We start from the raw sequence: 50,164 nt of genomic DNA on the forward strand, positions 1-50,164 counted from the left end.
AAATTATATAATTATGTTAAAATTAAGCTTCACTTTCTAAAACTTTAAGAGATTACAAGGACATTAAAATGAAAAATCCTTTATTTAAATTTTTCTTTAGTGGAATCATCGTGACTTTTATGTTGCTTTTTAATGCTTGTTCGGCTTTAAACCCAAATCCTAGTATCAATAGCTCGCTTACTCCCCCAAAGGATATTCGCGTATTAAGCGATATTAATACCAATGCTTTTGAATGGACTTCCGTTCAAGACCCAGAAGTCGCAGGCTATTATGTCTATCGCAAAAAAGCACAAGAGCAAAATTTCAGCAAAATTGCTACATTAGATTCGCGTTTTATCACACATTACGCGGATAATAAACTAGATTCCAATACTGAATATATTTATCAATTTGCTTCGTTTGATAAGCAAAAAAATGTCTCTCCTTTTTCTGAAACTATCAGCGCAAAAACACATTCTATCAGTGCTGTAAGCTATGTAGAGGCTATTAGCAACTATCCAAGAAAGGTAAAAATTATTTGGAATCCTCATCAAGATACGCGTGTAAGTGGCTATATTGTTGAGCGCAGAGACAAAAATGGAAATTGGCAAGAAATCAGCAAGATTCAAAATCGCCTACTTGTAGAATATTTGGATACTAAACTAGACGATGGCACGACTTATGAATATCAAATCTATGCTTATAACGCAAATGGCTCACGCTCGCTACCCTCTAAAAGTGTCCAAGCTACTACCAAGCCAAAACCTGTGCAAATTACTAATTTTAAGGCAACAAATAATATTCCAAAACAAATTAATTTAAGTTGGAATTTACACAAAAACCCTGAAGTAACTTCTTATAAGATTTTGCGCTCTAGCTTTATTTCTAGTTTTTACACTACGCTTGCCACGCTTCCTAGCAACACAGATTCGTATCAAGATTTGATAGGCAAAGACGGCGAACAATATAGCTACAAAATCGTTGCTACCGATAAAGATGGGATAGACAGCTTAGAAACAGGACCTATTAGCGGCTCAACTCTTGCGGTTCCTAATGCACCAAACATTACCTATGCACGCATTGAAAATGGTTCTGTTGTACTCAAATGGAATCCCACTGATAATCGTGCCACAGAGTATATTGTTTATAAGAAAGATTCCTTATTTTTTGGAGAAACCTTGCGTTACAATAAAGTCCTCACAACGGAATTTATTGACAAAGAAGTCAAGGCGGGCGAAAAATATTATTATCGCGTCAGCGCAATAGACAAGAATGGATTAGAATCCAAAACATCGCAAGAAGTTGTGCTTTCTCTACCCAAATAAGACGACAATGCCACATTTTAAAACTACGCAACTCAAACTTCCCAATCTCCCCTTGAAAGTTACAAATTCTTTAGGGGAATTTTGCTTTATGCAAGTGTTTCATTCAACACAGAATCCCCATTTTGCTTTGTTGCAAGTTTGTTTTAACCCCAAAGATTCCAAAGAAAAAACCAAAAATTTTTTCCTAGAAATCAAAACGCGCCTGAAAACTCCGCACAAAACCAAAGAAACTATTGTTCATTTGGATAAAAATTCGCGTATTTCTCCTATTGAAATCATCAAAAGTGCATTAAAAATTTTAATGGATTTTCAAGATTCTATTCTTTCACATAATTTAAATGGCAAAAGTCAAGCATTAGAGCGCAAACTTCCATTCATTAGAGAAATTGGGGATTTTTTGGATTTTGAAAATCTTTTAAAGACTTTTACAAAAGAATCTCAAATATCCAAAAGCTCAAATTCTCTGCCAAAAGTTTGGCTAGAAATCGGCTTTGGTAGCGGGAGACATTTGCTGCATAATGCTAAAAATTATCCAGAGATTCTGCACATTGGCTTAGAGATTCATTCTCCCTCATTGGAACAAGTAGCGCGTCAAATTGGGCTTTTGGGGCTTAAAAATGTTTTGATTCTTAACTATGATGCGCGGATTTTTTTAGAAATTTTACCCTCCAATGCTTTAGATAAAATCTTTGTGCATTTTCCTGTGCCTTGGGACAAACAGCCACATCGTAGAATCCTAAGTCAAGCTTTTTTAGCCCAAAGCGCCCGCGCGCTAAAAGAAAATGGGATTTTACAACTGCGCACCGACAGCCTAGATTATTTCAATTATGCAAAAAATCTTGCACAAGATTTCAAAGCAGATTTTCAAACACAATCACAGATAAACGCACAAGAGGCGATTATTAGCAAATATGAAGCCAGATGGTTAAGGCAAAAAAAAGATATTTACACTCTTGAATTTCTCGCCCTGCACTCAAGTGCCTCGCGCAAGCTAGATTGTGACTTTGCCTTTTTGGATTCTGCCGCGCAACCTTTATTATTTTTGCCCAAAAACTTTCAAAAAACAAAAATTGTGCAAAAGGATTATTTTTTACATTTGGAAGATTTATTAATCAGTCCTTGCGATTCTCCCTCCCCTTCTTGTTTGCTTAAAATTTCCTTTGGAGATTTTAATTATCCTCAAACGCGTTATACTATGCAAACAAATCGTCTTGCATATTTCAAAGAGAATCCATTGCCTACTTATCTCAATCACAAGGCACATCAGCAACTCTTACAATTAATCCAAAATAACTTCAGTCTTTATAAGGAATCCTAAATGGACGCAATTATTCAAGCAAAAAATATGAATTTAGGTTACAAAAACGAAATCATTATCAAAAATGCGAGCTTTAGTATTTACCCTAAAGAATTTGTTTTTATTAGCGGTCCAAGCGGGAGTGGTAAAAGCACCTTAATGCGCTCTATTTATGGGGATTTAGCACTTAAAAGCGGCTCTTTGGAAGTTTGCGGAATAGAAATGTTTAAGGCAAATAAAAAAAATATTGAAATCTTGCGCAGACATTTAGGCATTATCTTTCAAGATTATAAATTAATCAAGGATTTTAATGTAGAAAAAAATGTTATGCTTCCTATGATTATCGGAGGATTTACCAAAGAATCTTGCCAAGCTCAGACAGATAGGCTTTTAGCCCACATTAAACTTTCCCACAAAGGGAGCAAATATCCTTTAGAGCTAAGTGGAGGGGAACAACAACGTGTTGCTATGGCGCGCGCACTCTCCCATAATCCCCTTTTGATTCTTGCCGATGAACCAACAGGAAACCTAGACGACTACTCCTCAGAAGTAATTTGGAGCTTACTTAAGGGCGTCAATGTGCAACTTGGAATCACGGTTGTTGTAGTAACGCACAGAATCCCAGAAACTCTAGGAGTCAATTATCGCCATTTTCATATTGAAGAAGGGGTCATCTATGAACTCTCTTAAAAATCACTTAAGCCTTATTATTCCACTGATTGCTTTACTTTTTGCACTAGAAAGCATTTTGCTTATTTCTCGCACTCTAAATGATTACGAAAGTAAGTTGGGTAAAAACTACGCAATTATTCTTGCAAGCACTAAAGAATTGAATTTAGAACTTTTGCGTAACAAAATCAGTGAGGCACAAGACTTAACTCTAATTGATTCTAAAATTGTTTTAGATAGATTGAGCAAAAACATTAGCCAAGCCAATATTGTTTTGCTCAAAAAATCCCTCCCGAGATTCTATTCTTTAACCCTCAATGTTTATCCTAGCAGCTCGCGTTTAGAAAATATCCACAAAACTTTAAGCACATTAGAGGGCGTCTCTCGGATTGAAACTTTTACTAAAAGTCATAGTCAAATCTATCAACTTCTTTTGATTATCAATGGTAGCACAATGATTTTTTCAAGCCTTATTGCATTAATTAGCTTGCTTTTAATGTTTAAACAAATTGAAATTTGGAAATTTCAACATTTAGAAAGAATGGAGATTATGACTTTGCTCGGAGCACCGCTTTGGATGCGCTCTCAAGTTTTATTCCGACTTGCTTGTTTAGACACTATCCTTGCAACTCTTATCGTTGCTAGCGGTTTGGTTTATATCTCACAGAATCCTACTTTGCTGATTTTCTTGCAAGAATTAGGTTTAAATCCAGAGATTTTTTCACCCATTTTAGATTCTATTGTATTGCTTTTAACAGGGCTTGCTGTCTCTCTGATTTCAGTATGGATTGTGAGCCTACAACACAGGGATTAAGGATTTTTATGCGTATTTATCTGCTTTTTCTTATTTTTTTCTCTCTCTGTTTTAGTGCAAATGAAAAGGAAATTACTAAAAAAATCAGCCAAAATCAAAATACTTTAGAAGACAAAAAGCGACAAGAAAAGCAAATTAATGCTAAACTCCAAGAGTTAGGCAATGCAATCAATCTCCAAAAAGAAGAAAATAAAATACTTCAAAAAACAATCAAAGAAAATGAACAAAATATCGCCAAAAATCAAAAGGAATATGATTCTAAATCTGCTTTAATCAAAAAACTTAGCAATAATCAAGATTCTTTATTTCAAACGCGCAAACAAATTGAATTTGAAATGATGGATTTAATTCTCAAAGATGTTTCCTTTGCGATTCTGCTAAACGACTTCCAGCCAGAATCTATTCAAGACTTAATAACAGAAGAGGCATTTAAATCCTTAAGTGAAGCTACAAAAAGACACTTAAGCACACTGAGCGACAAACAAAGCGAAGTAATTGCCAACCTCCATTCCCTACAAACCGAAATCACACAATTAAAAAATTTTCTTGAAGTGGAAAACAAAAAAAGAACCCATTTAAAGGCACTACAAAGCGAACAAGAAACATTGATTGCAAACTATCAAAAAGAAATTACAAAATACAATAAAGAATTACAAAAAATCGTCCAAGAACGCGATGAAGTACAAGGGATTCTTGTAAATCTCAATATTCTTAAAAGTCAAGAAGAAGAAAAACGCAAAAAACGCGAGGAACTAGCCAAGACTAAACCCACAGAATCACAAGTTATAGAATCCCAAACATCTTCTAAAACAGCAAGCAAGGATTCGCCCAAAAACACAAAAACTTCTAATACTTCAAAAGCCAAAGATGATTTTGATGTGCGCCAAGTTGCTAGCTCTTACCACAATATCGGAACAACCAAGTACAAAGGCGCTAAGACAATTGCTCCTTTAGAAAATTTTACGATTGAAAAACATTTTGGACCTTATTTTGACCCCGTGTATAAGATGAAAGTTTTTAATGAATCTGTAACTTTAGCTCCAAAAGGAGATGATAAAGTCAAAAGCGTTTTAGATGGAAAGGTTGTATTTGCTAAGGACACTCCGATTCTTAAACGTGTCGTCATCATCGAACACAAAGACAATATGCACACAATCTATGCACAATTAGATAAAATCGCACCCACAATAAAACCCGGTAGCACCGTCAAAAAAGGCTACACTATCGGACGCGTAGATAATGCTTTGAAATTTGAAGTAACTCTTAAAGACAAACACATTGACCCGCTAGAACTCATTTCCTCTAAAAACCTTTAAATTATATTATTACACTTGTGCATAAAAAACTTCATAGCGCAAAAAAGAGAATTTTTAAAAAATTTTAAAAAATTTAATTATTTACTCTTTATTTTTTTAAATAATATCCGATATACTTCCATAAATAATAACTAGGAATATTAAAAAGGAGGTTACTATGACTATTTCTGAAAATGGAATGAATATTGCTAGCACTCAAGTGAATACTTACTCTACGCAAGGAAGCGCAAGTAATCAAAATAGCCCAAAACTGCAAGAGTCAATGACCCAAGCAGAACAAGTGCAAGTAGAGATTGATAAATCAAGTGAAGAGCAAAAGATTCAAGAACAAAAGCAAAAACTCAATGAATTAGCTCAACAACTTAACAAAGAGCTTAATCCACTGAATACAAATGTTACCTTTGGGTTTAATGAAGATATTGAAGGGCTTTTTGTAACCGTGAGTGAAAAAGATACCAATCGCATCATTCGCAAGATTCCAAGCGATGAAGCAATGAGACTTATGGCAAAAATGAAAGAGGTAGTCGGGATTATTTTCGACAAACAAGCTTAAGAAAAAGCCAATCTTAGAAAGGAGATTACTATGGCAGTAGGACAAATGGGCGTATTAGGAATTGCAAGTAACCTAAGTTGGGATACCCTTAATCAACTTAAGGACAATGATATTAAAAACCAAATTGACCCTATAACTAAAAAAATTGAAACCAATATGGAAAAGCAAACTGAGCTTACTTCGCTTTTGACTATGATGACTTCTTTGAATACAAACTTCAAGAATTTATCAGACTTTAGCACCTATCTAAAACGTTCTACTTCTGTTGAAGGTAGTGGTGTAAAAGCAACAGCGGGGGAAGGTTTGGCGATTCAAGATATTAAAATCAATGTCAAACAACTTGCGCAAAATGATGTCAATCAAGTAGGGTTGAAGTTTGCCACAAGAGATAGCGTTTTTAGTTCAGAAAACACAACTCTTAGCTTTTATCATAATGGCACGAATTATGATATTGAAATCAAAGCAGGTATGACTGTCTCAGAAGTCGGACAAGCTATCACAGATAAAACCAATGGCGCTGTAATGGGTATCATTATGAAAACCGGTGGAGACGAACCCTACCAATTAATGATTCAAGGCAAAGATTCTGGCGCACAAAACAAAATCTATTTTGGAAGCACATTAGAAAGTGCAGCAATGCCCGGGGGACAGCTCACAAGTGGAACGTTTGAAATTGAAATTGGCGGTCAAACAATTAGCATTGATTTAGCGAATGATGTCGAAACAAAGATTGGAAACACTGCTGAAAACAATGCCAAAGCACTCTTAAAAGCAATTAATGAAAAAATTGAAAACGACTCTAATCTAGCAAACATCAAAGATAAACTTGAAAACGGTGAAATTACCATAGGTTTAAATAGTACGGGTAAAGGCTTATTGTTTAACGATTCTAAAGGCGGAGAGATTAAAGTCAATATCACTGATGCAAAAGTCAAAGTCATTGAGGGCGGAAGTGAAGTTGATACAGATTTAGGATTTGTCAAAACTTCTGTTGGTGCTTCAAGTACAGATTTAATCAAGGGTTCAGCTGTGAGCAGTGGAGCATTAAGTGGAGCAATCACAATCAATGGAGAAAGAATTGACCTAAGCTCTATTAATACTGGTTCAGGTACAGGAAATGCCCAAGAAATAGCTAATAAAATTAACACAAATACGAATCTAAATGGCAAAGTCTCCGCAGAAGTTAAAGACGGAAAATTGGTCATTAATAGCCTAGATGGCAATAGTGTAAGAATTGGCGCAGAAGGAGCAGATTCTGCAGAACAAACCAAAGTTCTAAATTCCGTAGGCTTACAAATGGGTAGTTATGCAACAAGTCAGAGCTTTTTAGAGAAAATGGATATCACTAATATCCAAAAGGCACAAAATGCACAATTCACTTATAATGGGATTGAAATTGAACGTGATAAAAATAGTTTTGATGATGTTGTTTCTGGGCTTTCCTTAGAGCTTACAGCCGTTACAGAAGCAAACAAAGAAGTCATTGTGCGCGTTTCTCGTGATGATTCTGGAATCGCAGAAGAAATGGAAAAATTTGTAGAAAATTACAATACCATGTATAACAAAATCCAAGAATTAATGCGATACGATGAAGATACAGAAGTTGCGGGTGTTTTTAATGGAAATAGCGATATTAGGCAGATTCTTAGACAATTTAACTCCATCATCACCTCCAATGATATTAATGGGGATAATCTTGTCAAATATGGAATTTATTTTAACGATGATGGCACACTCAAAATGGATAGAGAGAAATTTGATTCTGCATTTAAAGAAGACCCAGACAAAGCGGTTGCATTCTTTAGAAGCACAACAAGTGTCTCACGCGGTATTAGCACTGAAGTAGATGGAGTTTTCACCAAGCTTCGCAATACAATGGACAAGTTAATTACAGGGAGCAATTCCACATTGAAACTCTTAGAAACTTCTTTGGTAGATGAGCAAAAAACTCTCAATGAAGATAAAACTAAAACACAAGAATACATTGATTCTCGTTATGAAACTATGGCAAGTAAATGGTCTGCTTATGACCAACTTATTGCTAAAACACAACAACAATCACTAGCAGTTCAAAATATGATTCAGTCCTTGTATTCTTCAAACTCATAGAAAGGAATCTTAAGAAATGAAAAGTAGTTTAGCCTACAATTCTTATCAACAAAATTCTGTCGCGGTGGAATCACCAGCAAAACTTGTTGAAATGCTATATGAGGGTATTTTACGCTTTGCTTCTATGGCAAAACGTTGTATTGATTCTCAAGATATTGAGAAAAAAATTTATTATATCAATCGCACCACAGATATTTTTGTGGAGCTTTTAAATTCGCTTGATTATGAAAAAGGCGGGCAAGTTGCTCATTACCTTACAGGGCTTTACACACATCAAATTAAGCTCTTAACTCAAGCAAATATGGAAAACAACAAAGATAAAATTGACATCGTGATTAAAGTAGTCAAAGGACTACTTGAAGCATGGAAAGAGGTAAATCATGAATTGGCTTAATGAATTAAAGGTGGCATATTTAAACAAAAATGATAGCAAACTCAATGAACTCTTGGATAATACTCCTATTTTAAAAACAAGAGATGAAATGTTTGAAGCATTGGCGGTAATGGAGCAAATCACAGAATATGCTAAGGCTCAAAAGGAAAAATTAAGCTTAGAAATGCGCAAGCTCAAACAAACTAAAAATTTCTTTCCTCAACAAGAAAATGCACAAAGGCTTAATATTTCTTTTTAATTGTTTGTATTAAAATACTCCTTTTAATTAAAGGAATATCAATGCAATGGAAACCTCTTGACATTGAAGATAAAGAACTACTTACGAGTTTCTTTACTTCTTGTAATATTCTTGTTTCGGATTTAACTTTTACAAATCTCTATCTTTGGCATTATGCGCGTCATATTAGTTGGGCTATTCTTAATGATTGCTTAATCATTAAGACACAATATCCTAACCAGAATCCTTTTATTTTCTATCCCATTCATAAACAAAACGACCTAGAAAGCAAAAAACGAACGATTCTGCAATTACAAGAAATCTGTAAGGCAAAAGGTTTAGGATTCTCTATCCATTCTCTAAGTCAGGCAGATAAAGAGGAATTAGAATCCCTACTCCCAAATACTTTTGACTTTATCTATCGCGAGGATAGGAGTGATTATATCTATTCTGCACCTGAACTTATTGAGCTAAAAGGCAAAAAATACCACAAGAAAAAAACACATTTAAATCGCTTCACTGAACGCTATTCCTTTACTTATGAAGCATTAAATACTAAAAACTTAGATGAACTTATCACTACTTATCAAAGTTGGTTTGGCAAAATCAGCGATACCGCAAGTGATGGCTTAAGAAACGAGTATGTAGGCATTATAGAATCCCTAAAGCAATTTTCTAAGCTAGATTTTAAAGGTGGAATCCTACGCGTAGAGGATAAAATCATCGCTTTTAGTTTCGGCGAGCCTCTTAATAGCGACACCGTAGTGATTCATATTGAAAAAGCCAACATTGAATATCAAGGGGCTTACCAAGCCATTAATCGCGAGTTTCTAGCGCACGAATGGAGTGCATATTCTTATGTGAATCGCGAGGAAGATTTAGGCATTGAAGGCTTGCGCAAAGCCAAACAATCCTATCACCCGCTTTTTTTACAAGCTAAATTTGACGCCACTTTAAAAATGGATTTTAAAAATTAGCTTAATTTTCCTCCAATACCTCTGAAGTCTCTACATTTTGCAACTCTTGATTCACATTTAAAATCTTAAGAATCTTTTGATTGCTTTTTGTGAGTGCTTTAAACTCTACACGTCTTGAAAGTTCTGGAGTTTCTAAAGGTTTTGCGAAAGACAATCCATTAGCGCGCAAAACACTAATAAGCCATTGCTTTTGGGCGTCAATTTGCCTATTGCTAAAACAATATTTCAGCACTTCTAATGCCCTTGCTTGCGAAAGTTCAGCATTACCCAAATAACGTGATTCTAGTGTATTGGCATTTTGCCATTCTGTGGAAGTATGCCCCTCAATACGAATCTCCTCAATATCTTGTTTGTATTTTTCTTGACTTAAGATTTTGATATAACGAGGGAAAAAATCGTCCAAAATCTCTTTGAAACGAATCTTAACTTCTTTTTGCCCTTGGTCAAACAAGATTTCCGGCTCTTTAAACCGCACCGTGTTGTCTGCATCAATCTCTGCATTCCAACGTTCTAAATTCTTAGAAAATTCAGAAACTAAATCCTGATAAAGGTCTGTTTGCAAATCTTTATGGGTTTTTGCAATATCACTCATCTGCTTGTTTAACTCCAAAAGTTCGGCATTTTGTATCGCAAGCTTTTTTTCTGTCTTGCTAATCACCACCATATAAGAGACGGCAATAAGCAAAAATATCATCATCACCCCCGCCATCATATCTGAAATGCTAATCCATTCGTTGCCTTTATAAGAATTTGCCATTAGCCTCTAGCTCCCATTAACTCGCGGATTCTACGCAAAAACCATTCATAGTCTTGGCGGAATCCCAAAGTAATATTTGAAAGCGCGCCGTCCAAATCTCCAAGCGATTTACAGAGATTTTCATTCAAGCTAGAAGTTTGGTGAAGAGAAGTAGCAATATTGGATTCTATGATTTTTAAAATCGTATCAATTTCTTTCCGATTACTTTCTAACGAAAGATAAGTTTTTTCCAATGCCCCGCTTAGATTCCTTTGCAATTTATTAAACTCGTTTAATAACTCTACACTCGCATTTCTTGGAGTTTCTATGCTTTGCTTTGTAAGAATCTCAAGGCTTGCAAGATAGTTTTTCGCCATTGTATCTAAAGCATTTTTGACATTTTTATCTAGCAAATTAAAGCTTGCCATTACTTCTTTTGTGTGGGATTCTAGCTGCGTATTATTTGCCTTAAGCAGCTGATTTGCTAGATTTTCAGAACTTGCCAAAACTTTTTGAGCATTGCTTTCAAAACCTTGTGCAATCGTCCTTAGGTGCGTTTGCAATTCTCCTCCTAGTTTCTGATAAGTCTCCAGATTTGTTTTTTGGGTATTTTGCGCTAATGTCGTCAGTTGTGTTTGATAGGCATTGGTTGTGTTTCTCAAATAGGCACTTAGAGATTCCAAAGCGTTTTTATAGGATTCGCCAAAGCTACTGCGCATTTGACTCTGAATCTCTGCATTATGGTTTTGGTTTTCCTTTTGCATAGTGATTAAACTCTGATGAAACTCTTTCACATTTTCCGCCATTAGATTTTTCAAATTTTGACTCTGTGTTTGATTTTGTTCTATCAGATTGCTTACGCTTGTCCCTATTTCCTCCGTAGTTTTTGCTAGATTATCTCTTAAATTTTCATTGAAACTTTGGAATCCTTCTTGTATGCTTTGTGTGCTTTCTTTAAACGATTCCATAAGGGTTTGGTTTGTATGCACCAAAGATTCCTCAATGTTTTGCGTGCTTTGGCTTAGGGTATTTGCGGTATCATTTAGCAAAGAATCTAAAGACTTCGTAGTCGTTAGCATAGAACTTTCTATTTCCTTACTAAGAGTGGTAAGGGTTTCTTTAGAATCTTTGAAATTTTCCTCTAGGGTTTTTGTGGTATTTCCCAAAAGTTTATCAAAGTTTAACACCGCGTTTGTGATGTGCTGCTCTAATGTATCAGAACTTTTGGTAAGATTTTTTTGCGTTTGCTCGCCTAATTCTTGCAGAGTATGGCTTGCCTTTTCTAATGTGCTTTCCATTTCTTGCGAATGGCGTAACAAGACTTCATCGCTTCGCTTGCTCTGCTCCTCTACTAACAACAAAGATTCTTTTTGTGCATTTTCTAATGCTTCTAAACTCCCTTCAAAGTTTTCCTTGACGCTGTTTAGATGTTCTTTGACGCTTCCTTCAATCTGCGCTATCATCTCTAAATTTTTATGCTTCAATGCAGAATCACTCTCCACTAAGGATTCCATAAAGTCTTGAGATTTAACCTTTAAAGTCTCCAAAGCCTCCCCTAAATGCTCTTTATTTTGCTCCAAATACTCTTGATTAAAGGCATTAAAGGCATTTTGCAATGTATTTAAGTTTTTGGATTGTTCTTGTGCGTCTTCCTCTAATGCCTTGAAGCTATTTTCTAGCAGATTTTGTGTGTTTTCTTGGTGTGTTTGTGTGCTTTTGATGAGAAATCTTTGCACTTCCTCTAAAGATTCCTTTGTGTATTCTAGGGTTTGCGTATGTGTGTTTTGTAGATTCTGACTTAGATTCTCTACACTCACAAGTGCCTTGCTTGCGTCCTCGTGCATTTTTTCAAAACCTTGCAAAAGATGGGAGAGTTTTTCGTTTTCAATGCGTGAAGCCTCAATGCTATGGGCTAAGGCGGTATAAACTTCCAAAACTTCTGCATTGCGTTGCGCAATGGATTCTAAAGATTCTTTGGTGGATTCAAAAAGATTCAAAGTGCTTTTAAGACTTGAATCTAGCCCCATAATAGAATCTTTATAATTGTTTTGCCACAAAATCATTTGTGCCACTGCACTATTTAATTCTTTAAAATTATCCCCAAATTGGTCTGTAATGCGTTGATTAAAATCCTTAATCACCCCCTCTAGCGCAGTAATTAATTCTTTGGAAGCCCCTTGCGCAAGATGATGCATAGCCTCTTTTAATGCCATATTGGTTTTAACAAAATTATCCTCTAAAACCTTAAAATTATTCATCTGTTGCTTATAATAAGCATTTTGAGATTCCATTTGGGTTTGATTTTGTGCAACAATTTCTTGTAATTTGCCCAAAGATTCCAACTTGTCTAATTTTTCTAACTTATCCAACTTCCCTGCTTGCAAAGAAAAATAATCCAGCATATTCTCAAAGTCTGTTTTAACCGCCTTGCTTTTTTGTAAAATAGAAAGCAAAATCGCTAATGCCATACCCAAGATAGAAGTATAAAATGCAGTTTTCAACCCTGCAAGCAGTGAGGGAACAGAGTTTTCTACATTGCTTACATCAAAATCCTGCAAACCTACAAAAATCCCCACAAAAGTTCCTAAAACCCCCGCACTCATAATAATAGATTTAAAATCGCGGTGCTTTTGCTTGCCATAGCTTAGATAATCCCAAAGCGCAAGCCCAAACATAAATGCGGTAAAAATTGCATTAATGATTAGATTCTCCATTATTCTTCCTTATTCAATTTATTTTCGTTTATTTTTCTTTGTTTGCACATCAAAACGTTCATCTTCTAGCCAATCAGGCTTTTGAATCTGTGAATTGTTGCGATTTGCCAAATACAACACAAAACGAATCGCTAACACAATAACCATAAAGGTAACAACTGCGGAAATAATCATTGATAAATCATAATTTTCTCTAAACATTAATCCCCTTTAACGACTTTGTTCTACTTGCACATCTACATTATTATGTCCGCTAGAGTTTAAAACTCCCACCAAAGCAACGAATCGTTCAAAGTAACTCTTTTGGTCTCCACGCAACAAAATCGGCGTTTCTCTTGGAATCTTTAAAATTTCGCTTTGGATAGATTCCAAACTCATTGGCGTTTTATCCAAATAATACTGCCCTTGCGCGTCAATCGTAATTTCAACACTTTTCAAAGGCTGCGTGATTTTATCCGAACCTTGCGCTTGCGGAAGTGCAATCGGAATCTTGCCCTGCGCAATAAAAGTCGCGCTTGTCAAAACAATCACCAACAAAACAAGCATAATATCAATAAAGGGCACGATATTAATGCTATCCATTCTCCGAAACCTTTTCATTGCGCGCCTTTATTTGCCTTTTTGTCTTGCATAATCTCCCATTGTGCAACTAAAACTTCACTCTTGCGCATTAAGAGATTATAAAAGATAATACTTGGAATCGCGACAAGCAATCCGCCCGCTGTGGCTTGAAGCGCAAGAGCAAGCCCTGTCATAATATTTGCAGTATCTACCATACCCGATTGCCCAATCTGCACAAAGGTAATGATTATCCCAAACACCGTTCCTAGAAGTCCAACATAAGGAGCATTTGAACCAATTGTCGCAATCAAAGTAAGATTCTTGGAGAGGTCTATTTCTAATTCTATCTTATTAGTATAAAGAATCAATTTGATGTATTTATAAAACAACAATCGCTCCAATGTTGCCCAAAGTGCTACAATGCTCATTAGCAATAAAACACCAATTACTCCATATTCCACCATTTCTTTTAAAGATAATTCCAACTTTTTTCCTTTCTTGCTTTATTATTATCTTCTTTGCATTTCTTTTAAGCTTTGTGCAATTTCTCGTTTTTGGATTTTTTCTTTCAAGGATTCGCGCTTATCGTGCAAATTCTTTCCCTTAGCTAAGGCGATTTCTAATTTTGCCTTATTGCGCGCGTTAAAATAAAGCTTCAACGCCACGATACTCATACCAGAAACTTGACTTTTGCCAAAGAGTTTGTCAATTTCTTTGCGGTGCAAAAGCAATTTGCGCGGACGCTTCTCATCAGGCTTGTAATGTAAATTTGTCGTGGATAAAGTCGCGATATGCGCTTGGAATAAAAACGCCTCTCCTTGAATGATTTTCACAAAACTATCTTTGAGATTCACGCGTCCTGCGCGAATAGATTTTACCTCACTTCCCTTAAGTTCAATCCCTGCTTCCAAACGCTCCAAAATAAAAAAATCAAAAGTCGCCTTTTTGTTTGTTGCGATAATTTTCATTGTGCTGTCCTTGCGGGGTTAAAAGCCTCTTTGAAGTTTTGCGATTCTTTTATTTGAGGTTTTTTGCGCCAAAAACAACTTCCGCTTCCACTTAAAAATAAATCCTTTTTACAATACGATTCCAACTTCGGATAAAGAGCCAAAACAGGAGCTAACAAATCATTATTTTCAAGCGATTTTTTATTCAAAATTTCCTCATTGGACATTTGTAGCCAATTTTGCTTTTTTGTTTGCAAAATCCTTGCTTCATCATAAAAAGAATCGGAATATTTTTGAAAAACTTTTGCGGTGTTGCAATGCAATTTTGGCATAATGATTTCTACTTCAAAAGGCGCAAAATCTTGTGATTCCTTGCCATTTGGACAAGATTCTACTCTCTCTCCTCTGCCCTCAACATTTGCAATCTCCAACCCACTAAGAAAAAATGGCACATCACTCCCAACTTGCGCCCCAATCTCCATAAGAGTTTGCTTATCCAAATCAAGTTGTAATTTTTGAGAAACAACTTGCAAGAAACAAGCCGCATTAGAGCTTCCTCCACCCAATCCTCCGCCGCTTGGTATTTTTTTATCTACCCCTACTTGCAAATGCTCTAATGTCTCTCTTTGCGATTCCGTAAGATAGGGCAAAAGCGCGCAATAAGCCTTATAGATAGTATTTTGCTCCATTGCACAATCAAAAGTGCCCACAACCTTAAAAGCAGTCATACCCCAATAAAAAGTTAATGTATCATAAAGGCTTTTAACTCGCATAAAACGCGATTGCAACAAATGATATTTTGTTCCATTAATGCAAGTTTTGCCAACAATTTTTAAAAATAAATTGATTTTTGCATAGGAAAGATAAGTATTTTTTTGCGTTAAAGAATCGCAAATCATTGTTTTTAGACTTTTTTTCTCGCTGCGACAAGCTTATCAAGCACACTGCTTTGCGCCTGTTGTTGAAGCGATTTTTTGTTTTCTTCAGAAATTGCGAGTTTTAATTCCTCCCGCAAAATCAACAATTCTGGAGGTGCGTCAAAACCAATCTTCACATTGCCTTTATCAATAGAAATGACTTTGATTGTGATGTTATCTCCAATGGTAATACTTTCATTTTCTTTTCTTGATAAAATCAACATAAAGGAATCCTGTTTGCTAAATATTCTAAGTTTTGATTTTGAAATGAAATTATAGAGAAAAAATCCTCAAATTGCACTATATATTTTTCAAATTCATTAATTTTCAATGTTTTTGGGGAAAATTTCTTGCCATCTTGCACCAAAGAGCGCAAAACAAAATCCTTGCGCGCATCTATTTTTTTAAGAGGAAGAATCTCTAAAGGATTAAGCGCTTTTTCTCCCTCATAATGCAATCCTCCTTCGCTAATGCGTTCTAAATAACTAAGTGAGCCAATGCAACCTAGCTTTTTGGCAATCAATTCCCCCAAAGAACGAATATAAGCCCCCTCACTCACCCACGCTTTAAAGCTCACAAAAGGGTGCGTATAGTTTAAAAACTCTATTTTTAAAACTTGCATTGTTTGTTCTTTTAAATGTTGTTCCAAAAGCTCCTCTTGTCCATCTCGCGCTAATTTGTAAGCCTGCGTGCCTTGAATCTTTTTGGCACTATATTTTGGAGGCACAAAATTCACAATCCCCACAAAATCCTGCAAAACAGATTCTATTTTTTCTTGAGAAAATGGCGATACATAGTGCAATGTGCGTATATTTTCTAAATCTAGCGAATCACTCTGTAATCCTAGCCAAAGTGTCGCTTGATAAACTTTAGGAGATTTTTCCAAATAAGGAAAAAGTCTCGTGTATTGACCAAATGCCACGAGCAATGCACCACAAGCAAAAGGATCTAAGATTCCGCTAAAGCCTGCTTTTTTCTCGCCAAAACGATGTTTTAAAGAACTTAAATAATGATTAGAAGAAACAAAAAGAGGTTTTTTTGCAACAAAAATACGATTCAAACTTTAAAATCCTCATTTATTTTGATAAAATTTGCACTTTAAAATTCAAATAATTAGTGAGAATTCATAAATGCAAAGTAAGATTCTAACATTTTTTCTTTTAAGTGTCAGTTTGTGGATTTTTGCTGCTTGTGCAAAATCTCCTTTAGCAAATCCCAACCTACCCTATCCTAAGATTATTTATGTAGAATCGCACAACACAGATGTTGTTCCGCAAGACTTTGCAGATACTTTTATCAACCGCTTCAAGATTCTTTATGCGCAAGCTCCAAATTTAAATTTACAAGAAGTAAGATTTTATTTTACGGATTATTACAACGAATCTAGGGAAGAATTTTCTCCTATGGCTTCTTTTAGCCTTGTGCCGCGTTATTTGCTGCAACTGCACGCGCAAGTCATTACCGCTTCGCATACGCAAGACTTCACGCAAAGTTATCGGATTCCTGTAATAGGCTTTAATCCACCCTATTCACAAGATTTTGATGGCTTAATCTTAAAAATCTTACAAGAATAATTGATGATAGAGAATCCCTACATTGATACTTACCGCGATACGCAAACTATTACACGCACTTTTAATGCCCTAAAAACATTAAGTAAAAATTTAACAAAACCTTTAAAAATTATGGAAGTTTGTGGCGGACATACACATACAATTATGAAATACGCCTTACCAGAACTTTTGCCTGATAAAATAGAATTTGTGCATGGACCGGGCTGTCCTGTGTGTGTAATGCCAAAAAATCGGATTGATTGTGCTTATAAAATTGCAAGCCAAAAAGATGTGATTTTAGTTACGCTTGGAGATATGATTAAAGTGCCCGGAAGCTATGGAAGCCTACAAAACGCAAGAGCAAAAGGACTTGATGTGCGTTTTGTTTATTCTCCTTTGGAGGTTTTAAAAATTGCCAAAGAGAATCCCACAAAACGTGTCGTGTATTTTGCTATTGGTTTTGAGACGACAACCCCAATGTCTGCCGCGCTCTTAGAGCGGGTTATCGCTTTGGGATTCCACAATATTTCGCTGCATTGCAATCACGTTTTAGTGCCACCTCCCCTTGAGGCAATTTTAAGCGCACCAGATTGCCAGATTGGCGCATTGCTAGCACCTTCTCACGTGAGTGTGATTACAGGCTCTCAAATCTACCAACCTCTTTTGGAAAAATTTAAGATTCCTATTGTGGTTTGCGGATTTGAGCCCGTAGATGTAGGAGAAAGCCTTTTAAGCATTGTCCAACAAGTGCTACACAAAACACCCAAAATAGAAACGCAGTATGCACGCAGCGTAACTGCACAAGGCAATCTAAAGGCTCAAGAACTTGTCCAACATTATTTTGAACTAGACGATAGCTTTTATTGGCGCGGACTTGGAGAGATTCCTCATTCCTCTTTGCGTCTCAAAAAAGAGTTTGCAAACTACGACGCAAGCATTCTTTTCAAAGAACATTTAGGCGGAATCGCAAAGGAAGAGCATAAGGGTTGCTTATGTGGAGAGATTCTAAAGGGAAACAAAAAGCCTTTTGATTGCAAACTTTTTGGTAAATTTTGCAATCCACAAAATCCCTTAGGAAGTTGTATGGTTAGCAGCGAAGGGGCTTGTGCTGCGTATTATAAATATCAAGGAATGCGCCCTGCTTGATTTAACTCCTCAAACGCAAGATTTCTTAGTTTGCGCAGCAGAAAATTATTTGCAATATATGCAAGCTTATGATAAGGGTTTTGAGATTGTCAAGATTCAAAGTATTTCCAAAGATATTTTTGGATTGAGCTTACAGCTAGAATACAAGCTTAAAAGCACAGAAAGCCTGATTTTGCGTACTTCATCAGAGGAATTTATATTAGAGAAAGAATCCGAAGACGAGATTAGCATTCTCTCCTATGATGAAAAATCCAAAGTGCTTAGTTTAAGTGTGGAAGAAAGGCTTTGTAAAAAGTTATTCTCACAAAGAGAATCGCTGCAACTTATTTCGGATTTAAAATTCCTCGTTCAAAATGTCATCAATTTCTATCTCCAAGAACATACCTTAAAGCTTCCTACGATTCCACCTCTTTTGAAGCCTGACATTGAATCCTTAAAAGACTTGCCAACTCCACCGCATTTAGAACAGCTCCGCGCGCTTCAAGGAATCTTTGAAACTCCCTTTTGCTATGTTTGGGGGGCTGCGGGTAGTGGCAAAACAAAAGTCGTGCTTTTGCACGCTCTTGCGTTTTATCTCAAGGCAAATTGCAAAGTGGCGATTCTCGCTCCGACAAACAACGCACTAGAACAATGCTTAACAACTCTAATTTCCAATTTAGATGAAATCGGAATTGAAACTTCTAAAATCTTAAGACTTGGCACTCCTAGCCAAAGATTCGCCGAAAATTTCCCTAAAAATTGTGATTTGTTGCTAGAGAATAAAGCTATAGATTATAAAAAATCCTTGCAAGATTCCTTAGTTGTCGCAATGACTTTGGATACTTTTTTGCGCAGAAGTGATTTGCATACAATAGACTTTAAACATTTTTTCATTGATGAAGCAGGTTTTTCACCGCTGATAAAAACTCTGCCCCTATGCGCGTTTAACAAACCCATTACACTGCTAGGAGACCATAAACAACTCCAACCTGTGTGTATATTAAATTCTACTCATCTCAAAGAATCGCAATGGAAACCCTCAAGATTATGGCAGTATTCTTCGCTTTTTATGGAAAAATTTTTCAAGGCTCAAGGGGATTTTGAAGAGGAAAATTTCTTTTTGGATTCCACCTCTCCTAGCGAAAATCCTCCAATTTCGCAAGTTTTTACTTTGACACAAACCTATCGTTATGGTAATAATCTCGCGCATTTGCTCAATGCCTATATTTATAAAAACAACCTTCAAGGTTTAAACGCAAAAACTTATTTGCACTGCTTAGACATTTCACAAATGCCAAAAACACAGCCTTTAGATAAGGCAAACTATAATGAAGCCTTGCAATGTTGCAATTTAGCGCGTGAATTTCTAAACGCACATCAAGATTTTGCGATTCTCACACCTTTTGTAAATCAGAGGCAATTAATCCTAAAAACAATGCCTGCGCTTTATAAAGAAGAATGCGTTTGGACGATTCATTCCTCACAAGGACAAGAATTTGATTATGTTCTTTTTTCCCCTGTCATCTTGCATTATCATCTGAATGATTCTAGCAATCAAAAAGCACTTTTTGCGCTCAATGTTGCCTTTTCGCGGGCTAAAAAGGGAATTATTTTAATTTGCGATAAAACCTATTGGTTAAAACAAAAAAATCAATTTTTAAGTCAATTAGTGCAAATTGCCAAACCTTATAATAAAAATTTTTTGATATAATCAGAATTTTATTATAAGGCGTAGAATGAATGGTTTTTTGGTTGGATTAAATGCGCAAAAAAAGCGCGGTTTAATTGAGCAGGCACACAACAAACGCAAATTTGAATTTGACTTACGCGTATGGGACGGAGATTTCAAAGAAATTACGCCCAATATGGAAGTAGAATTTGAACTCACAGACGACAAGAAACAAGTGAGTGTTGTGCGTCCTAAAAAAGTTCCGCTAGAGGAATTTGTGATTCACCAAACTAAAAGTATAAAAGATTGTATTTATGATTATTTTGGTGGAACTGAAAATCTCATCAAACATTATGAAAAAGACATTAACTCCAATAAAGATTTGGATTTTTTACGCATTAAAAGATTCTTATTTACGGCTTATAATGACCTTTTTGAGCTAGATAGCACGATTCCAAACTTGGCTTTAAGCAACCTTAAATCCGAGCTTGGAAAATTAGACAGAGAATATGAATCTTTTATCAAAAAATCGTCTTATCCTCCACAATATTCTTATGAAAAAATATTTCTTGCACATCAAATTGAATTTGTTAAAAATGAAGAATTAATCCAAACCACTCAATCTATCATCAAAAGCACTGCAATCCAGCAAGCTTCTATGGGAGAGGCACTTAAAAATATGGAAAATCAATTTGCTGCACGGCACGACAAAGGTAGTGCAAGCTATCTCCAAGCACAAAACAACCTCAAAAACTTCCGCAAACGTTATGTGGATTTACTACATTATCTCTCCCAACAAAAGGAAAAATTAGCCAAAATTACTAAAGCGGGAGAAGAATTTTCAGAAAAGTTTTTTGAACCTTTTTTGAAAAATTATTTGCCTCTCACAAAAGAATTGAAAAAAGACTTTATTAAGCTTTTAAATGCCAAAGCGTATGATTTAGACTTTTTATTGTGGCAGAGGGCAAAACGAAGCCTAAGCGTGCGAAGATTCTTTATTGAAGCAGGAATCACAGGCACTTATAGCTCTAAAACATTCTTGAAATATTTTTTGCGCAGCTTAGACCATAATAAGATTCGCAAAGAAACCAAAGGGCTTTTTGATTTACTTAAATACCTTGAAGCTTTTTCTAAGAGAAATATTTTGTTGATTCAAGAAGACCCCAAAGATGGCAAATATTACAAAGAATACCTAAAAAATTTTGACAGCGATTTACAAGTTTCTACCTCCAGCGACCCGCGAGACAATCTGCGTTTATCTCAACCATTGGAGTTTCATGTTGTTGTAATGGAATGGGAAGTCAAGGAAATGGATATTTTGACTTTCCGACAAAAATATATTGAAATGTTTAAGGATTCTGTCGGGATTCCTGTTTTTTGCGCCATTATATCCAAAGGAATAAGTGAAGAAACCCTGCAAAATGCTAAAAAAGAAGGAATCTCTTATTTTGTTACTAAGGGCAGCACAGACCAATTTATTGATATGATGCGTATGATTTTGTAAATTTTACACCTTTTAGGCTAAATTTTGCTACAATAGCAAAATTATTTTACTTGTAGGGCATTTAGATGACTTTTAACACCACGCTTGATTCTATTAAAACCTATGAAGCAGGGAAACCTATTGAGCTCGTTGTCAGAGAATTTGGAATCCCAGAAAATGAAATCGTCAAACTTGCTTCCAATGAAAATCCTCTGGGGGCTAGCCCAAAAGCAATAGAAGCAATCATTCAAAATGCTTGCAATGCACATTTATATCCTGATGATTCTATGTTTGCTTTAAAGGAAGCATTAAGCCAGTTCTACAAAGTCCAAAGCAACGAAATCATTATCGGCTCGGGAAGCGACCAAATCATTGAATTTTGTATCCACGCTAAAGCCAATCACAAAAGTAAAATCCTAATGGCAAAAACCACTTTTGCGATGTATGAAGTTTATGCCAAAGCCGTAGGGGCAGAAGTCATTCGCACAGCAAGTCATCAACACAATTTAAAGGAATTTTTAGAATCTTATCGGCAACACAAACCAGAAATAATTTTTTTATGTATTCCCAACAATCCTTTAGGGGAATGCTTGGATTCAAAAGAAACTTTTGATTTCTTACAACAAATAGATGAAAATTGTCTCATTGTGATTGACGGAGCTTATCAAGAATACGCAAAAGCAAAAGATTCCGCTAAGGCTATCAATCCAAAAATCCTTATTGAGACATTTCCTAACGCAATTTATCTAGGAACATTTTCAAAAGCCTATGGATTGGGCGGTATGCGTATAGGTTATGGAATCGCACAACAAGAGATTATCCAAGCCCTCTTGAAACTTCGCCCGCCTTTTAATCTCACCACCTTATCTCTAGCAGCGGCACTTGAAGCATTAAGAGACCAAGAGCATATTCAAAAAAGCCTCCAAAACAACCTAATGCAAATGCCTAGTTTTGAGAATTTTGCTAAGGAAAAAGGATTTTTATATACTCCAAGTTATACCAACTTTATTACCTATTATTTTGAATCTCCACTAGATTCTACACAAATTGCAGATTATTTATTGCAAAAAGGTATGATTATTAGGAATCTTGCTTCTTATGGTCTCAATGCAATTCGTATTACATTAGGAACACACGAACAAAACAAGAAATTTTTTACATTATTTGAACAATATTTAGACAAAAGATAGGATTAAGCATTGGATTTAAAAGCATTATTTGAACAAATTAGAAACCTTTATAAAAAACTTAATCAAAAACAAAAAATCGTCATTCTCGCAACTATTGTTGCCGTAGTTGGCTTTATTGCCGCTCTTGTTGTTTGGAATTCCACCAATAAAGCAGGAGTATTATATCCGGGCTATGCGGTATTGTTTGAAGGTGTAAGTCCAGAAGATGGCGCACTAATTGTCCAACAGCTTCAGCAAGATAGAATCCCTTACAAAATCCCAAAAGACAATACAATTCTAATTCCTCAAGAGTCTGTCTATGAACAGAGAATGAAATTAGCAAGCAATGGAATCCCAAAAAGTAGCAAAATTGGATTTGAAATTTTTGATACTAAAGATTTTGGAGCGACAGATTTTGACCAACGCATTAAATATTTACGCGCATTAGAGGGAGAATTATCGCGCACGATTGAGAGCCTCGCACCCATTCAAAAAGCCACAGTGCATTTAGCGCAACCAGAAAAAACCGTGTTTGTAAGCGAGCAAACACCGCCTACGGCTTCTGTTGTCCTTGCTTTTAAACCCGCCCAAAGTTTAACACCCAAACAGATTTCAGGAATCAAAAATATCGTCTCCTCTGCGATTCCAAATTTAACTATTGAAAATGTTGAAGTCGTAAATGAAAAGGGTGAGCCGCTAAGCGAATTAGATGAACTAGGAGGAGCAAGGGAGCTTGCCGCAGCACAACTACGTTATAAAACCAATTTTGAACAAACTTTAGAAGAAAAAATTGTTAATATTCTAGCTCCTATCACAGGCGGGAGAGAGGGCGTAGTAGCAAAGGTTACAGCAGAATTTGACTTCGCGCAAAAAGAAAGCACACAGGAATATTATGACCCAAACAATGTCGTGCGTAGCATTCAAGATTTAGAAGAAAAACGTGAGGGATTCCGACCAAAAGAAATTGGGGGAGTGCCCGGAGTTGTGAGCAACATCGGACCTGTGCAGGGCTTAGAAGACGATGACACGAAAGAAAAATATGAAAAAACCCAAAACACGACCAACTTTGAAATTAGTAAAACAATTTCCAATATCAAAGGAGAGTTTGCTACGATTCGCAGGCTTTCTGCTGCAGTTGTCGTAGATGGTAAATACTCCAAACAATTAGATGAAGAAGGGGTAGAAAAACTAGAATATACTGCTCTCAATGATGAGGAAATGGAACAAATTTCAGCTCTTGTGCGTCAAGCCATTGGTTACAGCCAACAAAGAGGCGATGAAGTTTCCGTCAGCAATTTTCAATTAAATGGACAATTATCCGGATTCAAAGCGCGCACACCTTTAGAAAGATTCCTAGAAACTGCATCTGCACTTTTAGCGCCTTTTATGCCTCTGCTAAAATACGCTATTGTGGGCTTGATTCTATTTTTCTTTTACAAAAAAGTCATTGTGCCTTTCAGCGAGCGTATGCTTGAAGCAAGAGCAGACGAGGAAGAAGAGCTTGAATCTCTTATCAAAATTGATGAAGATGAAGAAGAAAATAGCGACCGACTTAATGAAGTGCGGCGCAGAATTGAAGACCAACTTGGCTTTGGTAGCGGAAATGAAGATGAGATTAAATACAATGTTTTATTAGAAAAAATCAAGGAAATTGCAATGGAAAAACCAGCCGAACTTGCAAATCTTTTTCAAACCCTAGTGCATGATGAACTTGGGCTTGATAATATGGGTGGAGGAGGAAAACACTAATGCCTTCAATTACATTAAGTCCGCGACAACAAGCACAATACGATGAATTTTCAATGGCGGAAAAAATCGCGATTCTGCTTGTGCAATTAGGTGATGAAATCACAGGTGAGATTTTTTCAAATTTAGATTTGGATTCTATTACTGAAGTTTCTAAATATATTGCGCAAAATTCAGGAATAGACAAGGCGCTTGGTGGAGCAGTCTTAGAGGAATTTTATGCTATTTTTCAATCCAATCAATACATCTCCACAGGCGGTTTTGAATACGCCAAAGAATTGCTTTATCGCACATTGGGACCAGAAGCAGCAAAAAAGGTTTTGGACAAGCTTGCCAAATCTATGCAATCCTCCCAAAACTTTGCTTATCTTTCGCGTGTGCGCCCGCAACAATTATCTGATTTTATTATTCACGAACACCCACAAACCATTGCTCTTATCCTAGCGCATATGGACCCGACCAATGCGGCAGAAACATTAAACTTTTTCTCCGATGATTTGCGCGCAGAAATTGCGATTCGTATGGCAAACTTAGGCGATATTTCCCCCAATGTCGTTAAGCGCGTTTCTACCGTGTTGGAAAACAAATTAGAATCACTCACAAGCTACAAAGTAGAAGTGGGTGGAATCCGCGCAGTTGCAGAGGTTTTCAACCGCTTAGGACAAAAGGCAGCCAAAGCAACGATTGCTTATATTGAGCAGATTGACGACCAATTAGCTGCTGCTATTAAAGAGATGATGTTTACTTTTGAAGATATTGAAAAATTAGACAACAATGCAATTCGTGAGATTCTTAAAATCATTGACAAAAAAGACCTCATTTTGGCTCTTAAAGCTTCTCCAGAGGAGTTAAAACAAAAATTTATGTCCAATATGTCCCAAAGGGCAGGAGAACAATTCTTAGAGGAAATGCAATTTTTAGGTGCAGTAAAAGTTAAAGATGTAGAGGCAGCTCAACGTAGAATTGTAGAAACCGTCCAATCACTTTCAGAGCAAGGCATAATCCAAATCGGCGAACAAGAGGATACCATTGAATAATATTAACGAACATGAAAATATCATTACAGAGGCACACAAAGAGAGGCACGATATTAAAAAATACAATTTTAGAAATATGGAAATTTCTAAAAAATCAGAAAAACAGACACAATCTAATGCAGAACCACAAGCAGTTGAGGCTCCCCAACCCACTATGCAAGTTGCAGAAACACCTAAACCAGCAGAACCAAGCATTGATGCACCTGCACTGAAGCTTTTTGAAACCGAAGTGATTGATAAAATCCTACAAAAAAGCGACCAGCTAGCACAATCTTTGCAAAAATTACAAGAACAATTTGACAAACAGGAAAAAGAAATTAACGAAAAGGTTAATGCAGCTAAAATAGAAGCTAAAGAGCAAGGCGTCAATGAGGGCTACAAACAAGCCAAACAAGAATTAGAAACACAAATCAATAGCCAAAAAGAACTTTATGCTTTGAGCATTCAGCGCATTGATAACAATATTGCAGAATCCAAAAACCATATTCTAAGCCTAGAAAAAGAGCTAAGTTCTATTGCACTAGATATTGCCAAAGAAGTGATTTCCGCAGAAATCAGCACCAATAGTGCAAAAATCGCTTCCTCTTTAGCACGCACCCTTTTGCAAGATTTATCACAAAATACACAAGTAACCCTAAAAGTCTTTCCCGGTGATTTAGAAGACCTCAAAGAATCCCTTAAGGATTTGAATTACATTACCTTGGAAGCCGACCAAGCAATCGCCAAAGGAGGCGTTGTGATTTTAAGTAGTGAGGGAAATATTGATGGGGATATTTTCACGCGTTTTGAAACCTTAAAAAAATCCATTTTGGAGAATAAACTATAATGCCTTTAGATTCTAAATACTTGGAGCTTTTACGTCAAGAGGAATTTAACGAAGAAGATTTTGTTTCTCTAAATCATCTTGCTCAAAAAATGCGCAATAGAATCTTAGAGGTTGTTTCTAAAAATGGCGGACATTTAAGTTCTACTTTAGGTGCAGTTGAACTCATCATCGGTATGCATTGTGTTTTTGAAAATCCAAGCGACCCTTTCATCTTTGATGTCAGTCATCAAGCCTATGCACACAAACTCCTAACAGGACGTTGGGATTCCTTTGAGACTTTGCGGCAAAAAGGTGGCATTAGTGGTTTTACTAAGCCAAGCGAAAGCAATCAAGATTATTTTATTGCTGGACATAGCTCCACCTCTATTTCTTTAGGTGTAGGAGTTGCTAAAGCCTTTTACCTCAAAAAAGCAAGCAATATTCCTGTTGTTTTAATTGGCGATGGTGCAATGAGTGCAGGGCTTGCCTATGAAGCACTTAACGAGCTTGGCGACCGCAAGTATCCTATGGTAATTATTCTAAACGACAACGAAATGAGTATCGCAGAACCTATTGGGGCAATCAGTAAATATCTCTCCCAAACGATTGCGGGAAAATTCACTCAAAACATCAAAAACAAAATCGGAAATGTTATCAATAATATGCCCAATGCCACTTATCTTGCTAAACGATTTGAAGAATCTATCAAGTTAATCACTCCCGGAATGCTCTTTGAGGAGCTTGGATTAGACTATATCGGACCTATTGATGGGCACAACCTCAAAGAAATTATTAAAGCCTTGCGCCTTGCTAAAAGCATTCAAAAACCTATCGTTGTGCACGCTCAAACCCTCAAAGGCAAAGGTTATCCCATTGCGGAAGGACATTTAGAGCAATGGCACGGCGTCAGCCCATTTGATAGACAAAATGGCACAGCATTAGCCAAAAATAGCACAAAATCCCCAACGCAAATCTTTTCCCAAACTTTGCTAGAAATCGCCAAGGAGGATTCTAGAGTCGTTGGAATCACTGCAGCAATGCCCAGTGGCACAGGGCTTGATTTGCTCATTAAAGCATTCCCAGAAAGATTTTGGGATGTTGCCATAGCCGAACAGCACGCAACAACACAAGCAAGTTCGCTTGCCAAAGAAGGCTTTAAACCTTTTGTTGTGATTTATTCTACCTTTTTGCAACGCGCATTTGACCAAATCATTCACGATGTAGGCATTATGCAAATGCCTGTAAAATTTGCCATTGACCGCGCAGGAATCGTGGGAGAGGACGGAGAAACACATCAAGGTGTCTTTGATATTGCTTATTTGAATATGATTCCACATTTTGTGCTTTTTGCCCCTAGAGACCAAGCGACTTTGGAATCTGCCGTGCATTTTGCACATCATTTCTCAAGCGCACCCTGCGCCTTTAGATACCCAAGAAAATCTTTTAAGCTAGGCGAAAATCTTTTTGCACCTACGCCTTTTACACTAGGCAAACTAGAGATTCTTAGGAATTCTCAAAGCGAAATTTTACTACTTGGTTACGGCAATGGTGTGGGACGAGCCTATGAGTGTTTATTGGAATTAGAAAAACAAAACATTCTTTGTAGTCTCGTAGATTTGCGATTCGTTAAGCCATTGGACAAAGAAGTGTTGCTTACTCTTAGCAAGAATCATAAAAAATGGTTTATCTTTAGTGATAGCGCAAAAATTGGTGGTGTGGGACAAATTCTAAGTGCTTTTGCGCAAGAAAATAATTTACAAATAAAAATTCATTCGTTTGAGTTTGAAGACGATTTTATCCCACACGGCAAAGCAGAGGAAATAGAAGAGCAGTTAGGATTAGATACTCCTCATCTCACACAACAAATCCTACAATACATATAAGGAAATTTTATGTACAAACTTCTTTTAATTCTTTTGTTAGGGTTTTTTGCTTACGCGCAAGATGAATCCCTGCAACCCGCACAAAAAGAGGAATTTTTCAATGACTTTGAAAGCGAATATAGCCAACAAACTCTTGTCAAAGACCCGCTTATACGTTATAATCGCTTGATGCACAATGTGAATTGGGGAATTTATTATTATGTGATTAGCCCTACATTAGACGCTTATAATTATGCTATGCCACTTGGTTTTAGACTTGGGATTTATAACTTTTTTGATAATCTCGCCTCACCTTTGCGATTCCTTGCCTCCCTGCTTGCTGGAGAACCGAAAGTAGCGATGGACGAACTTGGACGTTTCGCTCTTAATTCTACCGCTGGAATCTTAGGAATCTTTGATGTTGCCTCACAAAATGGATTGTATTCTCATCGCAATGATTTTGGTATTACTCTTGGTAAATGGGGAATGGGAAGTGAATTTCATCTTGTTTTGCCGCTTCTTGGACCTAGCAATCTACGCGACGCTTTAGCTCTGCCGCTTAACACCCTAGCCTATCCGACAAACTATATTCAACCTAGCGAACTTGCAATTAGTGCTGGTGTGTTAGAAGTAGCCAATTACACTGCAAGACATAAGGCGACTTTGGATTCTCTCTATCAAGATTCCTTAGATAGTTATCTTTTGTTTCGCGATTCTTATGAACAAAGACGTAACGAACTTATCTTAGAAAAATAAAGGAAATAAATGACAATCTCAAAAACTTTTCATAGAATCTTATTTGCTTTCAGCCTTTTGTTTGGGGTTTTTAATTCTTTGGCTTTTGGGTTAGAACTCTCTCAAATACAAAGCATAATGACGCAAAATATACAAAAAACACTAGAAATTTTGCAAAAAAGTATCGTGACAAACTCCAAAGATTCTGCAATTTCTAATGCTCAAGCAGAAAAAATTGCAGAGGAAATCTTTGTAATGTTTGATTCTATTTTTGATTACAATCTTATGGCACAACTTTCCCTCTCCAAAGATTATAAGACACTAACCAAAAATCAACAAGAGGAATATATGCAAGCTTTTGAACAGAATCTCAAAAGGAGTTTTACCGATAAATTAAGACTTTATAAAGACGAAAAACTAGAAGTGCTTGGTGGAGAACAACCTAAAAACAATCGCTACAACTTAAAAACTTCTATGGTTTTAGATGGCAAACTTAATTATATTATTTTTAAATTCTACGACAAAGAGGGAGATTGGAAAATCTATGATGTAGATATTTTAGGCATTAGCGTGATTCAGACTTATCGTTCCCAATTTGGCGATATTCTAGCGCATAGTAATTTCCAAACCTTGCTTGCCAAACTCAAAAGTGAAATTACCTTTGAATCCCCAAAACAATAATTTGTTTTTGCGATTCTATCGCGCAATTTTAAATGCTCCAAAACTTACGCTCGCCTTTTGCGTGATAATTTTCTTTGTTTTTGGCTTTTTTGCGCTCAAACTTCCCATTGACGCAAGCTCGGATAGTTTGATACTAGAAAATGACAAAGACTTTAAAACTTACGATTCTATCACCAAAAACTACACGACACAAGATTTTCTTATTTTGGCTTTAAGCCCCAAAAAAGGCGATGTTTTTCATCAAGACTTCTTGACAACTCTACAAAACTTCACCGACGATTTAAAAGAGATTCCACAAATTGACGAAATCTTGAGCATTCTCAATGCACCCTTACTTAAGAGTGCGCCAAATTTGGAATTGCAAGAATCCCTCAAGGCGAATCTCACCCTACTTTCTACGCAAACAGATTTTGAATTAGCAAAACAAGAAATCCTCCACCACCCCTTTTATACGCAAAATCTTATTTCCAAAGACGCTAAAACTGCAGGAATCTTAATCTATCTCAAAAACAATTCGCGACTAGAACAATTAAGAGAGCTTAAAAACACCGAAACAAACGAATCCCAAAAGCAAGAAATCCAAAAACTCATTGAAAAAGAAAAAGAAAAAGCCCAAGCACAAAATGACGCGACCATTGCAACACTTAAAAGTTTGCAAAACAAATATGAGGGCTTGCAGATTGGTGGAATCACACTCATTGCGAGTGATATGATTGCCTATGTGAAATCTGACCTTATAACCTATGGGACGAGCCTTAGTGTGATTTTGGCTTTAATGCTTTGGGCGTTTTTTGGGCATTTGCGATTCGTTTTTTTGACGCTTCTCATTTGCCTTTTTACCCTCGTAGTTAGCAGTGGAATCTTTGCTGCATTTGGGTTTAAAATCACGGTGGTTTCCTCTAATTATGTTTCTTTGTTACTTATCATCAATGTTTCTTTGGTGGTGCATTTAATCGTAGCCTATTTGGAATTTTATTCCAAATTCCCCAAAGCCTCGCAAAAAAATCTCCTTTATGCGACGCTTTTAACTAAACAAATGCCAAGTTTTTTTGCGGCTTTTACAACAATGATTGGCTTTCTTAGCCTTATTTATTCTAATATTTTACCCATTATCCATTTGGGCATTGTGATGAGTCTTGGTGTGAGTGTTGCACTGCTCTTTACCTTTGTGCTATTTGCAAGTATTTCAGCTCTTTTGGATAAGCCAAAACATACCACAAAACTTTCCACAAGACAGCAAAGATTCTTAGAATTTTGTGCTAATCTATCAATCCACAAATCCAAAAGGATTTATTTCTTTGCGATTCTTTGTGTTGCTTTCAGCGTTTATGGAATCCAAAACCTAAAGGTTGAAAATAGCTTCGTGAATTACTTTAAAGATTCTAGCCAAATCAAACAAGGCTTACTCAAAATTGACAAAGATTTGGGTGGCACAGTGCCTTTGGAGATTCTCCTTACCTTTCCCAGCAAAGCAACACAAGCTGCAATAGACGATGAATTTGAAGCAGAATTTAACGCACTAGAATCGCAAGATACTTATTGGTTTGATAGCCAAAAACTAAGATTAGCCAAAATCGTGCATACTTACTTAGAGGACAATCCTTATGCTGGCTCTGTTTTGAGCTTACATAGTTTGGTGCGCCTCATAGACAATCTAGGAATTGACGCCGATGATTGGACGATTGCATTTCTCTACAAAAACGCACAAGACGCCCTCAAAGCACAAATTTTCACGCCCTATGCGAATTTAGAGCAAAATCAATTACGTTTTGTTCTGCGCACTTTTGATTCCAATCCCACCCTAAAGCGCAATGATTTTATTATGCAAATCCGCAAAGATTTAGAATCCTTGCTACAAAATGAAAAAGTGCAAGTGCAAGTCAATGGTGTAATGGTTTTGTATAATAACCTATTGCAAAACCTTATTTCCTCGCAAGTGGATACTTTAAGCTTTGTGATTGGAATTATTTTCTTAGTCTTTTTGTGGATTTTTAGAAGTTTCAAGCTCGCCATTATTGCGCTTTTAACTAATCTTGTTCCTTTAGGCGCAATCTTTGGAATCTTAGGCATTAGTGGGATTCCATTAGACCTTATGGGAGTTACGATTGCCGCAATCTCCCTTGGAATTGGCGTAGATGATGTAATTCACTACATTCATCGCTTCAAGGCAGAAATCAAGAATCATTCCCTCCAAGACGCGATTTTGGAATCTCACGATTCTATCGGAAGTGCAATGTATTACACAACTTTCATCATTGTAGTAGGTTTTTGTGCGATGATGAGCAGTAATTTTATTCCTACTATTTATTTTGGATTCCTTACCACTCTTGTAATGTTGCTTATGCTGCTTAGCGCACTTCTCTTGCTTCCTACCCTACTCAATAGTTTTTACAAAACAAGCGTATTGCGATAATAAAATCCATAAAATTTTAATTTTCTAAGGTAGCTAAAAATTACAAAAACTCATAATGCTCAAGATTCAAGACCACATCTTGATTATATTTATCCCACTGCAATGAATAAATACAACCGATTTTCTGCCCTACATTTTCCCGCAAATCTTGAAAAAACGCCAAAGCATTCTGCCTTGCTCCATTCTCTTGTAATTTCACGCTACTATGCCCTGCGCCAAAATAACGCACATCAACAATCTGCGCTTCTGTATAGAATCTAGGCAAAATATTTTCTTGCCCAAAAGGTTCAAAATCCTGAATCATTCTAAACAAATCCTTACAGACTAAATCCAAAGGTAATCTGCCTAGCACTTCTTTAAAACGTGTTTCTTGCTTGGAAATGCTTTGTTCATATTGAAACTGCATTAATTGCACCCTAAAGCTTTCTAAATTTTCTACTCTTAGGCTCAATCCCGCTGCACCAATATGTCCGCCAAAGGCTACCAAATATTCCCTATTTGCCTCTAAAATCTGCATACAATCCACGCCCACAGAGCGCATACTGCCTTTTAAGATTCCGTCTTTTAGGGTTAAAACAATGCTAGGCTTCAAAAAATCCTCGCTTAATCTCGCGGCGATAATGCCAATAATTCCCTCGTGCCAAGATTCTTTAAACACCAAAACAAAAGGTAATTCTTGAAAATCTTTTTGGGCAAGAAACATCGCCTTTGCTTCTTCATAAGTTGTATTTTGTAAGGTTTTACGCTTGCTATTTAAATCTAATAATTTTTTAAGATATTGTTTGGATTCTGAAAACTTCTCTGTAACTAAAAAACGATAAGACAAAAGAGCGTGTTCCATTCTACCCGCGCAATTCAGCAAGGGCGCAATATAATAGCTGATTAACTGCACGTCCAAATTATATTTTGAAAAATGTTCCCTCAAATGAATCAATGCGATTCTTTGGCTTTGACGCAAGACTTCTAAACCTTTTTTGAGTAACACACGATTGATTCCACGCAATGGCATTACATCACTGACAATAGCAAGTGCTAATAAATCCAAAAATTCTACCATTTGCACTTTTAACTTCATTTCATCTTTTAGTGCAGCGCACAAATACCACGCCACACACGCGCCGCAGATTTCAGGCTCTGGAAAATCGCTAGAAAGTTTGGGATTACAAATCAATGCTTCTGGTAATTCCTCTTGTGGCGTATGGTGGTCTGTAATGATGAGTTCAATTCCTCTTTCTTGACAGATTTTTGCTGCTTCTATTGCATTGATTCCATTATCTACGGTGATAATCATATCGCAATCTAGTCGCGCAATAATCGTTGAAGACAACCCATAGCCGTCTAAAAAACGATTAGGAATCTCAATCTCTATTTTGTAATGCAGTTTTTTAAAAAATTCATAAAGAATTGCGCAGGACACCACGCCATCTACATCATAATCCCCTACAACAACAATTTTTTGATTTTGGTGGATTGCTTGTGCAATCTTTTTTGCAATTTCTGGTAAATTTTTAAGCTTTTTTGGTAAAGGCAAATCCTTTAAACTCACAATCGTATCGTTTTGGAAACGTTCGGATAGTTTTGAGTGGATTGCTTCTTTAGTTAGTAAATCTAAATGTGGAATCAAAGAGAATCTTTAAGAGTGTATTTTAAGGATTGTTTAATAAATTCTAAAATTACCAAATTGGGTGCTTGCAAGCGAGAAGTGAATTCTGGGTGGAATTGCACCGCGACAAACCAAGTGTGTTCTTTTAGCTCAATTGCTTCAATCAAGCCTTTACTCTCGCCGCTTACAATCATACCTTGCGATTCTAGCTTAGAGCGATAATTTGGATTCGCCTCATAACGATGTCTGTGCCGCTCTTTGACTATCTTTTGTCCTCCATAAGCGGCTTGCAATTTACTACCCTCTTTTGTGTGGCATTCGTATTCTCCTAAGCGCATTGTGCCTCCCATAGGCGAAGTATGCGTGCGGATTTGTTCCTTGCCTTGCTGGTCAATGAAATTCTCAATCAAATAAATGGCAGGTTCTTTTGTATTTGGATTAAATTCCATAGAATCTGCCTCTTTAATCCCAAGCACATTGCGGCAAAACTCCAAAATCGCTAATTGCATTCCCAAACAAATCCCAAGAAATGGAATCTGATGTATTCGCGCAAATTCTATGGCTTTCATCTTGCCGACAATCCCTCTTTCGCCAAAACCACCGGGCACAAGGATTCCATTCACATATTTAAGGCTATTAAGGGCTTCCTCGCTTTTCTCTAGCTCCTCACTATCAATCCATTGAATATTCACCTTTGTATCTAGATTTGCTCCCGCGTGAATTAACGCCTCCGTGAGTGATTTGTAAGATTCTTTCAAAGTCAAATATTTCCCTACAAATGCGATAGTTACTTCATTTTGTGGTGCTAAAATCTGCTTAACAAGCAAATCCCATTCTTTCATATCGGGCTTAAATTCAGGCAACTTTAAAAATCTAGCGATAGGCACTAGCATTCCCTCTTTGAGAAAATTCAGCGGCATTTGATAAATACTTTTGGCATCTTGTGCCATAATCACGCAATCATAATCCACATCGCAACTCATAGAAAGCTTATTTTTTAGCTCTTTTGGAATCTCCTTTTCTGTGCGCGCAATAATAAGTTGTGGCGTGATTCCGATTCTACGCAACTCTTGGACGCTATGTTGTGTTGGCTTTGTCTTTAACTCGCCTGCCGCACGAATTAATGGAATCAAAGTAACGTGCAAACTAATCACGCGTTCGATTCCATATTCGTGCTTCATTTCACGCATTGCTTCCAAAAAAGGTAAGCCCTCAATATCCCCCACGGTGCCACCTAACTCAACGACAAGAATCTCTTTTCCCTCGCCTGCAAGGCGGATTCTGTGTTTAATTTCATCTACAATATGGGGAATGACTTGGATTGTTTTCCCTAAATATCCACCCTTACGCTCTCTATCAATCACACTTAAATAAACTTGCCCTGTCGTAAAATTGTTTTTAGAGGAAAAATTCATATTCAAGAATCTTTCATAATGTCCGATGTCCAAATCTGTTTCCGCGCCGTCTTGGGTTACAAAAACCTCTCCGTGTTCTAGCGGGCTCATTGTTCCGGGGTCTACATTGATATAAGGGTCAATCTTTAAGATTCCGACTTCAAAACCAGAATTTTTAAGCAAAGTTGCAATGGACGATGATGTGATTCCTTTGCCTAACGAACTTAAGACGCCACCGGTTACAAAGATATATTTTGTTTCAAATTTGGACATTACAAACCTCTAAAAATTAAAAGTGTTATTATACTTTTAAGCAAGTTAATTTTTGCTTTTTACAAGCATTCGCAAAGAACTTTCCGTTTAAGTTGAACGAATTTCTCTATTTTTCTTGCCCCATTCACACATAGAATCCAAAATAGGAATCAAAGTTTCCCCCTTTTTGGAGAGACGATATTCTACCTTTGGCGGAATCTGTGGATATTCTTTGCGCTCTATTAAGCCATCATTTTCAAGCTCTTTTAGCGCATTAGTCAAGGTTTTAAATGAGATTCCATTCAAATAACGTTTCATCTCATTATACCTTACAACCTCAAAGCGAAAAAGACAATAAAGAATACTCATCTTATATTTCCCTGCAATCAGCGAAAGCGTATAAGCAAAGGGCGAATCTGACAGGCATAAGTCGTGCGAAAGTTGTGTGGGACAAGTATTTTGCATTTTTATCTCCTCTTTTTCTAAAATTTTCAAGAAATTATACTCTCTTTTTAGTAAGTATCATACTTTAATTTTCGTATTGCACTTATTTGAAGTTTAATTTATAATTTCTCAAGAATTTTTGCGCAAGATTCTTGAATCAAATTTAAAGGAGTGAAAATGCAAACGATTCTGCTGCTAAATGGCGGTAAGGCTTTTTGTGAATCCGGCGGCAAACTTAGCGCGACTTTGCAAGAAGTGGCAAAAGAGACTTTAGAATCTCTAGGCTTAAATGTGCTAGAAACACACATTGATAAAGGTTACAATGAAACCCAAGAAGCTCAAAAGATTCTAAGCTCTGATGTTTTAATTTGGCAATTTCCAGGCTGGTGGATGGGCGAACCTTGGATTGTTAAAGAATACATTGACAAAGTCTTTATGGCGGGAGCTGGGACGGGTCAATTTTTAACAGGAGATGGACGCCACAGAAACAATCCAAACAAAAACTACGGCACAGGTGGCTTGCTAAAAAGCAAAAAATATCTCTTTAGCACGACTTGGAATGCTCCACTTAGCGCATTTGAAGATAAAAATGAGTTTTTTGGAGGAATCGGCATAGACGGAGTGAATTTGCATTTACACAAAGCGCACGAATTTGTAGGAATGTCAGCATTGCCTAGCTTTACTTGCTATGATGTAGTAAAGAATCCTAAAGTAGAACAATATATTGCGGATTATAGGGCGCATTTGCGCAAAGTCTTGGGATAAACCCAAATGAACAAATGTAAGAATCGCAAACGTAGAGACTTTTTAAAAGCTTCTGCAAAAATTGCGGGTATATTAGCTTTTGGAAGCACAACAAATTGCTTTGCAAGCTACAATAAAATTAAAGGAGAAAAAATGACAAAAATTAGTGAATATGAAGCGATTATCCAAGTGATACAAACCTACTTGGAGGGTTCAAATCAAGGCAAAAGTGAAATTGCTAAACAAGCCTTTGCCAAAGACGCCATTATGCAAGGCACAAACAAAGATGGTAGCCTAGTGAGTGGAAGCATAGAGAATCTCTACAAAGTGCTTGATGAAAGCGGAGAGGCAAAAGACGCGGAATCCCGCATTGATGTGCTTTATGTTGATGAGAGTATCGCAAGTGTGCGCGTGATAATAGAAAATTGGCACGGCTTAAACTTCACAGATTTACATCAGCTTTTTAAGAGCAATGGTGAGTGGAAAATCGTCGCTAAAGCGTATCATACACATTAAAATCTCATCTTGTGTAAGATTCAAGCGTGAGCTACAAAGAATCGCTAGATTCTTAAAAGCTCACAAAATTTGTCAATTTACTTCAAACAAATTTCTTTGCTTTAAATATTTTTATCAGCCTTATTGCCCAATCATAATGGCTGGAAGTCGCGCTAATACAATAGTCTCCAAGACTTGTCGTGCCGCACTAAGGATAATGCTTTTTGATAAATAGCTCATTTGGGAAGATTTTGTATCATTTTCATACAATCTGTATGGCTTTGCAAAAGCAGACTTTGTTATTAAATCATTGCTTCCTATTGTTCTATGATGAGTTTTTCTTCTATATATTTTTGCATTTCCTCATCATCAAAAACTTTATCAAATTTTGCTTTGATTTCTGTGTCAAACCCTGCTTTGATTTGTTTATTTATATCTTCAATAAAAATTTTAAAATCACTATTTTTTTCCAAAAGCATATTGAGTGTTTGTATATCAATCTCTCTTTCTCTGGAGCTAAGCAAGATTTTAGAATCCAAAGTTTCGCACTCAAGTTTTATCACTCCGATACCAAAGCTTTGATTTAGTCGTCTTAACTCGCTTAAAACCTCCTCATCAATTTCTTCAAAAACTACCAAATACCCTTCATTTGCCCAACTAGAATTACTCACAGCCTGAAAATAACTTTCCTTTAAATTTGAAAAATTAAGGCTAATTTTAAGTTCAAATGAAAAAAGTTTATAACTATTTTGCCCTATATTATGCAAAAATGTCAGAGTTTCTTTATTATAATCATCATAAGGAAAATACACACCTACAATATCAGGATAATTCCATTTGTCTTTGCCCATTGCTGTTTTTTTGCTTTTCTCGTGGTAAATAGTTTTGCATCGGAGATTAAAATTAGAATTTTCATAGAGAAATTTTACAAGCAAAGGGTGTAAGTCTCTTTCGTGAAATTTCATCTTTTCATCTTTATCCAAAATTTCATTGAGTATTTTTGAATTTTCCATATTTAATAGCTCATTTTCTCTCTCTTTAAGCCAAAAAGTAGTGGGTTTCTTAGAAGCAAAAATAAAGCAATTCTCTTTTCTTTTAATGCGTTCATAAATAACAGCTCCAAGGGTCATAACAGGCGTTTTTCCAACGCTTGAAAGCTTTTTATCAAGCCCCATTTCACAAGCCTTTAACCAAATTTGCTTACTCGTCAATGGAGTATTTGCTTGTTTTAAAATTTCTACAACAAGTTCTTTATAAGTCATTTTTCCTCCTTCACTCCCACTCAATCGTACCCGGTGGTTTGCTTGTGATATCATACACCACGCGGTTAATACCCTCAACCTCATTAATAATGCGATTACTCACAGATTCTAAAAAATCGTGGGGCAAATGCGCAAAAGTCGCTGTCATTCCATCAATTGCTTCTACTGCACGCACACAAATCGTATTATCATAAGTGCGATTATCGCCCATTACACCTACGCTCCGCACATTTAAAAGCACACAAAACGCCTGCCACACTTTGTCATAATAGCCTTGTTTGCGCAGCTCGTCTATAAAGATAGAATCTGCCTCACGTAGCAAATCTAAATCTCTCTTATTCACCTCGCCCATAATGCGTATGGCAAGCCCGGGTCCTGGGAATGGGTGGCGCATTAGCATAGATTCAGGCATTCCAAGCTCTCGCCCTAACGCCCTCACTTCATCTTTAAAAAGCTCCCGCAAAGGCTCAATGAGTTCAAACTTCATCCACTCCGGCAATCCACCCACATTATGGTGGCTTTTTATCGTCTTAGAGGGACCCTTCACACTCACAGATTCTATCACATCAGGATAAAGCGTGCCTTGTGCGAGGAATTTTATCTCACCTTTGGTATTGTGCTTTTTTGCCTCTTTTTCAAACACTTCAATAAAAGTCTCTCCAATGATTTTACGTTTCTTCTCTGGGTCAATCACACCTTTAAGACGGCTTAAAAACAACGCACTAGCATCTGCAGTAATCAGCGGCACTTTGAGGTTTTCTCTAAACATCTTCTCCACCGCCTCTCTCTCACCCTTGCGCAAAAGCCCGGTATCCACAAACACAGGGATAAGATTTTCCCCAATGGCACGATAAAGCAAAGCTGCAACGACACTAGAATCTACCCCACCACTCACCGCACATAAAACCTTAGAAGGCGTTGGCTTTTTGGTGCTTTTAGCGGATTGTTCGCTCGGTGCTTGGTCATTACCCTCAAGGTAACTCCCTTCGCCCCTCGCTCCAAAACCACTAAAATCCCTCAAGAATCTTTCCGCCTTAGAATCTTTGGCAAAATCTTTAGATTCCACTTTCGTTTTGCTTTGCTTTTCATCTAGCATTCTAAGATTTGCAGTAGTGCTTTCGTAGTTTTTTTGGGATTTTGGGGGTGAGGCTAGACTAATGGTCTGCGAACTTTCAAAATCCCAAAAATCTGCGGAATGATTGCCCAAAGTTGAATGCCTTTTGAAACACGAAATCAGGTGGTCATTCACCATTCCAATAGCCTGCATAAACGCATACATAGTTGTAGTGCCGACAAACTTAAACCCACGCTTTTTCAAATCCTTAGCGATTGTATCTGAAAGTGGTGTGGAAGCGGGTAAATTTGCGATGCTTTCAAAGGCATTGATAATCGGCTTGCCTCCCACAAAGCCCCAAATATACTTATCAAAGCTTCCAAACTCCTTTTGCACTGCCAAAAATGCCTTAGCATTAGAAATTGCAGCTTCTATTTTGGCACGATTGCGGATAATCCCCTCATTGTGCATTAAAGATTCTATTTTGCTCCCATCATAAGCAGCAATTTTATGGTAATCAAAATCATCAAATGCTATTCTAAAACTCTCACGCTTTTTAAGAATCGTAATCCAAGAAAGACCCGCTTGAAAACTCTCTAACAAAAGAAACTCAAAAAGTTTCCTATCATCGTGCAGTGGTTCGCCCCATTCTGTATCGTGATAATTTTCATATAATTTACGTGCCGATTCGTCCTTATCAGTAGCCCAAGTGCAACGCACCCTCTCGCATTTTCCTTGTGCCTCAAGCCCCAAAGACTTTTGCAAACTCTCACGTGCAATGCTTAGGGGGATAAGTTTTGGTGAAAATTCCCCAGCACTCCCCGCAGGGATAGGATTTTCTCCTGTTTTTGTAAATCCTAAATGCTGATAGAAACTCAAAGCCCACTCAAGACTATTAACCTTTATGACTTCAAATGCACCTAAATACCGCATAAATGCTTCTTTGAGTAGTGCTTTACCTACACCTTTTCTAAAGGCTTTTGGAGCGATAAAAAGCATTGCGATTTCATTTTTTTCTATCTCAATAAAACCTAGCCATTCTTCATTTTTTTTGGCTATAAGTAAATTTTTGGATTTTAAAATAGCCTCCAGTATTTCTTCTCTCATACCCGCAATCTCATCTTCGCTTAAATCTTTGTGGGTGGCTCTTGCGCCCTGCTCCCAAATAGAGGCAAGATGTTGAATTGCTTGTGCTTTCCCAACTTGTTTAAAAGATTCTACAAGAGTGATAAAAGACAAAGAATCCTCTGGAGATGCCAAAGTGCGCTGTAATTGCTCCCTCGCTACCTCCATAGGCGTTAGCATAATTTTCTGATAACTTCCAACACAAAAGGGTTCGCCTGCCTTTTTAAATCCCAAAGATTGATAAAATCCCAAAGTTTGCTTACGGCTATTAAGGATAATGCTGTCAAATTTATACAAATGCCAATTTATTGCTTCTTTAAGCAGTGCCTTGCCAATCCCTTTGCTAAAATATTGAGGCGCGACAAAAAGTAGAGTAATTTCATTGCTTTTCACCGCGATAAAGCCTAGCCATTCCCCCGCTTTTTTAGCAATCAATATTTCCTCTGCCTTTGCAATATAATCTTTTTCTATCTCTTTGCACCTGTGGGTGATAAATGCTTCACTTACTTGTTGTGTGGCTCGCACAGAATCTTCCCAAATTTGTAGGAGGTTTTCTATCGTTTGCGCCTTTCCTTTTTCTTTAATAGCAACTTTTAATGTAATAAAAGCAGGATTTTGCAAATCCACATTTTCGCTTCCATAAACGATATGGCGCAGTTTTTCAATCTCATTTTGCGCGAAATTCCGCATATTCCAGCTTGTATCCGCGCCACAAATCCCTACTGCAAAGTTTTGCAACATCTGCCCTCCACACTCGCTATGCACGACTTCAGGGTGAAACTGCAAGGCATAAATCTTGCGCTTAGAATCTGCAATCACGCAATAATGTGTATTGCCAGACTTTGCAAGCTCTTTAAATCCTTTTGGGATTTTTTCTACTTTATCAGCGTGGCTCATCCATACGATAGAATCTTGCTTCACATTTTTAAAGAGTGTGTTTGCTCCAAGCCCTTGCGTGTTCGTGCTATTCTCTAATCCTTGCCATACATTTTTTTTAAGCTTAAAAACCAAATGGTTGATTTTTTTGCCCTTGTAAGACTTAAGATATTCCCCCACTTTTTGCATACTAAGCTTTTTTGCGACTTTAAGAGAGCTCAAATTATCCTCTTTGATGAGACAATACACTTCCTCCAATCCCAAAGTTTCAAAGCCATATTTTACACACATTCTAGCTGCTTCGCTTCCATAGCCTTTGTCCCAAAAATCGTGGTGTAAAAGATAGCCGATTTCTACAACTTCTTGAGTTTTGCCCTTTAGGTTTATCTCTGCATAATTTAGCCCCGCATTGCCGATAATCTCGCCACTTTGCTTCTCCACAATCGCCCAGATTCCAAAGCCATATTGTTGATAATGCGCTAATTGTTTATCCAACCATTCTTGACTTTCCTTTTTGCTAAATCCGTGCCCCCACGCATACATCGTCTTTTTGTCACTTAAGATTCTATGTAGTGCGACAAAATCCGCCTGTGTATAAGGACGCAAAAAGACACGCTCACTCTCACACACAAAAACATTTGCCACAGAACCGCTAGTTTCTCTTTCAAGTGCTTTTTTTAATGTTGCCTTGTTTATTTTTAAATGCACAATGGGGAAGTCTCGCCCTGCGGAATCTTGCGCGCTTTTGCCGATTGCTTCAAAGCCCAAACTCTGATAAAATGCCAAGCCTTGCGCATTTTGCTCGTTGCAATCTACTAAAATGCAAGGATAATCTTTCAAATATCGCTCCAACGCCTCCTTTAACAATGCCTTGCCCACACCTTTTTTAAAAGCTTTTGAAGCGACAAAAAGCATTTCAATCTTATTGTCTTCCACACCAACAAAGCCCAAAAAATCCTTTTTATCTGTCGCAGTGATAATATTTTGAGAGCTTTGTAGTGCTGCTTTGACTTCTATTTTAATCTCTGCAATGTCTTGCTTAGTTAAAAAAGTGTGGCTTACTCGCACAGAATCTTCCCATAAATCAAGCAAGGCTGTTAGCATTTGAGGAAACTTGTTTTGACTAAAAAGCGTAAAAGAAAGGCTCATCGGCACTTGTGCGCCTTGAAATGTGGGATAAGATGAAACTTTAGAATCTTTATCCGCATAGGATTCCATAATCTCTAGCACCGCCTTGCCAAACTCTTGCGCGTCTGCCTTGATGACGCGTCCGCCAAAATGTTGGGCGATAAGCTGCATACCATAGCAGATTCCTAAGATTGGAATCCCAAGCGAAAAAATTGCGCTATCGGGCTTATAGGCGTCTTTTTCATACACACTTGCGGGTCCGCCACTTAGTATAATGCCTTTAGGATTCTTTGCCTTAATAGAATCTAGTTTTTCAAAGTAAGGGACAATCTCGGTATAAACGCCATATTCACGCAGTCTCCGCGCGATGAGCTGTGTGTATTGAGAGCCAAAATCTAGCACTAAAATTTGGACATTATTTGCTTGCATAAAGAATCCTTAAAAGTTGTAGAATCGCATTTGTTAATTTTTGGCGCAATCTTAGCTAAAAGTTGCTTATAAGTGCTTTTATTCAAGCTTTGTAGTTGAGATTTGCAAGTCTTTTATCAATTTGTAGTAAATTTTGTTTTTTTGATAAAATATGCGTGGAAATATTTAGAAACGAGAGGGAGTTGCTTATGACAAGTGATGAAAAAATTTTTAAGGAATTTCAAGAGCGTTGGAGTTTGAAAAAAGTCAGAAATATGACTTTAGAGGAATATACAGGACTAGGTGGAGTAAATAGAGATGACTTTACTTATTGGATAGAAACTAAACTTAGTAAATTTAGTAAATTTAGTAAATTAGGGAGTATATCGGGAGGAAGTGCATTTAAATTTGGTATTTATAAGCGTAATGCAGAGACTATAAAAGAAAATGGACAAGGTTTTATTTACGAAAAAGACTATGCTTGGTCGGCAAAATATGGAAACACAAAAGAGGAGGCTTTTGATAAAATTAAATCTTATATTATAAAAATAATAGAATTGAGTCAGCGCAACAAACTTGATGAGATAGACAAAATATATTTAGGACATTCATATAAATGGAAAATTGCCTTTCATTATCAGGATATTAAAGATATGAAAATAGTTTGCATATTTAGCGAAAATGTTTTACAAAAAATCGCAAAGGGAGAAAATTTAGGGGAAAAATTAAGCACAGCACAAATTTATGAAAAACTTTTGGGAGACAAAACTTACACCCTTGAAACAATGATACAAGAAAAATATAAGCCCCTTTGGCAAAAATATGGTGAAAATTCACAAGAAATAAAGGAGAATCCAAATACTCAAACTCAAAACACAATCCCCCTTAATCAAATCCTCTATGGACCTCCAGGAACAGGTAAGACTTATGAAACCATCAATAAGGCTTTGGAGATTTTAGTCAAATTTAAAGAGATAGATTCTATCCCCGAGACAAGAAAGGAGCAAAATAAACTTTTTAGAGAGTTTAAAGATAAAGGACAAATTGCTTTTATCACCTTTCACCAAAGCTTCTCTTATGAGGAGTTTGTAGAAGGGATAAAGCCTGTTGTTGATGATTCTTCCAAAAATATGACTTATGAAGTGCAAAATGGAATCTTTAAAGAGATTTGCCAAAGGGCATTAACAAATTATCAAAAACACAAGGAATCTAGCAATGAATCTGAAAATAGACAAGTCAATACTCAAGAACTATTCCAAACTTATGCTTTCTCGCTAAAACAGGTTTTAGATGAGGGGAAAGAACTTGATTTTTATAAAAAAATGAAAATTTACTCCATTAATCTTAAGGAAAATGGGGAGATAAAATCTATAAGTATTGGGACAAGTGCGGAATCAAATTCTATGCAAAGCTTGACTAAAGAAATTATTTTAAGAGATTATCCAAAATTCAAAAGCGGAGATATAAAAAGTTATAAAGATATTAAACCGACTTATGAATCACAATCACAATGGCACGGGAACGCTATTTATTATTTTGAATTATATAAAAAGCTTCAAGAATTTGAAAAGACAGAGTATAAAAAGCAGGATTCTAAGTCTGTGGAAAAAGTCCCACTTAAGCCCTATATCCTCATTATCGATGAGATTAATCGCGGGAATATTAGCAAGATTTTAGGGGAGCTTATCACGCTTATTGAACCAAGCAAAAGAATTTGGAATGATGAGGAGCTAAGGGTAACTCTACCTTATAGCCAAGAGACATTTGGTGTGCCAAGTAATCTTTATATCATTGGCACAATGAATACAGCAGATAGAAGCATTGCTTTACTTGATACTGCGTTGCGTAGGAGATTTGAATTTAGCGAAATGATGCCAGATTGTGAAGTGCTCAAAAGTATTTGGTTAGTGAAAGATACAGAGGATAAAAGAGACAAAGAAAACAATTTGCAAGATACTAATTTGCATATTGATGAATATCAAGTGCTAGAATCTAAAATTTTATTTAATATTCTAAAAACCCTTAATCATCGCATTGAGTTTTTGCTTGATAGGGAACATACCATAGGACACGCATTTTTCTTTGAAGGAGCAAAATTTTTTAAAAATAATGAAAATGTTTGGTATGAATTAAGTTTGAATGACTTAAAAACAATTTTTGCCAAAAAGATTATCCCTCTTTTGCAAGAATATTTCTATGAGGATTATGCTAAGATTGACGCGGTGCTTAATGGCAATGGAATGATAAAATCTAAGAGTATGCAGGATTTGGACATAAGTTTGAGTGATGAGTTTGTAGATAGTGAGAAAAAAATCTATGAAATCGTGCCATTAGAAGATGAGATTTGGAGCAATCCTCAAACTTATATTAAGATATACGAAACTAATTAACAATGAATCATAAAAGTTTATGTATCGCTGAATGGCAAAGCTTTGGGGTAGAGGATATTAAGCGAGTTTTGGAGCAAAAAGATAATCAAACAAATAAAAAACTAGAAAATCAAGCCCGAAAAATCTTTGAGGAATTGGTAGAATTTGCACACACAGAGGGCAATCATATTTTCTTAAAATTTGCAGGCAAAAAGCTAAAGGCACAAAATTATGTCGGACTTATTCAAATTAAAAGCGGCTTTTGCCTAGAGATTTTGCCAAAAACTTTTCATACGACCAAAGAAAGTGAGGGCTTTGCATCTAAGGATATAGAGGATAAACGAAAATCCATAGAATCCGCCAAAGCACTTTTACTCAAAATGCTTCAATCTCTCAAAGATTCTCCTTTTAAACAAAGTCATTTTGCACACTTAAAGTTAGCAAAAATGCCTTTACTTGAAGTGTTTGTTTTAATGTTTTTAGAGGAATTAGAAAAATTAGTGAAAAAGGGGTTAAAAAGCGATTATATTGTGCGTGAGGAAAATCGCAATTTTTTAAAAGGCAAATTGCTTTTAAATGAAAATTTAAAGCTCAATTTCGCCCACAAAGAGAGATTTTTCATAAGCAGTGATGAGTTTAGTGTCAATATTGCCTCAAATCGCATTATCAAAAGCACTTTAGAGCTTTTAAACACACAGAATCTAAGCACAAATACAAGTGCAAAATTAATGCAAATGCGCTTTATCTTTGCAGATATTCCCCCAAGTCAAAGTATAGATAAAGATTTGAGTAAATACCAAAATTTAGGGTATTTTAGGAATTATAAAATCATTTTGCAATGGTGCGAAATCTTTTTAAGGCGCAGGGCTTTTACTCCTTATCGTGCAGATTCCAAAGCTTTTGCTTTACTCTTTGATATGAATAAACTTTTTGAATCCTTTGTTGCAAGCGAAATGAGAAAGTGGCTATGTAGTGCGAAGTTGAGTTATGAAAATAAAGAATTTATGGGACAAATTTTTGGAGAAAACAAAGACTTTTACCTTAAAACCCAAGAAAAGAGCAAATATCTTGCTTTAGAGGGTGATAAAAATAGATTTTTGCTTAACCCCGATATTGTCGGCTACCAAAAGCAAGTTCAAACAGACCAAGCCCTTTTCATTGCCGATACCAAATGGAAGATTCTAAGCCAAGAGAAACAAAATTATGGTATTTCTCAAAGTGATATATATCAAATCTTTGCGTATTTAGCCAAATACCAATGCAAGAGAGGCTTTTTGATTTACCCAAAGATAGAGGATTGCAAGAATATATTAGAAAATTTAAAGCTAATTTTCAAACCAGAAATTCTTAACAAAGAAGCCAATCAAACTACACTCACGCTCTGCTTTTTTAATGTGTAGTTTGTTGAAATTAACCCTTATTTATTCAATAGAAAGGAGTTTCCCTACAAAAACCAACGCCAATAAAGCATACCAAAAACAATAATGAGCACGATTCCAGCTAAACTTAAAAGAATCCCAAACCGAAACATATCCCAAACTTTTACCCCGCCTTTGCTAAAAACTATCGCATTGGGTGGAGTAGAAATAGGAAACATAAAGGAAAATCCCACACAAATAGTGGCAATGAGCATTACGAGACTTTGCATTTGTGGGTCCAAAAAGTCTTTTGTGGAAGCAAAAATAGCAGAAAGCAGAATCGCAATCAACGCCGTAGAGCTAATAAACATTGTCAAGCACAAAACCAACAAACACACACAGAGCAAAAAAACCAAAAGCGGCAGAGAGCCAAAATACTCAAAAACAGGCTTAAAAGCATCTCCTAATTGCATTTTTGCAATCGCCATAGCGATACAAAATCCAGCACCAAACAAAAACATCACTTCAAAAGGAACTGCCTTAGAATCCTCCCAACGCAAACAACCAATCTTAGGAACAAACATCAAAAGCCCAAAACTAAGCAAAAGGATATTTTCATTAAACCCCAGCCCGTTATAAATCGGCTTTATGGGAGAATTTAGCAAAAGCAGCAGAAGCAAAACGCCAATTAAAAACATTAATTTTTTATGCTCAAAAGTTACTTTAATCTCCTCAAATGCTTCAATTTTCAGCTCTTCATTTCCGAGATTAACAGAAAGAATCTTAATCATCACATAAAGCATACACAAAGTTAAAGGCAACATCATAAAAATCCAAGTCGCAAACCCGATGCTTTCAAATTGTATCGTCTCCAAAAAACCCAAAAAGATGAGATTCGGTGGCGTGCCAATCGGTGTTGTGATTCCGCTAATACTCGCCCCAAAAGCAACAGCAAGCAAGAATCTACTTTTTAAAGCCTCATCTTGCGTGATAGAAAAAGCAATAGGAATCAGCAAGAGTGCCACCGTGGAATTAGACAACACACTACCTAGTGCGACACTAGCCACTCCAAGTGCAGTTAAAATGCCTTTGGGAGTTGTCGGAAAATAGCTTAAAAATTTCTTTGCGATGATTTTGTGTAAGCCAATCTTTTCTACGCCAATAGCAAGCATAAATCCACCCAAAAATAAAAAGATGATAGGGTTTGCATAGTTGCTCGTCGCACTTTTCACATCTAAGATTCCAAAAGCCGGAAACAAAATAATAGGCAACAAAGAAACAATGCCTAGTGGCAAGGCTTCATTAATCCATAAGGTAATCAGCAAAAACAAAATCCCAATAAACGCCCCCACCTCAAAAGAAGCCGCAAAGTAATAAATACTCAAAAAGCCTGCCAAAAAAGCACAAAAAATCGCCAAACTCAAACCCGATAGAATCTGAAAATGCGTTTTAAATCTTAGCTTTTTGTGTAGTCTTGCTCTTAATCTCATTAAAAACCTTTTATGCGTTGATTTAATGAAATTGTAGCATACAATGCTAGTTTAATTCCTCCCCTAATTGCTCCATTTCCTTAAGTGCATTTTTAAGACTTATGCAAATTTCCTTGCTTAGTTCCTCTGGGCTTGGCAGATTCTCCAAATCCTCTAAACTCTCATCTTTTAACCAAAAAATATCCAAATTCATCTTATCGCGCTTCTTAATCTCTCCAATACTAAAAGCGTGGAATCGCTCATTCTCCTTGCGATTTTCCATTGCCCCCACGCAAAAACTTGCTTCAAACTCCCGCAAATGCTCCGCACTCAAAGGACTTGTTACAAGGCTTAGATTAATATTCGTGCGCATATCATACACCCATACTTTTTGCGTGGAATCCTCGCTTGTTGCGACTTTGTCAAAAAACAGCACATTCGCTTTTACGCCTTGTGCGTAAAAAATCCCGGTAGGAAGCCGTAAAATCGTATGCAGATTAAAATCCTCTAAGAGTTTTTTACGCACTTTCTCCCCCGCTCCCGCTTCAAACAGCACATTATCGGGTAGCACCACCGCCGCTTTACCCCCGATTTTTAAAAGATTCATAATGTGTTGCAAGAAATTCAGCTGCTTATTAGAGGTTGTGGCGAAAAAATCCTCTCTGTTGTATTCGTCCTTTTGGCTTTTCACCTTGCCATTTTCGGCTAAAATCTTAGTCGCCGACTTCTTGCCAAAGGGCGGATTGGTTAGCACCCTATCAAACCGCCGATTGCCTAACTCACTTAGAGAATCCCCAATCTCTATAATGCCTCCCTCGCCTCCGATTCCGTGCAGATACAGATTCATCGCGCACAAAGACGCCACTAAAGGCGTAATGTCCTTGCCATAAAGCCTCTCATTTCTTAAGCGTTTGAGTTCCTCTTTGTCCTTTGTCTGTGCTTTCATCGCCTCATACGCACTTAGCAAAAATCCGCCAGTGCCACACGCAGGATCGCATACCTCCATATTAGGCTTTAGCTCCATTAGCCCCACAATAGAATCTATCAGCACTCTAGGCGTGAAATACTGCCCTGCTCCCGCCTTTGTCTCTGTGGCGTTTTTCGCAAGTAGCCCCTCATAAATCGCGCCTTTTATATCTACATTCAAGCCCAGCCAAGTTTCACTATCCATAAGCACAAAAAGCTTTTTAAGATTTGCAGGCTCTTTGATTTTGTTTTGCGCGTCATTGTAGATAAGCCCTATCACGCCCTCACTCTTTGCAAGTTGCGCGAGTGCGGCATTATACGCGCTCTCTAGCTCCAGCCCATCTAGGTTTATGAGCCGCTCCCATTTGCAGTTTGCAGGGATTTTGCTACTTTCTCCTATGCTTTCCCTCTCACTTTCCATTTTCAAAAACAGCAAATAGCTTAACTGCGCGACATATTCAGTATAACTCACGCCACTATCACGCAAAATCGTTGCGAAATTCCACACCTTTGCGACAATCGCTTTTTCACTCATTTTTGCCCCTTTTATGTTGCGAATTTTGGAATTTTTAACATTCCCCGCATTTCTCTTGCAAAATTTTTAGCAAATCCTCATATTTGCACCTGCCCTCTGCTAAAGATAGTCCAAGATTCTCTATTTCATCATTGCTAAATTCTATTTTTATGCCATTAAGCTCCAAAAGAACGAGCAAAATCATCATTCCTATGCGCTTATTGCCATCGACAAAGGGGTGATTTTGTATCATCGCACTTGCAACTTTGGCGATTTTTTCCAAAACACTAGGATAAAATTCCACCCCGCCAAACCCACTCTCGCCACTTGCCAAAATCCCTTCTAAAATACCTCTATCTCTTAGCTCGTAGCTACCACCGGTTTGCACAATAAGCATTTTATGAAGCTCTAAAACCTCATCAATCCCAAGCCATACCATTTTTTCTTACTTTGCTAAAGCCTCAAAAGCTGTTCTGTATTTTTCTAGCATTTTGTTCCCAATCTCTCGCGCTTCTTTGCTACTTGCATAAAAACTTGTCTTTGTTGGGGCTTTAAGCTCAAAAGGTATAGCATTTTCCCTTATCACTGCTTTTGCAAAAATATTAAAAGCGGAGCTAAGATTCAGCCCTAAACTTTGGACAATCTCTTCAAATTCTTGCTTTTCTCGCTTGTTCATCTTAAAAGTTACATTGATATTTGCATTATTTGACATCATCTCTCCTTTTTGTATAGTTTATGGTATTTTACCATATTTTAGCCTAATATTGCTTATTTTTGTTAAATTTTACATTCTACACCAACTCACCCTTAAAGGCTTGGTTTAAAAGTGAGGATTTGAGCCTTTGGAGATTTTCTAGGCTCTCATTCACAAACTGCGCCAACTTCTCCAAATGCGCAAAT

At 36.8% G+C, this 50,164-nt stretch carries 45 protein-coding genes; 26 read left to right on the plus strand and 19 right to left on the minus strand.

What is annotated here, in order from left to right; genetic code table 11:
• The first annotated feature begins 68 nt into the window (after positions 1–68).
• The 10 genes from K2N75_RS04585 (at position 69) to K2N75_RS04630 (ending at position 9,650) form a co-directional block, all read left to right on the plus strand.
• Positions 69–1,304, plus strand: a complete 1,236-nt coding sequence (locus K2N75_RS04585; protein WP_297679809.1) for a fibronectin type III domain-containing protein — start codon at positions 69–71, stop codon at positions 1,302–1,304.
• 7 nt (positions 1,305–1,311) lie between these two features.
• Positions 1,312–2,622 carry a tRNA (guanosine(46)-N7)-methyltransferase TrmB gene (trmB, locus tag K2N75_RS04590; RefSeq protein WP_297679810.1) on the plus strand — a complete coding sequence of 437 codons (1,311 nt, stop codon included), beginning with the start codon at positions 1,312–1,314 and terminating at the stop codon, positions 2,620–2,622.
• Positions 2,623–3,291: an ABC transporter ATP-binding protein gene (locus tag K2N75_RS04595; RefSeq protein ID WP_115550733.1), complete on the plus strand. Its 669-nt coding sequence runs from the start codon at positions 2,623–2,625 to the stop codon at positions 3,289–3,291. It begins immediately after the preceding gene.
• Positions 3,278–4,084, plus strand: coding sequence for a cell division protein FtsX (locus K2N75_RS04600; protein ID WP_297679811.1), 807 nt, complete (start codon positions 3,278–3,280; stop codon positions 4,082–4,084). The genes K2N75_RS04595 and K2N75_RS04600 overlap by 14 nt, the downstream gene beginning before the upstream one ends.
• Positions 4,085–4,092: 8 nt before the next feature.
• Positions 4,093–5,400, plus strand: coding sequence for a peptidoglycan DD-metalloendopeptidase family protein (locus K2N75_RS04605; RefSeq protein ID WP_297679812.1), 1,308 nt, complete (start codon positions 4,093–4,095; stop codon positions 5,398–5,400).
• A gap of 157 nt (positions 5,401–5,557) precedes the next feature.
• Positions 5,558–5,953, plus strand: a complete 396-nt coding sequence (locus K2N75_RS04610; RefSeq protein ID WP_297679813.1) for a FlaG family protein — start codon at positions 5,558–5,560, stop codon at positions 5,951–5,953.
• 30 nt (positions 5,954–5,983) lie between these two features.
• Positions 5,984–8,062, plus strand: a complete 2,079-nt coding sequence (fliD, locus tag K2N75_RS04615; protein ID WP_297679814.1) for a flagellar filament capping protein FliD — start codon at positions 5,984–5,986, stop codon at positions 8,060–8,062.
• A gap of 16 nt (positions 8,063–8,078) precedes the next feature.
• Positions 8,079–8,456 carry a flagellar export chaperone FliS gene (gene fliS / locus K2N75_RS04620; RefSeq protein WP_115550738.1) on the plus strand — a complete coding sequence of 126 codons (378 nt, stop codon included), beginning with the start codon at positions 8,079–8,081 and terminating at the stop codon, positions 8,454–8,456.
• Positions 8,443–8,694 carry a hypothetical protein gene (locus K2N75_RS04625; RefSeq protein ID WP_297679815.1) on the plus strand — a complete coding sequence of 84 codons (252 nt, stop codon included), beginning with the start codon at positions 8,443–8,445 and terminating at the stop codon, positions 8,692–8,694. The genes fliS and K2N75_RS04625 overlap by 14 nt, the downstream gene beginning before the upstream one ends.
• A 41-nt stretch (positions 8,695–8,735) precedes the next feature.
• Entirely contained in the window at positions 8,736–9,650 is a 915-nt protein-coding gene (locus K2N75_RS04630; RefSeq protein WP_297679816.1) for a phosphatidylglycerol lysyltransferase domain-containing protein, read from the plus strand.
• A gap of 1 nt (position 9,651) precedes the next feature.
• Here the strand turns inward: K2N75_RS04630 and K2N75_RS04635 are convergent, their stop codons facing one another.
• The 9 genes from K2N75_RS04635 to truB are packed head-to-tail and all read right to left on the minus strand — an operon-like array spanning position 9,652 to position 16,585.
• On the minus strand, positions 9,652–10,407 hold the full coding sequence (locus K2N75_RS04635) for an OmpA family protein (protein ID WP_297679817.1): 756 nt from the start codon (positions 10,405–10,407) through the stop codon (positions 9,652–9,654).
• Positions 10,407–13,100, minus strand: coding sequence for a hypothetical protein (locus K2N75_RS04640; RefSeq protein WP_297679818.1), 2,694 nt, complete (start codon positions 13,098–13,100; stop codon positions 10,407–10,409). The genes K2N75_RS04635 and K2N75_RS04640 overlap by 1 nt, the downstream gene beginning before the upstream one ends.
• 18 nt (positions 13,101–13,118) lie before the next feature.
• Complete coding sequence (locus K2N75_RS04645; protein ID WP_297679819.1) at positions 13,119–13,301, minus strand: hypothetical protein; 183 nt, start codon at positions 13,299–13,301, stop codon at positions 13,119–13,121.
• A gap of 9 nt (positions 13,302–13,310) precedes the next feature.
• Positions 13,311–13,700, minus strand: coding sequence for a biopolymer transporter ExbD (locus K2N75_RS04650; RefSeq protein ID WP_297679820.1), 390 nt, complete (start codon positions 13,698–13,700; stop codon positions 13,311–13,313).
• Positions 13,697–14,125, minus strand: coding sequence for a TonB-system energizer ExbB (exbB, locus tag K2N75_RS04655; RefSeq protein WP_297679847.1), 429 nt, complete (start codon positions 14,123–14,125; stop codon positions 13,697–13,699). The genes K2N75_RS04650 and exbB overlap by 4 nt, the downstream gene beginning before the upstream one ends.
• Before the next feature lie 45 nt (positions 14,126–14,170).
• The gene (gene smpB, locus K2N75_RS04660) at positions 14,171–14,629 is read right to left on the minus strand and encodes an SsrA-binding protein SmpB (RefSeq protein WP_115550745.1); all 459 of its coding nucleotides are present in this window, start codon (positions 14,627–14,629) and stop codon (positions 14,171–14,173) included.
• Positions 14,626–15,507, minus strand: a complete 882-nt coding sequence (locus K2N75_RS04665) for a 4-(cytidine 5'-diphospho)-2-C-methyl-D-erythritol kinase (RefSeq protein WP_297679821.1) — start codon at positions 15,505–15,507, stop codon at positions 14,626–14,628. Before K2N75_RS04665 ends, smpB begins: the two co-directional genes overlap by 4 nt.
• A gap of 5 nt (positions 15,508–15,512) precedes the next feature.
• On the minus strand, positions 15,513–15,749 hold the full coding sequence (gene csrA, locus K2N75_RS04670; protein WP_297679822.1) for a carbon storage regulator CsrA: 237 nt from the start codon (positions 15,747–15,749) through the stop codon (positions 15,513–15,515).
• The gene (gene truB / locus K2N75_RS04675; protein ID WP_297679823.1) at positions 15,743–16,585 is read right to left on the minus strand and encodes a tRNA pseudouridine(55) synthase TruB; all 843 of its coding nucleotides are present in this window, start codon (positions 16,583–16,585) and stop codon (positions 15,743–15,745) included. Before truB ends, csrA begins: the two co-directional genes overlap by 7 nt.
• 70 nt (positions 16,586–16,655) lie before the next feature.
• Between truB and K2N75_RS04680 the strand changes: the two genes are divergently transcribed.
• From K2N75_RS04680 to K2N75_RS04735, 12 genes are all read left to right on the plus strand, one after another.
• Entirely contained in the window at positions 16,656–17,099 is a 444-nt protein-coding gene (locus K2N75_RS04680) for a hypothetical protein (RefSeq protein WP_297679824.1), read from the plus strand.
• A gap of 3 nt (positions 17,100–17,102) precedes the next feature.
• A complete protein-coding gene (hypD, locus tag K2N75_RS04685) occupies positions 17,103–18,224 on the plus strand; it encodes a hydrogenase formation protein HypD (RefSeq protein WP_297679825.1) in 1,122 nt (373 codons plus the stop codon).
• Positions 18,184–19,914 carry an AAA domain-containing protein gene (locus K2N75_RS04690; RefSeq protein ID WP_297679826.1) on the plus strand — a complete coding sequence of 577 codons (1,731 nt, stop codon included), beginning with the start codon at positions 18,184–18,186 and terminating at the stop codon, positions 19,912–19,914. Before hypD ends, K2N75_RS04690 begins: the two co-directional genes overlap by 41 nt.
• Positions 19,915–19,939: 25 nt before the next feature.
• Entirely contained in the window at positions 19,940–21,376 is a 1,437-nt protein-coding gene (locus tag K2N75_RS04695; RefSeq protein WP_297679827.1) for a hypothetical protein, read from the plus strand.
• 65 nt (positions 21,377–21,441) lie between these two features.
• Positions 21,442–22,545, plus strand: a complete 1,104-nt coding sequence (gene hisC, locus K2N75_RS04700; protein ID WP_297679828.1) for a histidinol-phosphate transaminase — start codon at positions 21,442–21,444, stop codon at positions 22,543–22,545.
• Positions 22,546–22,554: 9 nt separating this feature from the next.
• The gene (gene fliF / locus K2N75_RS04705) at positions 22,555–24,273 is read left to right on the plus strand and encodes a flagellar basal-body MS-ring/collar protein FliF (RefSeq protein ID WP_297679829.1); all 1,719 of its coding nucleotides are present in this window, start codon (positions 22,555–22,557) and stop codon (positions 24,271–24,273) included.
• The gene (gene fliG / locus K2N75_RS04710) at positions 24,273–25,307 is read left to right on the plus strand and encodes a flagellar motor switch protein FliG (protein WP_115550754.1); all 1,035 of its coding nucleotides are present in this window, start codon (positions 24,273–24,275) and stop codon (positions 25,305–25,307) included. The genes fliF and fliG overlap by 1 nt, the downstream gene beginning before the upstream one ends.
• On the plus strand, positions 25,300–26,133 hold the full coding sequence (gene fliH / locus K2N75_RS04715; protein WP_297679830.1) for a flagellar assembly protein FliH: 834 nt from the start codon (positions 25,300–25,302) through the stop codon (positions 26,131–26,133). The genes fliG and fliH overlap by 8 nt, the downstream gene beginning before the upstream one ends.
• On the plus strand, positions 26,133–27,995 hold the full coding sequence (dxs, locus tag K2N75_RS04720) for a 1-deoxy-D-xylulose-5-phosphate synthase (RefSeq protein WP_297679831.1): 1,863 nt from the start codon (positions 26,133–26,135) through the stop codon (positions 27,993–27,995). Before fliH ends, dxs begins: the two co-directional genes overlap by 1 nt.
• 9 nt (positions 27,996–28,004) lie before the next feature.
• Complete coding sequence (locus K2N75_RS04725; protein WP_297679832.1) at positions 28,005–28,730, plus strand: VacJ family lipoprotein; 726 nt, start codon at positions 28,005–28,007, stop codon at positions 28,728–28,730.
• A 117-nt stretch (positions 28,731–28,847) separates the two neighbouring features.
• On the plus strand, positions 28,848–29,390 hold the full coding sequence (locus tag K2N75_RS04730; RefSeq protein WP_297679848.1) for an ABC transporter substrate-binding protein: 543 nt from the start codon (positions 28,848–28,850) through the stop codon (positions 29,388–29,390).
• The gene (locus K2N75_RS04735; RefSeq protein WP_297679833.1) at positions 29,371–31,803 is read left to right on the plus strand and encodes an MMPL family transporter; all 2,433 of its coding nucleotides are present in this window, start codon (positions 29,371–29,373) and stop codon (positions 31,801–31,803) included. The genes K2N75_RS04730 and K2N75_RS04735 overlap by 20 nt, the downstream gene beginning before the upstream one ends.
• 40 nt (positions 31,804–31,843) lie before the next feature.
• Here K2N75_RS04735 and recJ read toward each other — a convergent pair whose 3' ends face one another.
• From recJ to K2N75_RS04750, 3 genes are all read right to left on the minus strand, one after another.
• Positions 31,844–33,427: a single-stranded-DNA-specific exonuclease RecJ gene (recJ, locus tag K2N75_RS04740; RefSeq protein WP_297679834.1), complete on the minus strand. Its 1,584-nt coding sequence runs from the start codon at positions 33,425–33,427 to the stop codon at positions 31,844–31,846.
• Positions 33,424–35,073, minus strand: a complete 1,650-nt coding sequence (locus K2N75_RS04745; RefSeq protein ID WP_297679835.1) for a CTP synthase — start codon at positions 35,071–35,073, stop codon at positions 33,424–33,426. Before K2N75_RS04745 ends, recJ begins: the two co-directional genes overlap by 4 nt.
• Positions 35,074–35,160: 87 nt before the next feature.
• Positions 35,161–35,517, minus strand: a complete 357-nt coding sequence (locus K2N75_RS04750) for a helix-turn-helix domain-containing protein (protein ID WP_297679836.1) — start codon at positions 35,515–35,517, stop codon at positions 35,161–35,163.
• Positions 35,518–35,673: 156 nt separating this feature from the next.
• On the opposite strand from K2N75_RS04750, the gene K2N75_RS04755 reads away from it, so the two are divergent.
• Both K2N75_RS04755 and K2N75_RS04760 read left to right on the plus strand, forming a co-directional pair.
• On the plus strand, positions 35,674–36,261 hold the full coding sequence (locus K2N75_RS04755) for an NAD(P)H-dependent oxidoreductase (protein WP_297679837.1): 588 nt from the start codon (positions 35,674–35,676) through the stop codon (positions 36,259–36,261).
• Positions 36,262–36,393: 132 nt separating this feature from the next.
• Positions 36,394–36,756 carry a nuclear transport factor 2 family protein gene (locus K2N75_RS04760; RefSeq protein WP_297679838.1) on the plus strand — a complete coding sequence of 121 codons (363 nt, stop codon included), beginning with the start codon at positions 36,394–36,396 and terminating at the stop codon, positions 36,754–36,756.
• Positions 36,757–36,838: 82 nt separating this feature from the next.
• Here K2N75_RS04760 and K2N75_RS09200 read toward each other — a convergent pair whose 3' ends face one another.
• From K2N75_RS09200 to guaA, 3 genes are all read right to left on the minus strand, one after another.
• Entirely contained in the window at positions 36,839–36,913 is a 75-nt protein-coding gene (locus tag K2N75_RS09200) for a hypothetical protein (RefSeq protein WP_363318425.1), read from the minus strand.
• 139 nt (positions 36,914–37,052) lie between these two features.
• On the minus strand, positions 37,053–37,997 hold the full coding sequence (locus K2N75_RS04765; protein ID WP_297679839.1) for an HTH domain-containing protein: 945 nt from the start codon (positions 37,995–37,997) through the stop codon (positions 37,053–37,055).
• A gap of 10 nt (positions 37,998–38,007) precedes the next feature.
• Entirely contained in the window at positions 38,008–42,609 is a 4,602-nt protein-coding gene (gene guaA / locus K2N75_RS04770) for a glutamine-hydrolyzing GMP synthase (RefSeq protein ID WP_297679840.1), read from the minus strand.
• Positions 42,610–42,797: 188 nt separating this feature from the next.
• Here guaA and K2N75_RS04775 point away from each other — a divergent pair, with 188 nt between their 5' ends.
• Positions 42,798–44,978, plus strand: a complete 2,181-nt coding sequence (locus K2N75_RS04775; protein ID WP_297679841.1) for an AAA family ATPase — start codon at positions 42,798–42,800, stop codon at positions 44,976–44,978.
• A 2-nt stretch (positions 44,979–44,980) separates the two neighbouring features.
• Positions 44,981–46,357, plus strand: coding sequence for an McrC family protein (locus tag K2N75_RS04780; protein ID WP_297679842.1), 1,377 nt, complete (start codon positions 44,981–44,983; stop codon positions 46,355–46,357).
• A gap of 44 nt (positions 46,358–46,401) precedes the next feature.
• Here K2N75_RS04780 and K2N75_RS04785 read toward each other — a convergent pair whose 3' ends face one another.
• The 4 genes from K2N75_RS04785 to K2N75_RS04800 are packed head-to-tail and all read right to left on the minus strand — an operon-like array spanning position 46,402 to position 49,976.
• A complete protein-coding gene (locus K2N75_RS04785) occupies positions 46,402–47,805 on the minus strand; it encodes a DASS family sodium-coupled anion symporter (protein ID WP_297679843.1) in 1,404 nt (467 codons plus the stop codon).
• A 46-nt stretch (positions 47,806–47,851) separates the two neighbouring features.
• Positions 47,852–49,285: a type I restriction-modification system subunit M gene (locus tag K2N75_RS04790; RefSeq protein WP_297679844.1), complete on the minus strand. Its 1,434-nt coding sequence runs from the start codon at positions 49,283–49,285 to the stop codon at positions 47,852–47,854.
• Between the two features lie 34 nt (positions 49,286–49,319).
• Positions 49,320–49,703, minus strand: coding sequence for a type II toxin-antitoxin system death-on-curing family toxin (locus K2N75_RS04795; RefSeq protein WP_297679845.1), 384 nt, complete (start codon positions 49,701–49,703; stop codon positions 49,320–49,322).
• A 6-nt stretch (positions 49,704–49,709) separates the two neighbouring features.
• On the minus strand, positions 49,710–49,976 hold the full coding sequence (locus tag K2N75_RS04800; protein WP_297679846.1) for a type II toxin-antitoxin system RelB/DinJ family antitoxin: 267 nt from the start codon (positions 49,974–49,976) through the stop codon (positions 49,710–49,712).
• Positions 49,977–50,164: the final 188 nt, after the last annotated feature.

The organism is Helicobacter sp. (genome assembly GCF_029067145.1).
Lineage (GTDB): Bacteria > Campylobacterota > Campylobacteria > Campylobacterales > Helicobacteraceae > Helicobacter_D.

Excerpts from the sequence above, each read along its gene's own strand:
- K2N75_RS04585 (WP_297679809.1), top strand. The coding sequence starts at position 69 with ATGAAAAATCCTTTATTTAAATTTTTCTTTAGTGGAATCATCGTGACT.
- trmB (WP_297679810.1), top strand. The coding sequence starts at position 1,312 with ATGCCACATTTTAAAACTACGCAACTCAAACTTCCCAATCTCCCCTTG.
- K2N75_RS04595 (WP_115550733.1), top strand. The coding sequence starts at position 2,623 with ATGGACGCAATTATTCAAGCAAAAAATATGAATTTAGGTTACAAAAAC.
- K2N75_RS04600 (WP_297679811.1), top strand. The coding sequence starts at position 3,278 with ATGAACTCTCTTAAAAATCACTTAAGCCTTATTATTCCACTGATTGCT.
- K2N75_RS04605 (WP_297679812.1), top strand. The coding sequence starts at position 4,093 with ATGCGTATTTATCTGCTTTTTCTTATTTTTTTCTCTCTCTGTTTTAGT.
- K2N75_RS04610 (WP_297679813.1), top strand. The coding sequence starts at position 5,558 with ATGACTATTTCTGAAAATGGAATGAATATTGCTAGCACTCAAGTGAAT.
- fliD (WP_297679814.1), top strand. The coding sequence starts at position 5,984 with ATGGCAGTAGGACAAATGGGCGTATTAGGAATTGCAAGTAACCTAAGT.
- fliS (WP_115550738.1), top strand. The coding sequence starts at position 8,079 with ATGAAAAGTAGTTTAGCCTACAATTCTTATCAACAAAATTCTGTCGCG.
- K2N75_RS04625 (WP_297679815.1), top strand. The coding sequence starts at position 8,443 with ATGAATTGGCTTAATGAATTAAAGGTGGCATATTTAAACAAAAATGAT.
- K2N75_RS04630 (WP_297679816.1), top strand. The coding sequence starts at position 8,736 with ATGCAATGGAAACCTCTTGACATTGAAGATAAAGAACTACTTACGAGT.
- K2N75_RS04635 (WP_297679817.1), bottom strand. The coding sequence starts at position 10,407 with ATGGCAAATTCTTATAAAGGCAACGAATGGATTAGCATTTCAGATATG.
- K2N75_RS04640 (WP_297679818.1), bottom strand. The coding sequence starts at position 13,100 with ATGGAGAATCTAATCATTAATGCAATTTTTACCGCATTTATGTTTGGG.
- K2N75_RS04645 (WP_297679819.1), bottom strand. The coding sequence starts at position 13,301 with ATGTTTAGAGAAAATTATGATTTATCAATGATTATTTCCGCAGTTGTT.
- K2N75_RS04650 (WP_297679820.1), bottom strand. The coding sequence starts at position 13,700 with ATGAAAAGGTTTCGGAGAATGGATAGCATTAATATCGTGCCCTTTATT.
- exbB (WP_297679847.1), bottom strand. The coding sequence starts at position 14,125 with ATGGTGGAATATGGAGTAATTGGTGTTTTATTGCTAATGAGCATTGTA.
- smpB (WP_115550745.1), bottom strand. The coding sequence starts at position 14,629 with ATGAAAATTATCGCAACAAACAAAAAGGCGACTTTTGATTTTTTTATT.
- K2N75_RS04665 (WP_297679821.1), bottom strand. The coding sequence starts at position 15,507 with ATGATTTGCGATTCTTTAACGCAAAAAAATACTTATCTTTCCTATGCA.
- csrA (WP_297679822.1), bottom strand. The coding sequence starts at position 15,749 with ATGTTGATTTTATCAAGAAAAGAAAATGAAAGTATTACCATTGGAGAT.
- K2N75_RS04680 (WP_297679824.1), top strand. The coding sequence starts at position 16,656 with ATGCAAAGTAAGATTCTAACATTTTTTCTTTTAAGTGTCAGTTTGTGG.
- hypD (WP_297679825.1), top strand. The coding sequence starts at position 17,103 with ATGATAGAGAATCCCTACATTGATACTTACCGCGATACGCAAACTATT.
- K2N75_RS04695 (WP_297679827.1), top strand. The coding sequence starts at position 19,940 with ATGAATGGTTTTTTGGTTGGATTAAATGCGCAAAAAAAGCGCGGTTTA.
- hisC (WP_297679828.1), top strand. The coding sequence starts at position 21,442 with ATGACTTTTAACACCACGCTTGATTCTATTAAAACCTATGAAGCAGGG.
- fliG (WP_115550754.1), top strand. The coding sequence starts at position 24,273 with ATGCCTTCAATTACATTAAGTCCGCGACAACAAGCACAATACGATGAA.
- dxs (WP_297679831.1), top strand. The coding sequence starts at position 26,133 with ATGCCTTTAGATTCTAAATACTTGGAGCTTTTACGTCAAGAGGAATTT.
- K2N75_RS04725 (WP_297679832.1), top strand. The coding sequence starts at position 28,005 with ATGTACAAACTTCTTTTAATTCTTTTGTTAGGGTTTTTTGCTTACGCG.
- K2N75_RS04730 (WP_297679848.1), top strand. The coding sequence starts at position 28,848 with ATGACGCAAAATATACAAAAAACACTAGAAATTTTGCAAAAAAGTATC.
- K2N75_RS04745 (WP_297679835.1), bottom strand. The coding sequence starts at position 35,073 with ATGTCCAAATTTGAAACAAAATATATCTTTGTAACCGGTGGCGTCTTA.
- K2N75_RS04750 (WP_297679836.1), bottom strand. The coding sequence starts at position 35,517 with ATGCAAAATACTTGTCCCACACAACTTTCGCACGACTTATGCCTGTCA.
- K2N75_RS04755 (WP_297679837.1), top strand. The coding sequence starts at position 35,674 with ATGCAAACGATTCTGCTGCTAAATGGCGGTAAGGCTTTTTGTGAATCC.
- K2N75_RS04760 (WP_297679838.1), top strand. The coding sequence starts at position 36,394 with ATGACAAAAATTAGTGAATATGAAGCGATTATCCAAGTGATACAAACC.
- K2N75_RS04765 (WP_297679839.1), bottom strand. The coding sequence starts at position 37,997 with ATGACTTATAAAGAACTTGTTGTAGAAATTTTAAAACAAGCAAATACT.
- guaA (WP_297679840.1), bottom strand. The coding sequence starts at position 42,609 with ATGCAAGCAAATAATGTCCAAATTTTAGTGCTAGATTTTGGCTCTCAA.
- K2N75_RS04775 (WP_297679841.1), top strand. The coding sequence starts at position 42,798 with ATGACAAGTGATGAAAAAATTTTTAAGGAATTTCAAGAGCGTTGGAGT.
- K2N75_RS04780 (WP_297679842.1), top strand. The coding sequence starts at position 44,981 with ATGAATCATAAAAGTTTATGTATCGCTGAATGGCAAAGCTTTGGGGTA.
- K2N75_RS04785 (WP_297679843.1), bottom strand. The coding sequence starts at position 47,805 with ATGAGATTAAGAGCAAGACTACACAAAAAGCTAAGATTTAAAACGCAT.
- K2N75_RS04790 (WP_297679844.1), bottom strand. The coding sequence starts at position 49,285 with ATGAGTGAAAAAGCGATTGTCGCAAAGGTGTGGAATTTCGCAACGATT.
- K2N75_RS04795 (WP_297679845.1), bottom strand. The coding sequence starts at position 49,703 with ATGGTATGGCTTGGGATTGATGAGGTTTTAGAGCTTCATAAAATGCTT.
- K2N75_RS04800 (WP_297679846.1), bottom strand. The coding sequence starts at position 49,976 with ATGTCAAATAATGCAAATATCAATGTAACTTTTAAGATGAACAAGCGA.